The sequence below is a fragment of the Kitasatospora sp. NPDC057904 genome (assembly GCF_042887925.1).
Lineage (GTDB): Bacteria > Actinomycetota > Actinomycetes > Streptomycetales > Streptomycetaceae > Kitasatospora.
This window is the reverse complement of sequence record NZ_JBHVOL010000005.1, coordinates 491,856-537,566: the sequence shown is the minus strand read 5'-3', so window position 1 is coordinate 537,566 and position 45,711 is coordinate 491,856. Positions and strand designations below refer to the sequence as shown.

Annotated in this window: 41 protein-coding genes, 2 tRNA genes and 1 other RNA gene (1 of these 44 cut by a window edge); 18 read left to right on the top strand and 26 right to left on the bottom strand. The window is 73.9% G+C overall.

The genetic code is table 11. The annotated features are described in order from the left end of the window. Positions 1 to 306: 306 nt before the first annotated feature. On the bottom strand, positions 307 to 1,518 hold the full coding sequence (locus ACFVSN_RS16895) for a serine hydrolase domain-containing protein (protein WP_387955590.1): 1,212 nt from the start codon (positions 1,516 to 1,518) through the stop codon (positions 307 to 309). 383 nt (positions 1,519 to 1,901) lie between these two features. On the opposite strand from ACFVSN_RS16895, the gene nhaA reads away from it, so the two are divergent. The 4 genes from nhaA to ACFVSN_RS16875 all read left to right on the top strand — a co-directional run bounded on the left by nhaA (position 1,902) and on the right by ACFVSN_RS16875 (position 5,705). Beyond that, the gene (gene nhaA / locus ACFVSN_RS16890) at positions 1,902 to 3,386 is read left to right on the top strand and encodes a Na+/H+ antiporter NhaA (protein ID WP_387955589.1); all 1,485 of its coding nucleotides are present in this window, start codon (positions 1,902 to 1,904) and stop codon (positions 3,384 to 3,386) included. A gap of 344 nt (positions 3,387 to 3,730) precedes the next feature. Next, the gene (locus ACFVSN_RS16885) at positions 3,731 to 4,207 is read left to right on the top strand and encodes a phage holin family protein (RefSeq protein WP_380444223.1); all 477 of its coding nucleotides are present in this window, start codon (positions 3,731 to 3,733) and stop codon (positions 4,205 to 4,207) included. Positions 4,208 to 4,283: 76 nt separating this feature from the next. Beyond that, positions 4,284 to 5,363, top strand: coding sequence for an alpha/beta fold hydrolase (locus tag ACFVSN_RS16880; RefSeq protein WP_387955587.1), 1,080 nt, complete (start codon positions 4,284 to 4,286; stop codon positions 5,361 to 5,363). A gap of 132 nt (positions 5,364 to 5,495) precedes the next feature. Then, entirely contained in the window at positions 5,496 to 5,705 is a 210-nt protein-coding gene (locus ACFVSN_RS16875; RefSeq protein WP_329927312.1) for a hypothetical protein, read from the top strand. 124 nt (positions 5,706 to 5,829) lie between these two features. On the opposite strand, the gene ACFVSN_RS16870 is transcribed toward ACFVSN_RS16875, so the two are convergent. From ACFVSN_RS16870 to ACFVSN_RS16850, 5 genes are all read right to left on the bottom strand, one after another. Beyond that, positions 5,830 to 6,531 carry a metal-dependent hydrolase gene (locus tag ACFVSN_RS16870; protein ID WP_380444219.1) on the bottom strand — a complete coding sequence of 234 codons (702 nt, stop codon included), beginning with the start codon at positions 6,529 to 6,531 and terminating at the stop codon, positions 5,830 to 5,832. Positions 6,532 to 6,782: 251 nt separating this feature from the next. Further along, entirely contained in the window at positions 6,783 to 7,967 is a 1,185-nt protein-coding gene (locus ACFVSN_RS16865; protein WP_380444217.1) for a MarP family serine protease, read from the bottom strand. Between the two features lie 46 nt (positions 7,968 to 8,013). Continuing rightward, positions 8,014 to 8,763: an NUDIX hydrolase gene (locus ACFVSN_RS16860; RefSeq protein ID WP_380444215.1), complete on the bottom strand. Its 750-nt coding sequence runs from the start codon at positions 8,761 to 8,763 to the stop codon at positions 8,014 to 8,016. Then, entirely contained in the window at positions 8,760 to 9,629 is an 870-nt protein-coding gene (nth, locus tag ACFVSN_RS16855) for an endonuclease III (RefSeq protein ID WP_380444213.1), read from the bottom strand. The genes ACFVSN_RS16860 and nth overlap by 4 nt, the downstream gene beginning before the upstream one ends. An 89-nt stretch (positions 9,630 to 9,718) precedes the next feature. Then, on the bottom strand, positions 9,719 to 10,147 hold the full coding sequence (locus tag ACFVSN_RS16850) for a hypothetical protein (RefSeq protein ID WP_380444211.1): 429 nt from the start codon (positions 10,145 to 10,147) through the stop codon (positions 9,719 to 9,721). A 366-nt stretch (positions 10,148 to 10,513) separates the two neighbouring features. Between ACFVSN_RS16850 and ACFVSN_RS16845 the strand changes: the two genes are divergently transcribed. Then, the gene (locus tag ACFVSN_RS16845) at positions 10,514 to 11,329 is read left to right on the top strand and encodes an alpha/beta fold hydrolase (protein ID WP_387955586.1); all 816 of its coding nucleotides are present in this window, start codon (positions 10,514 to 10,516) and stop codon (positions 11,327 to 11,329) included. Positions 11,330 to 11,511: 182 nt separating this feature from the next. Continuing rightward, positions 11,512 to 12,126, top strand: coding sequence for an RraA family protein (locus ACFVSN_RS16840; protein WP_387955585.1), 615 nt, complete (start codon positions 11,512 to 11,514; stop codon positions 12,124 to 12,126). Between the two features lie 116 nt (positions 12,127 to 12,242). On the opposite strand, the gene ACFVSN_RS16835 is transcribed toward ACFVSN_RS16840, so the two are convergent. Next, a complete protein-coding gene (locus tag ACFVSN_RS16835; protein WP_387955583.1) occupies positions 12,243 to 12,824 on the bottom strand; it encodes a CGNR zinc finger domain-containing protein in 582 nt (193 codons plus the stop codon). A 106-nt stretch (positions 12,825 to 12,930) separates the two neighbouring features. Between ACFVSN_RS16835 and ACFVSN_RS16830 the strand changes: the two genes are divergently transcribed. Next, complete coding sequence (locus ACFVSN_RS16830) at positions 12,931 to 14,229, top strand: MFS transporter (protein WP_387955582.1); 1,299 nt, start codon at positions 12,931 to 12,933, stop codon at positions 14,227 to 14,229. A gap of 264 nt (positions 14,230 to 14,493) precedes the next feature. After that, positions 14,494 to 15,168, top strand: coding sequence for a Crp/Fnr family transcriptional regulator (locus ACFVSN_RS16825; protein WP_030240972.1), 675 nt, complete (start codon positions 14,494 to 14,496; stop codon positions 15,166 to 15,168). A gap of 84 nt (positions 15,169 to 15,252) precedes the next feature. On the opposite strand, the gene ACFVSN_RS16820 is transcribed toward ACFVSN_RS16825, so the two are convergent. The 5 genes from ACFVSN_RS16820 to ACFVSN_RS16800 form a co-directional block, all read right to left on the bottom strand. After that, entirely contained in the window at positions 15,253 to 16,086 is an 834-nt protein-coding gene (locus ACFVSN_RS16820) for an MBL fold metallo-hydrolase (protein WP_380444203.1), read from the bottom strand. Further along, positions 16,083 to 16,256 (bottom strand): hypothetical protein, encoded by a 174-nt coding sequence (locus ACFVSN_RS16815; protein WP_380444201.1) that lies wholly within the window; start codon positions 16,254 to 16,256, stop codon positions 16,083 to 16,085. Before ACFVSN_RS16815 ends, ACFVSN_RS16820 begins: the two co-directional genes overlap by 4 nt. A gap of 101 nt (positions 16,257 to 16,357) precedes the next feature. Beyond that, positions 16,358 to 17,221: an NUDIX hydrolase gene (locus tag ACFVSN_RS16810; RefSeq protein ID WP_380444199.1), complete on the bottom strand. Its 864-nt coding sequence runs from the start codon at positions 17,219 to 17,221 to the stop codon at positions 16,358 to 16,360. A gap of 72 nt (positions 17,222 to 17,293) precedes the next feature. Continuing rightward, on the bottom strand, positions 17,294 to 17,761 hold the full coding sequence (locus ACFVSN_RS16805) for a RidA family protein (protein WP_380444197.1): 468 nt from the start codon (positions 17,759 to 17,761) through the stop codon (positions 17,294 to 17,296). Beyond that, a complete protein-coding gene (locus tag ACFVSN_RS16800) occupies positions 17,758 to 17,916 on the bottom strand; it encodes a DUF4177 domain-containing protein (protein WP_380444195.1) in 159 nt (52 codons plus the stop codon). Before ACFVSN_RS16800 ends, ACFVSN_RS16805 begins: the two co-directional genes overlap by 4 nt. A 210-nt stretch (positions 17,917 to 18,126) precedes the next feature. Here ACFVSN_RS16800 and ACFVSN_RS16795 point away from each other — a divergent pair, with 210 nt between their 5' ends. Both ACFVSN_RS16795 and ACFVSN_RS16790 read left to right on the top strand, forming a co-directional pair. After that, on the top strand, positions 18,127 to 19,272 hold the full coding sequence (locus ACFVSN_RS16795; protein WP_380508588.1) for an ArsA-related P-loop ATPase: 1,146 nt from the start codon (positions 18,127 to 18,129) through the stop codon (positions 19,270 to 19,272). Beyond that, entirely contained in the window at positions 19,269 to 20,444 is a 1,176-nt protein-coding gene (locus tag ACFVSN_RS16790) for an ArsA family ATPase (RefSeq protein ID WP_387602603.1), read from the top strand. The genes ACFVSN_RS16795 and ACFVSN_RS16790 overlap by 4 nt, the downstream gene beginning before the upstream one ends. A 259-nt stretch (positions 20,445 to 20,703) precedes the next feature. Here the strand turns inward: ACFVSN_RS16790 and ACFVSN_RS16785 are convergent, their stop codons facing one another. Further along, the gene (locus ACFVSN_RS16785) at positions 20,704 to 21,027 is read right to left on the bottom strand and encodes a WhiB family transcriptional regulator (protein WP_030240986.1); all 324 of its coding nucleotides are present in this window, start codon (positions 21,025 to 21,027) and stop codon (positions 20,704 to 20,706) included. Between the two features lie 426 nt (positions 21,028 to 21,453). On the opposite strand from ACFVSN_RS16785, the gene ACFVSN_RS16780 reads away from it, so the two are divergent. Next, positions 21,454 to 23,814: a transglycosylase domain-containing protein gene (locus tag ACFVSN_RS16780; protein ID WP_380444189.1), complete on the top strand. Its 2,361-nt coding sequence runs from the start codon at positions 21,454 to 21,456 to the stop codon at positions 23,812 to 23,814. 110 nt (positions 23,815 to 23,924) lie between these two features. Here ACFVSN_RS16780 and ACFVSN_RS16775 read toward each other — a convergent pair whose 3' ends face one another. Beyond that, positions 23,925 to 24,380, bottom strand: coding sequence for a GatB/YqeY domain-containing protein (locus tag ACFVSN_RS16775; RefSeq protein ID WP_387602909.1), 456 nt, complete (start codon positions 24,378 to 24,380; stop codon positions 23,925 to 23,927). A gap of 103 nt (positions 24,381 to 24,483) precedes the next feature. Between ACFVSN_RS16775 and ACFVSN_RS16770 the strand changes: the two genes are divergently transcribed. The 3 genes from ACFVSN_RS16770 to ACFVSN_RS16760 all read left to right on the top strand — a co-directional run bounded on the left by ACFVSN_RS16770 (position 24,484) and on the right by ACFVSN_RS16760 (position 26,353). Next, positions 24,484 to 25,104, top strand: coding sequence for a CGNR zinc finger domain-containing protein (locus ACFVSN_RS16770; protein WP_387602912.1), 621 nt, complete (start codon positions 24,484 to 24,486; stop codon positions 25,102 to 25,104). 130 nt (positions 25,105 to 25,234) lie between these two features. After that, positions 25,235 to 26,179 carry a metallophosphoesterase gene (locus tag ACFVSN_RS16765; protein WP_380494455.1) on the top strand — a complete coding sequence of 315 codons (945 nt, stop codon included), beginning with the start codon at positions 25,235 to 25,237 and terminating at the stop codon, positions 26,177 to 26,179. A 100-nt stretch (positions 26,180 to 26,279) separates the two neighbouring features. Then, a tRNA-Pro gene (locus ACFVSN_RS16760) sits at positions 26,280 to 26,353 on the top strand. 149 nt (positions 26,354 to 26,502) lie between these two features. On the opposite strand, the gene ACFVSN_RS16755 is transcribed toward ACFVSN_RS16760, so the two are convergent. Both ACFVSN_RS16755 and ACFVSN_RS16750 read right to left on the bottom strand, forming a co-directional pair. Further along, positions 26,503 to 28,932, bottom strand: coding sequence for a right-handed parallel beta-helix repeat-containing protein (locus ACFVSN_RS16755; RefSeq protein ID WP_387955581.1), 2,430 nt, complete (start codon positions 28,930 to 28,932; stop codon positions 26,503 to 26,505). A 189-nt stretch (positions 28,933 to 29,121) separates the two neighbouring features. Beyond that, entirely contained in the window at positions 29,122 to 31,833 is a 2,712-nt protein-coding gene (locus ACFVSN_RS16750; protein WP_387955580.1) for an ATP-binding protein, read from the bottom strand. A 155-nt stretch (positions 31,834 to 31,988) separates the two neighbouring features. Between ACFVSN_RS16750 and ACFVSN_RS16745 the strand changes: the two genes are divergently transcribed. The 3 genes from ACFVSN_RS16745 (at position 31,989) to ACFVSN_RS16735 (ending at position 35,220) form a co-directional block, all read left to right on the top strand. Continuing rightward, on the top strand, positions 31,989 to 32,366 hold the full coding sequence (locus tag ACFVSN_RS16745) for a nuclear transport factor 2 family protein (protein WP_387602921.1): 378 nt from the start codon (positions 31,989 to 31,991) through the stop codon (positions 32,364 to 32,366). A 291-nt stretch (positions 32,367 to 32,657) separates the two neighbouring features. Beyond that, entirely contained in the window at positions 32,658 to 34,505 is a 1,848-nt protein-coding gene (locus ACFVSN_RS16740) for a S9 family peptidase (RefSeq protein WP_387602924.1), read from the top strand. Positions 34,506 to 35,010: 505 nt separating this feature from the next. Further along, the gene (locus tag ACFVSN_RS16735; protein WP_387602927.1) at positions 35,011 to 35,220 is read left to right on the top strand and encodes a hypothetical protein; all 210 of its coding nucleotides are present in this window, start codon (positions 35,011 to 35,013) and stop codon (positions 35,218 to 35,220) included. Between the two features lie 10 nt (positions 35,221 to 35,230). Here the strand turns inward: ACFVSN_RS16735 and ACFVSN_RS16730 are convergent, their stop codons facing one another. From ACFVSN_RS16730 to ffs, 10 genes are all read right to left on the bottom strand, one after another. Continuing rightward, positions 35,231 to 36,022 (bottom strand): SURF1 family protein, encoded by a 792-nt coding sequence (locus tag ACFVSN_RS16730; protein WP_380446052.1) that lies wholly within the window; start codon positions 36,020 to 36,022, stop codon positions 35,231 to 35,233. A gap of 107 nt (positions 36,023 to 36,129) precedes the next feature. Then, positions 36,130 to 37,476 (bottom strand): hypothetical protein, encoded by a 1,347-nt coding sequence (locus ACFVSN_RS16725; protein ID WP_387602929.1) that lies wholly within the window; start codon positions 37,474 to 37,476, stop codon positions 36,130 to 36,132. Further along, positions 37,469 to 38,014 (bottom strand): SigE family RNA polymerase sigma factor, encoded by a 546-nt coding sequence (locus ACFVSN_RS16720; RefSeq protein WP_380446054.1) that lies wholly within the window; start codon positions 38,012 to 38,014, stop codon positions 37,469 to 37,471. Before ACFVSN_RS16720 ends, ACFVSN_RS16725 begins: the two co-directional genes overlap by 8 nt. 380 nt (positions 38,015 to 38,394) lie before the next feature. Continuing rightward, a complete protein-coding gene (locus tag ACFVSN_RS16715) occupies positions 38,395 to 39,465 on the bottom strand; it encodes an aspartate-semialdehyde dehydrogenase (protein ID WP_387955578.1) in 1,071 nt (356 codons plus the stop codon). A gap of 28 nt (positions 39,466 to 39,493) precedes the next feature. Next, a complete protein-coding gene (locus ACFVSN_RS16710) occupies positions 39,494 to 40,774 on the bottom strand; it encodes an aspartate kinase (protein WP_363654588.1) in 1,281 nt (426 codons plus the stop codon). Positions 40,775 to 41,124: 350 nt separating this feature from the next. Next, positions 41,125 to 41,874, bottom strand: a complete 750-nt coding sequence (locus tag ACFVSN_RS16705) for a DUF5063 domain-containing protein (protein ID WP_380446056.1) — start codon at positions 41,872 to 41,874, stop codon at positions 41,125 to 41,127. Next, positions 41,867 to 42,466 carry a recombination mediator RecR gene (gene recR / locus ACFVSN_RS16700; RefSeq protein WP_380446057.1) on the bottom strand — a complete coding sequence of 200 codons (600 nt, stop codon included), beginning with the start codon at positions 42,464 to 42,466 and terminating at the stop codon, positions 41,867 to 41,869. Before recR ends, ACFVSN_RS16705 begins: the two co-directional genes overlap by 8 nt. Positions 42,467 to 42,722: 256 nt before the next feature. Further along, positions 42,723 to 43,061: a YbaB/EbfC family nucleoid-associated protein gene (locus tag ACFVSN_RS16695; RefSeq protein WP_359964018.1), complete on the bottom strand. Its 339-nt coding sequence runs from the start codon at positions 43,059 to 43,061 to the stop codon at positions 42,723 to 42,725. A 114-nt stretch (positions 43,062 to 43,175) separates the two neighbouring features. Next, positions 43,176 to 45,374, bottom strand: a complete 2,199-nt coding sequence (locus tag ACFVSN_RS16690) for a DNA polymerase III subunit gamma and tau (RefSeq protein ID WP_387955576.1) — start codon at positions 45,372 to 45,374, stop codon at positions 43,176 to 43,178. A gap of 83 nt (positions 45,375 to 45,457) precedes the next feature. Next, positions 45,458 to 45,548: signal recognition particle sRNA small type (ffs, locus tag ACFVSN_RS16685), an RNA gene on the bottom strand. Between the two features lie 110 nt (positions 45,549 to 45,658). On the opposite strand from ffs, the gene ACFVSN_RS16680 reads away from it, so the two are divergent. Further along, positions 45,659 to 45,711, top strand: a tRNA-Ser gene (locus tag ACFVSN_RS16680); it runs 132 nt beyond the window's last position.

Below are 45,711 nucleotides of genomic sequence, written 5' to 3'. Positions count from 1 at the left end.
GTCGGCGAACTCCCCAAAACCCGCTCCGGCAAGATCATGCGCCGCCTCCTGCGCGACATCGCCGAAGGCCGCGAAGTCGGCGACACCACCACCCTCGCCGACAGCACCGTCATGAGCCAGATCCAGGCCCAGCTCCCGCCCGCCGGCGGCAACGGCTGAGGACGCTGACAGCCGGGTACTGACACCCGGGTACTGACATCGGAGTGCTGATCTCGGAGTGCTGACACCCGAGTGAGGCAACGGGCGGGGCCCCGGGCGGTGATGACCGCCCGGGGCCCCGTCGTCGTACGGACGGTCCGTCACAGCTCACAGGACTCCCGCCACCGGGCCGCGCCGCTGCGCGGTCAGGGTCCGCAGGGTCTCGTACGCGCTCTGGACGAAGCCGCGGCTGCGCAGCGACCGTGCCCTGGCCATCACCGCCAGCCCCACCTGCGCACGCGGGCTGAAGCCTGCGAAGGCGGTGAAGCCCCGGGTGGAGCCGGCGTGGAACACGAGTTCCTCGCCGTCGTCCTCGTCCGGGTCCGCCCCCGCGGGCACCGAGCGCTGGTTCCAGCCCAGGCAGATCCGGGTGGTACCACCCCGGCGCCGGCCCGCCCGCGGCCGGCGGACCTCGCCGAGCGCCGTCCGCAGCACCGCCGCGTCGGCCCGTTCCGGGAGCGGAACGGCGTCCAGCGACAGGTGCGCCTGGAGGTAGCGGAGCATGTCGTCGCCGGTCGAGCGCAGTGCGGCCGCGCCCGGCAGGGCCGGCAGCCGGAAGGACGGCACCCGGCGCCCGCGCCGGTACCCGGCGACCTCCTCCCGGCCGGGGCCGCTGGAGGTGTCGACCAGGCCGAGCGGTCCGCAGACCCGGGCGGCCAGGAGGTCGTCGTAGCGCTGTCCGGCCGCGTTGGCCAGCAGCAGTCCGAGCAGTCCGCAGCCGAGGCTCGAGTAGCGCACGTGCGTGCCGGGGGTGCCCCGAACGGGGGTCCGCGGCAGGGCCCTGAGCAGGTGGGCCGGGCCGAACGTGTCGTACGGGCTGGTGAACCACCGGGGTGCCATCGCGGGCAGCAGGCCGACCGGCAGCCGGGGCAGGCCCGAGGTGTGGGTGGCCAGGTGGAGCAGGGTGATCGGCCGCTCGTGCGGATAGCCGGGGGCGGCGTCGGCGGGCAGGTAACGGTCGATCGGGTCGTCGTACCGGACCTCGCCCCGGGCGGCCATCTCGGCGAGCAGCAGTCCGGTGAACGTCTTCGTCACGGAACCGAGTTCGAACCGGGTGTCGGCCCGGACCGGGCGCCGGCCGGAACGGTCGGAGCGTCCCCGGCAGGCGACCGTCCGTTCGTCACCGCGGATCACCGCGACGGCGACTCCCCCGCCGGGACCGGCCGCGTGGAACAGCGGGCGGAGCAGGTGGTCGAGGTCGGTGGGGAGCTCGGGCTCGTCGGAGCCAGAGCGGCCCGAGGGGCCCGAGGTGCCACCAGGGCCGGAGGGGTCGGATGAGCCCGAGAGGCCGGCGGGGCCGGCGGGCAGAGCGGCGGACACGACGGTCTCACCGGGTAAGAGGGGCGGTCTGGGCATGGGGTGCCTCCGAAGCGGCGCAAGGGGTTTGACGGGGGATGACGCCTGGGCCCGGATCGGGCGGCGCCTGCATCCGACGATAGGAACGCGTTCACTCGTCTGCACGCGGCCGGGGCCATTCGGGTGCGGCGCCGGTGCTCCGCGAGGGTGCAGAACACAGCACCAGGGCTTAAGTCCTTAGGTAGGACAATCCGGATGTCACTCGGACGTTCCCGTTAGACTGCTAAGGACGCATCAAGGTCCTCGAACAGGAATCCGGGCGTCACAGGGCGCGCCGGGAAGTCTGGTCGGCACTTTGCACCACGTGTGCATCCGTTTGCCGTTCCCAGCCCGCAGGAGGTCCGAGCGTGACCCGACAGCCGCCCGTCCACGAGCCGACGACCCGCCGCCGGCAGTTCCCAGGCCGGCTGCCCCTGCCCGAGCGCGCCTACATCACCGAGGCACTGCGCACCGAGACGGTCGGCGGCATCCTGCTGCTGGTCGCCGCCGTGGTCGCGCTGGTCTGGGCCAACGTCTGGCCGGGCGCGTACGAGAGCGTCCTCGACCACACCGTCGGCCCGTCCGCCCCGCTGCACCTGGACCTGACGCTCGGCGACTGGGCCAAGGACGGCCTGCTGACGATCTTCTTCTTCGTCGCCGGGATCGAGCTCAAGCGCGAGTTCGTCGCGGGCGAGCTGCGCAGTCCGAGCGCCGCCGTACTGCCCGTCATAGCCGCGGTCTGCGGTGTCGCGCTGCCCGCGGCCCTGTTCGCCCTGATCAACTCGGGCAGCGGCGGGCACCCGGGCGGCTGGGCGATCCCGACCGCCACCGACATCGCCTTCGCCCTCGGCGTCCTGGCCGTGGTCGGCAGCCACCTGCCCTCGGCGCTGCGCGCCTTCCTGCTCACCCTGGCCGTCGTGGACGACCTGATCGCGATCCTGATCATCGCGGTCTTCTACAGCTCCGGCATCAAGTTCTGGGCGCTCGGTCTGGCCTTCGTCGGCCTGGCGCTGTTCTGGTTCCTGCACCGGCGCGGGGTGCACGGCTGGTACCTGTTCGTGCCGCTGGCCTTCGTCATCTGGGCGCTGATGCACGAGAGCGGCGTGCACGCCACGGTCGCGGGCGTCGCCATGGGCCTGATGCTGCGCTGCCACCGCGAGGGCGACGAGGAGCACTCCCCCGGCGAGCACATCGAGCACCTGGTCCGGCCGCTGTCGGCCGGGCTGGCCGTCCCGGTGTTCGCGCTGTTCGCCGCCGGGGTGACGATCTCCGGCCCGGCGCTGCGCGAGGTGTTCACCCAGGCCACGCCGCTCGGCATCGTCCTCGGGCTGCTGGTCGGCAAGACGGTGGGCATCTTCGGGGGCACCTGGCTCGTCGCCCGGTTCACCCGGGCGGAGCTGAACCCGCAGCTCAAGTGGGCCGACATGTTCGCGGTCGCGGTGCTCGCGGGGATCGGCTTCACCGTCTCGCTGCTGATCAGCGAGCTGGCCTTCCCCGGGGACCTGGCGCTCGCCGACCGTTCGAAGACGGCCGTCCTGGTGGGCTCGCTGCTGTGCGCGGTAGTCGCCACCGTGCTGCTCAAGCTCCGCAACCGGCACTACCGCGCGCTGTGCGAGGAGGAGGACCGGGACACGGACGGCGACGGCGTCCCGGACGTCTACCAGCCGGACGACCCGGCCTGGCAGGCCCGGGTGGCCGAGCTCGCGCCGCGCCCCGGCAGCGAGCAACCGCACCCCGGCAACGACCGGCCCCACCCCGGCGGCGACCGACCGGGCCCCGGCCACGACCGACCGCACCCCGGCAACGACCGGCCGAGCGCCGGTCCGGCCGCCGGTCCGGGCGCGGCCCGCTGAAGCCGGCCGCCGGTTCCACCCATCCCGACCACCGGCACCACCCCGGAGCGCCGGACGGCTGCTGAGGGTCGCTCAGGGCCCCGTGGCCCGCTCCGGCGCCCGTCCGGCGCCCCCCGACACCCACAGGGCCCCTGCGGCGCCACAGGGGCCCGCCACGGGCCCCCCGGGGCCTCGGGCGCCGGGACACGTCCCCCCGGCGGGGCCCCGGAGTGGTGTGCGACTGGCCGGTAGGGGCATGATTCTGAGCTGTCGACAGTCCACTGACGCCCCCCGGGCCCCCTCCGGCCCCCGGGACCGCACCGCGCGGCGGCGTCACGCCGCACAGCCGCAGAGGAGAACCGCTGATGCCCGCAGGAGCCGCAGACCCGTCCAGCAACGGCCGGGCGCCCTACGAGGGCGAGCGTTCGGTGGGGCAGCTGTTCGCGGCGGCCACCGCCGACCTGTCCGCGCTGGTCCACGACGAGATCGCGCTCGCCAAGGCCGAGCTGCGGGCGGACGTCAAGCGCGGCGTCTCCGGCGGCGTGTCGCTGACGGTCGCCGGCGTGGTGGCGCTGGCCGCCGTCCCGATGCTGAGCGCCGCGGCGGCCTTCGGCATCCACGCGCTGGGCCTGTCGCTCGGCTGGTCGTTCCTGATCGTGGCCGGCGCCTACCTGCTGCTCGCGGTGCTGCTCGGCATGCTGGCCTGGCGTTCCTTCAAGAAGATCGAGAAGCCGGTCCGCACCATCGAGGGTGCGCAGAAGACCGCCGACGTGCTGAAGAACGCCCGGCCGCGGCCGGCCACCAAGGAGGAGATCGACCGGGCGCTGGGCCGCATCCCGTAAGGACGGGGCCCCGCCGGGCGCACCGACTGCGAGTGCCGGGCGCGTGTCCGGCGCACGGATGTGACACGCTCTCGGTATGCCGCTTGACCAGAAGCCCGTGCCCGCGCAGCCGCCCGCCGACTCCGGCCCCGTCCGGGAGCCCGGCCGGGAGGCCGCCGCGAAGGCCGCCGCGAAGGCTGCGGACGGCGTCGGCGAGAGCGCCGGAAAGGCCCCGGGCGACGCCGGGGCCGAGGCGCCCGGCAGCTCCGCGGCCGAGGCCTGGAGCATCCGGCAGGACGGCCCGTGGACGCACCGCGACCTCGCCGCCAACGGCGCCCGGTTCCACATCGCCGAGCTGGGCGAGGGCCCGCTGGTGCTGCTGGTGCACGGCTGGCCGGAGTACTGGTGGGCCTGGCGCCACCAGCTGACCGCGCTCGCCGAGGCCGGCTACCGGGCGGTCGCGCTCGACCTGCGCGGCATCGGCGGCAGCGACCGCACCCCCCGCGGGTACGACCCGGGCAACCTCGCCCTGGACATCACCGGGGTGATCCGTTCGCTCGGCGAGCGCCGGGCCCACCTGGTCGGGCACGCCTCCGGCGGCACGCTGGCCTGGGTGGCGGCGGTGATGCGCCCGTCGGTGATCCAGAGCCTCACCGTGGTGTCCGCCGCGCACCCGCGGGACCTGCGCCGGGCACTGCTCACCGACCGCAAGCAGATCGCCGCCTTCGAGCACGTGCTGGGCTTCCAGCGGCCGTGGATACCGGAGCGCCGCCTGGTTGCGGACGACGCCGCGCTGGTCGCCCGCTACCTGGACGAGTGGACCGGGCCGGACAAGCTGGACGAGGGCGCGGTGCACGCGTACCGGCAGGCGATCCGGATCCCCAGCACCGCGCACTGCTCGATCGAGCCGTACCGCTGGCTGCTGCGGTCGATGGCCCGTCCGGACGGCATCCAGTTCGCCCGCCGGATGAAGAAGCCGATCGCCGCGCCCACGCTGCACGTCCAGGGGGCGGCGGACCCGGTGCTGCTGTCGCACACCGCGCTCGGCGGCGGCGAGTACGTGGCGGCGCCGTACCGGTGGCGGCTGATGCCGGGCGTCGGGCACTTCCCGCACGAGGAGGCGCCGGCGGAGTTCACGGCCGAGCTGCTGGACTGGGTCGGTCTGCACAAGGAGTGAGCACTCCGGGCAGGACCGTCACCCCCGCCCACCTCAACTCCCTTGATGTTGCGCTCATATGACAAACGCATAGGCCACTTTCGATGGCGTCCGGACGGTTACCCCGACCGGCCCAGGGGCATCCATTCCGGTATGACCTGGATGCCCGATCGCGGCGGCGCATCGCGCGGCCGACGCCAGAACAGCCCGCACCGGTCCGCCCCCCGCACCGACTGGGCGGACGACCTCGGCTACGACGGCACGGACCGCCGTCAGCGAGCGGCGCAGCGACAGCTCGGCATCCCGCACATTCTCGGCCGGCGCGCCCGCTGGGTGGGCGCACGGCTGCGGCGCGAGACCTGAGGTCCCGCGCCGCGGTCGTCAACGACGTGCCGCCCGGTTCACCCGGGCAGTACGAGCCTGCTCACGGTCGTCGCACCGGTCCCACGCGTCCGTTCAGGCGTCCGTTCACGCGTCAGTTCACGCGTCAGTTCACGATCGTCGGCGACAGCGCCGTGAACCAGAGCAGGACGAAGGTCGCACCCGCCATGATCGGCACCAGCACCTTGGTCTCGACGTTGTTGCCGCTGCGCTTGATCAGCACGATCTCGTAGCGCTCCTTGTGCGGCCAGAGCAGCGGCGCGCCCTTCTTCGTCAGGCAGTCGCCCAGCAGGTGCGCCAGCGTGCCCAGGCCGACCGCGTACGGCAGCCAGCCGGGGGCGTTCGGCATCCAGGTGTTCATCCCGAAGGTGCCGAGCGCGGCCAGGCCGACGACGGTGATCCACGCCTCCGGGCCGTCGCCGGGCGGGCAGAGCCGCAGCGCCCGGATCGCGAGCGCCAGCAGGAAGAACGTCACCGCGAGGGTGAAGTTGCGGCCCAGGAAGGTGACGCCCGCCCAGGTGCCGCCGCCCATCAGCGCGACGAACAGCAGCGAGTGGGTGGCGTGCCGGTGACCGCCGGAGGCCCAGGCCACGAAGCGGCAGAGCGCTTTGGAGAGCGGGCCGAGGAAGTTGGCGATCGAGCCGTCGTGGTGGTCGAGGTCGGGCAGCAGGGCCGCGCCCGCGCACAGCACCGTGCCCATCAGTATGTCCGCCGGCTGGAGCGTGGTGTGCAGCAGCAGCGGGGGCAGGAACGGCGCCGAGGCCGCGTACAGCATCGCCCCGCTGACCGCGTGCGAGTGACCCATCATCGGACTACCACGACCTCCCGTCGACCTCACTCCGGCACCGGCGCCGGATTGAGCCGAACGGGTGAGCGCGGCCGAGGCTACCAGGGCGGACTGACGGTCCGACGGATATCCGACCCCGCCGCACCGGCGCGCCGACCGGGGGCCAACGGGCCGACCGACCGCGGCGAGCCCACCCACGACGACGGGCCCACGACGACGGGCCCGCCGACGGCGACCGGGCGGCCCACGGCGGCGGGCCGGCCCGGGCCGGGTCAGAGCGCGCAGCCCTGGGTGTCCACCCGCCCCGAGGCGGAGCCGCCCTTCTCGGCGTCATCCTTCACCTCGGCCGCCGTGAGCACGTACCCGGTGTCCGCGCTGTCCAGCGACTTGGCGAACACCACGCCGTACACCTGCCCGTCCGGGGTGAGCAGCGGTCCACCGCTGTTGCCCTGGCGGACCAGCGAGCGGACGGAGTAGACGTCGCGCACGACCTGGCCGCGGTGGTAGATGTCCGGGCCGTTGGCCTGGATGCGGCCGCGGATGCGGGCGGGCTGGACGTTGAAGGCGCCGTTCTCGGGGAAGCCGGCCACGATCGCGCTGTCGTTGGTCCTGGCCTCCCCCGCGAAGGTCAGCGGGGGCGCGTTGAGCTTGGGCACGTCGAGGACCGCGATGTCGCGCTGCCAGTCGTAGCGGACCACCGTCGCGTCGTAGAGCTGTCCGACGCCGCCGATCTGCACGGTCGGCTCGTCGACGCCGCCGACCACGTGGGCGTTGGTCATCACCCGGTGCGGCGCGAAGACGAAGCCGCTGCCCTCCAGGGTCTTGCCGCAGGAGGTGGCGGTGCCGACCACCTTGACCAGGCTCTGCCTGGCCTTCGCGACCGCCGGGCTGGCGGCCAGCGCGGGGTCGGGTGTGTCGACCTGGGTGATCGGCTCGTGCTCGAAGGGGTTGAAGACCTGGGGGAAGCCGTTGCGGGCGAGCACCTTGGAGAAGTCAGAGAACCAGTTCGGCGCGTCACCGGGCAGCGCGTCCTGGACGCCGCCGAGGATCGCCGAGGAGCGGACCTGCTTGGAGACCGTCGGCAGGGACGTTCCGGCGAGCGCGGAACCGATCAGCCAGGCCACCAGCAGCATCGAGATCACGTTGACGACGGCCCCGCCGGCCGCGTCCAGCACCCGCGCCGGACGCCGGTCGATGTGGCCGCGCAGCTTCCAGCCGAAGTGCGTGGTGACCGCCTGGCCTATCGCGGCGAACACGATCACGACGACGACGGCCACCACCGAGGCCGTCGTGCCGGGGCTCAGGTGGTCGAGCAGCAGCGGCAGCAGCTGCACCGCGACCAGGCCGCCGCCGAGGAAGCCGACGACGGACAGCACGCCCACCACGAAGCCCTGCCGGTAGCCCGACACGGCGAAACCGACGGCGGCGAGGATCAGCAGCACATCCAGGACGTTCACCCGGACACCCTCCCACGGCCGGCGGCACGGCCGTGCGGACGGCCCCTCACGAGGTCCCGGCCTCGCGGCCCAGCAGCGCGCGCGAGCTTTCGGTGTCGCCCTGGACCAGGGCCAGCGCGTCGTCCGAGAGGTCGACGATCCGGGACGGGTCCCAGGGCCGCTCCAGGCCGCTGTGGTGCAGCACCCGGTCGATCACCCCGGCCGTGAAGCCCCAGACCAGCCGGCCGGCCACCGCGAACGCCGGGCCCAGGTGCCCGGACGGGTGCCGCAGCCGGACCCGGTTCGCCGGGTCCGCGAGCTCGGCGATCGTCACCCGGAACACGGCGCCGGTCTCCCCCGCGTCCACCGGGCGCACCGGCGACTCCTCGCGCCACCAGCCGAGGACCGGGGTCACCACGAAGCGGCTCACCGGGATGTAGAGGGCGGGCAGCGCGGCGAACACCTGCACGCCGGCCGGGTCCAGGCCGGTCTCCTCCCAGGCCTCCCGCAGCGCCGCCGCGATCGGTCCGGGACCGTCCGGATCGCCGTCCTCCGGGTCGAGCGCGCCGCCCGGGAAGGACGGCTGCCCGGCGTGCGAGCGCAGCGAGCGGGCCCGCTCGATCAGCAGCAGGTCGGGGCCCTGCCCGCCGTCCCCGAAGAGCATCAGCACCGCGGCCGTGCGGGCGTCCTCCACCGGCGGCAGGAAGCGGCTCAGCTGCTCGGGCAGCACGCGCTCGGCCGCGTCCCGGACGGGCTCCAGCCACCGCGGCAGGCCGTCCCGCTCGATCTCCCGCACCGCGGGCCCGGGCGCGCTCACTCGCCCACCGCCAGGTCCGCGACGTGCCCCTGGTGGGAGGCGGCGTCGGCGCGCGCGGCGGCCTCGCCGGGGAAGTCCCCCGGGGGCTTCAGCCGCTGGCCGGGTCGGCCGCCCATCTCGTACTTGAGGAGCTTCGCGGCCTTCTCCGGGTCCGTCTCGCCCTCGCCGTACGACGGGCAGAGCGGCGCGATCGGGCAGGCCCCGCAGGCGGGCTTCTGGGAGTGGCAGATCCGGCGGCCGTGGAAGACCACGCGGTGCGAGAGCATCGTCCACTCGGACTTGGGGAAGATCTCGCCGACGGCCAGCTCGACCTTCACCGGGTCATCCTCGGTGGTCCAGCCGAACCGCCTCGCCAGGCGGCCGAAGTGGGTGTCGACGGTGATCCCCGGGACGCCGAAGGCGTTGCCGAGGACGACGTTGGCGGTCTTGCGGCCGACGCCGGGCAGGGTCACCAGGTCCTCCAGGCGGCCCGGGACCTCGCCGCCGAAGTCGTCGCGCAGCGCGACCGACAGGCCGATCAGCGACTTCGCCTTGTTCCGGAAGAACCCGGTCGGGCGGATGATCTCCTCCAGCTCCTCCGGGTTCGCCGCCGCCATGTCCTCCGGGGCGGGGTAGCGGGCGAACAGCGCGGGCGTCGTCTGGTTCACCCGCAGGTCCGTCGTCTGCGCCGACAGCACGGTGGCCACCAGCAGCTGGAACGGGTTCTCGAAGTCCAGCTCCGGGTGCGCGTACGGGTACAGCTCCGCGAGCTCCCGGTTGATCCTGCGCGCCCGCCGCACCATCGCCAGCCGGGACTCGGGCTTCCTCGGCCTCACCGCGGGCTTCGCCTTCGGTGCCGCCGCCTTCCGGACCTTGCTCTCTGCCATGGACGAAGGCTACGCCGGACGGCCGAACCCGTGCGCCGCATTGGCCGTCACCGGCCGCACCGGGCCGGGCGGGGCGAGCGGGGCGGGGGTCAGCTGCCCTGGCGAACCTTGACGCCGCCGACCAGCGAGTAGGAGCGCACCTTGACGACCGCGCCGCCGGGCTCGCCCACCACGCCCTGGCTGCGGCCGCCGAGCAGCGAGAACCCGCGGACCTCGACCGTGGTGCCCACCGGGACGGTCAGGTCGACGCCGCCGAGGACCGAGAAGGCGTCCACCTCGGCCGAGGCGCCCTCGGGGTAGGCCAGCTCCGCGCCGCCGACCACGGCCGCCTTGACCAGGTGGGTCGGGCCGGCCGGGAGTTCGGCGTCGGTGTGGTCGAGCTTGGCCCCGCCGACCGCGGCGACGTGCACGGTGCGCTCGCGGGCCGTGAACTCGCCGCCGTGCTTGAGGCCGCCCAGCAGGGCGAGGCTCCACTCGGTGCGGCGGGCGGCGGTCGGGGCGTTCTTCGTGATCTCCATGGCCTGAACACTACGGAGGGACGCTGAGGGCCCGTCAGTGTCGAGCGGCACTGGTCCGGAATGACATCTGTCATGGTCAGAAGCATGATCGGCACGGTGAAGGGCCGGGCGGCGGCGAGCTGTCGATCGCTGTCACCAAGGGGACGGCCGACCCTCCTGGTGCACACGGACCAACCGGTCCGAGCTCCGTCCACAGGCTGTGGACAGAGCTCGGGCGCGTCCGGCCGCGGCACCGTCGGCATCCGGTGGAACCGTCGAAAAAAGACCCGAAGGAATATCCGCCGGAGAGCGATGAGTTCCGCGCCCGCGCCCGGTCTACCCCTACGAAAGCGACTCACCCCGAGCGACGCCCCGAAGGGACCCACCGTGAACGCCACCGCCTCCCGCACCGTTGCCTCCACCGACGGCACCGAGATCGCCTACACCGTCACCGGCTCCGGCCCGGCCGTCGTCTTCGTCGACGGCGCCCTCTGCCACCGGGCGTTCGGGCCCGGTGCCGCGGTCGCCGAGCAACTGGCCGCGCACCACACCGTCTACACCTATGACCGGCGCGGGCGCGGCGGCAGCGCGGACACCGCGCCGTTCGCCGTCGAGCGCGAGATCGAGGACCTCGCGGCCGTCATCGCGGCCACCGGCGGCACGGCCCACGTGATCGGCGTCTCCTCCGGCGGGGCGCTCGCGCTGCGGGCCGCCGCGCGCGGGGTCGCGATCAGCCGGATCGCCGTCTACGAGCCGCCGTTCAGCACCGGGGACGGGCAGCGCGAGCGGTTCGACGCGTACGTGACCGACCTGACCGAGGCGCTCGCGGACGGGCGCCGCGGCGACGCCGCCGCCCGGTTCATGGCCTTCGTCGGCATGCCGGCCGAGATGGTGGACCAGATGCGCGGCGCGCCGATGTGGCCGGCCTTCGAGGCGGTCGCACCGACGCTGGCGTACGACGCCGCCGCGGTGGGCACGGCGGCGGGCGGGTCGGTTCCGGCCGAGGTCCTCGCCGGGGTGGCCGTCCCGGCGCTCGTGCTGGACGGCGGGGCCAGCCCGGAACTGCTGCGCGCGCCGGCCCGCGAGGTCGCGGCCGCCGTGCCGGGCGCCGAGTACCGGACGCTGGCGGACCAGACGCACGAGGTGGCCGCCGACGTCCTGGCGCCGGTGCTGGCCGAGTTCTTCGCCCGCCCGACCGACTGACGAGCCGACCGACTGACGAGCCGACCGTCTGACGAGGCGACCGTCTGACGGGCCGACCACCCGCACACCTGCCGCCCCGACACCTGCCGCCCGGATACCCCGCCACCCGGAGCCACCGCCACGGCCTGTCCGATAATGCGCCGAGAGCACCGACCGAACAGTCGAGAACGACGGGGGCACAGATGGACCAGTTCGCGGACATTCCCACCACCACCCTGGCCGACCTGCTCGGCCGCGCCCAGGTGATGGACATCGGCGTCCGCCCGCTGTGGGCCGGCATGCCCCGGGTGGCCGGACCGGCGTTCACCGTGCAGTGCCCGCCCGGCGACAACCTGATGCTGCACGCGGCGATCTACCGGGCCGCGCCCGGCGACGTCATCGTCGTCGAGTCGGGCGACCTCGACCACGCCCTCGCCGGCGGCAACGTCTGCGCGGTCGCGCAGCGCCGGGGCGTGGCCGCGTTCGTGGCCGACGGCCTGATCCGCGACCTCGGCGAGGTGCGCGAGGCGGGCTTCCCGGTGTTCGCCCGCGGGGTGATCCCGATCCCGGGGGCGAAGCGGGCACTCGGCTCGCACGGCGGCGAGGTCTGGTGCGGCGGCGTGCTGGTGGCGGCCGGCGACGTCGTCGTGGCGGACGAGGAGGGCGTCGTGGTGGTGCCGGCCGCCCGGCGCGAGGAGACGCTGGCGGCGGCCCGGGCGAAGCTGGCCAAGGAGGCCGCCGAGACGCTGGACGAGTGGGAGGCGGCCCACCGCGCCAAGATCGAGAAGGCCCTGGGCGAGGTCGGCTTCACCGCCTGACACTCCCCCGGCACCCCGTGCGCCCCGAGGAACCGTCCTCCGGGGCGTACTGCTTTTCCCCGGGGCCGGGTTCCCCGAAGGCCTGGTTTCCTTGGGGCGTCGGGTTTCCCCGGAGGTCAGACCGGCTGCTCGCGCTGCCGGTGGTAGTGGCGGGCGGCACGGGCGCGGTTGCCGCAGGCGGGCCCGCACCACTCGCGGCGCGGGTGGTCCTTGACGAAGAACTGGACGCAGCCCGGCCCGTGACAGGCCCGCAGCTCGGCGGCGAGCGGACCGCCCAGCAGGTCGGCGGTGCCGTGGGCGAGCGCCGCGAGGGCGGCGGGGAACCCGTCGCGGCCGGTCCGCTGGACGACGGCGATCCCGGTTCCGGCGGCCGTCAGGACGGGCCAGCGCGGGGCGGCGGCGGACGCCTCGTTGATCCGCCCGACCTCGGCGGCGGGCACCGGCTCCCCCTCGGCGTGCGCGTGCAGGACGGCGCGGACCGCGTCGCGCAGCGCCCGGAACGCGGCCAGGTCCGCCTCGTCGACGGACAGCCCGGGGGCGTCGGCCTCGGACCCGAGCCAGCCGGCGAGTTCCTCCGGCGTCCCGACGGTGTCCCGGACCTTCCCGCGGACGGCGACCAGCGTGTTCGCGAACGCGACGGCGAGCGGCAGGCCCCGGGAGGACGGGGCCGGGTGTTCCTGAGCGGTGTCGGAAGCCATGGACCTAATGGTATCCACCCCTTGCAACCATCAAGTCCGACTGCCATGATTCTCACGGTTGATCAGCCATCAACCATAAGAATCGACTCGGGGGGAGTACCACCGGATGACCGCCACCGCGATCGGACCCGGCCCGCAGACCCGTCCGGCCGAACGGCCGCCGACCGCCCGGCTGCGGCACAACCGGGACTTCCTCAAGTTCTGGTCCGGCGAGACCCTCTCGCTCCTCGGCAGCCAGGTCACCACGCTCGCCCTGCCGCTCACCGCCGTCATCGCCTTCGACGCCACGCCCGAGCAGGTCGGCCTGCTGCGCTTCCTGCAACTGGTGCCCTACCTCGGCCTCGCGCTGGTCTTCGGCGTCCTGGTCGACCGGATGCCGCGCAGGCGCGCCATGCTGCTGGCCAACGGCGCCCGGATGGTGCTCGTCGGACTGGTCCCGCTGCTGGCCGCGACCCACCGCCTGACGCTGCCGGTGCTGCTGGCGCTCGCCTGCGCGATCGGCGTCTTCTCCGTCCTGTTCGACGTCGGCTGGATGTCCTTCGTCCCGACCCTGGTGAAGGACCCGGAGCACTACGTCGAGGCCAACCAGAAGCTCGGCGTCACCGCCTCCACCGCGGACGTGGCCGGGCCCGGCCTGGCCGGACTGCTGATCGGCGCCCTGACCGCGCCGGTCGCACTGGTCGCGGACGCCTTCTCCTACCTGGTCTCGCTGCTCACGCTGCTGTGGATCCGCACGCCCGAACCGCGCCCCGAGCCGCCCGCGGCGGGCCGCCACCTCGGGCGGGAGCTGGCCGAGGGCCTGCGCTGGGTGTTCGGCGACCGCGTCCTGCGACCGCTGGCGCTGCTCGGTCCGTTCTGCAACTTCTCGATGGTCTCGGTATGGACGGTGTTCGTCCTGTACGCGGTGCGCGACCAGGGACTGACGCCCACCTGGATCGGCGTCGTGTTCTCCGCCTCCTCGGTCGGCGGACTGGTCGGCGCGGCCGTCTCCGGGCGGGTCGTCAGGCGGTTCCGGCTCGGACCCGTCTACGCGGTGTCGATGGCGGCGATCTTCGCGAGCCCGCTGCTGGTCGCGTTCGCGGACGGCCCGAAGCCGGTGCGCACGGCCCTGTTCGTCGGCTCGTTCTTCATCGGCTACCTGGGCCTCGCCGTGGCTGGCGTGGTGATGGTCAGCCTGCGCCAGACCCTGACCCCGCAGCCGCTGATGGGCCGGATGAACGCGGCCTTCCGCACCCTGCTGTTCGGCGGCGGCTCGCTGGGCGGACTGCTCGGCGGCGTCATCGGCGGGGCCCTCGGGCTGCGCCGGGGCCTCGTCGCGATCGCCGTCGGCTCGGCGCTGATGCTCGTCCCGCTGGCCCTGTCGCCGGTCAGCCGGCTGCGCGCCCTGCCGCCGCCGGCCGCCTGACCGGCGCCCACCCGGACCACCGGGGTCGTCGGGCCCGCTCGGGGGAGGGGCTGGGCGACCCCGGTTCGGCGCGTCGCCGCGCCGACCGGCGCCCACCGCACGGACACGGGGACCGAACCGTACGAATGGCCCCGCGAAGGACACCTCGGTGCACCCCCTCCTCATATGATCGGAGCGACATGCGCCATGCTTGGTGATGCAGAGCACAGAACGGAACTTGCGCCGGACGGCCCACCCGCCGACCGGCCGAGAAGGAGGAAGCACGTGGACGACGTTCTGCGGCGCGCCGCACTCTTCGCGGCACTCGACGACGAACAGGCCGGCGAGCTGCGCGCTTCCATGACCGAGGTCACCCTCGCCCGTGGTGAGTCGCTGTTCCACGAGGGCGACCCGGGCGACCGGCTGTACGTCGTCGCCGAGGGCAAGGTCAAGCTCCACCGCGCCTCGCCGGACGGACGCGAGAACATGCTCGCCGTCCTCGGCCCCAGCGAGATGATCGGCGAGCTGTCGCTGTTCGACCCGGGACCGCGCACCGCCACCGCCAGCGCACTGACCGAGGTCAAGCTGCTCGGCCTCGGCCACGGCGACCTCCAGCCCTGGCTGCACGCCCGCCCCGAGGTGTCCATCGCGCTGCTGCGGGCCATCGCCCGCCGCCTGCGCCGGACCAACGACGTGATGTCCGACCTGGTCTTCTCCGACGTGCCCGGTCGCGTCGCGAAGGCCCTGCTCGACCTCTCCCGCCGCTTCGGCGTGCAGTCCGAGGAGGGCATCCACGTCGCCCACGACCTCACCCAGGAGGAGCTCGCCCAGCTGGTCGGCGCCTCCCGCGAGACGGTCAACAAGGCGCTCGCCGACTTCGCCGGCCGCGGCTGGCTGAAGCTGGAGGCCCGTGCCGTCGTCCTGATGGACGTCGAGCGGCTGTCGCGCCGCTCGCGCTGACCCGCCCGGCTTCCCGGGGCGCCCCGGCGTGCCGAAGGGCCCGCCCTCCGTCGAGGAGGCCGGGCCCTTCGGCGTTCCCGCCGGTCAGTCGAGGTACGGGATCAGCCCGTGCTCCTCCAGGTACTCCATCTGCGCCCGCACCGACAGCTCGGCGGCGGGCCACAGCGCGCGGTCCACGTCCGCGTACACCCGGGCCACCACCTCGGCCGCGGTCCGGCAGCCCGCCTCGACCGCCGTCTCCACCTGGGCGAGCCGGGTGGCCCGGTGGGCGAGGTAGTAGTCGACGGCGCCCAGGGCGTCCGCGAGCACCGGCCCGTGACCGGGCAGGACGGTCCGCACACCGTGCTCGGAGGCCATCGTGTGCAGGCGGCGCAGCGAGTCCAGGTAGTCGCCCAGGCGGCCGTCCGGGTGGGCGACCATCGTGGTACCGCGGCCGAGGACGGTGTCGCCGGTGAGGATCGCGCCGTCGGCGGGCAGGTGGAAGGTCAGCGAGTCCGAGGTGTGCCCGGGGGTGCCGACCACCCGCAGGTCCAGGCCGCCCACGTCCAGGCGCTGCCCGCCGACCAGGCCCTCGGAGCCGAGCCGGTGCGCCGGGTCCAGCGCCAGGACCTTGCTGCCGGTGAGCTCGGCGAAGCGGGCCGCGCCCTCGGAGTGGTCGGCGTGGCCGTGGGTGAGCAGGGTGAGCGCCACGCGCTTGCCCTGCTGTTCCGCGAGGTCGATCACCCGGCGCAGGTGGCCCTCGTGCAGCGGGCCCGGGTCGATCACCGCCGCGAGGTCCGAGCCGGGCTCGGAGAGCAGCCAGGTGTTGGTGCCGTCCAGCGTCATCGGCGACGGGTTCGGCGCCAGCACGCAGAGCGCCCGCGGGGTGGCCTCGCCGCCGACCTCGGCGGCGGGGTCACCCGGGAGGAGTCCGCTCACCGGCCGCCCTCGCCGTCGCGGTGCAGGGCGCGCAGCGGCAGCGCCCGGACGAGGGCCCGCTGGGCCACCTCGATGAACGGGACCGGCTGGTCGCAGGCGGCGGTGCGCGGGGTCAGGCGGCGGGCGGGCATCTCGGGTGCCGTCCGGCGAGCCACGTCGTTGTGGGTCATCGGGCGTCGGTCCTCTCTCTGCGGTGGTGGAGTCCCTGCGGTGGTGCTCGGGTCTGCGGAGGGGGCCTGCGAAGGGTCCGCGAAGGGCTCGCGGGCCGGGCTCAGGCTTCGGGGAAGTCGCCGTCGATGGTCAGCTCGTCATACCCAGGCCATCGAACGGTCATGCGGTCGCCGCGGACCTCGGCCCGGCCCAGCACCGGGTCAAGTGCGCGCTGCCCGGCCGCGGCCAGCGCCTCGGCGGCGCTCCGCACCGACGACAGCTCGCGCAGCACCGTGACGGTCGGCGGCAGCATGCCGAACCGGCCCTCGTCGTAGCCGCGGACCGCCTCGGCGGGCGCCATCCAGGCCACCCGGTCCGCCTCGCCGACCTCCAGCGCGGCCCGCTGGCCGGACGGCAGGGCGGCGACGAAGAACCAGGTGTCGTACCGGCGCTCCTCGAACTCCGGGGTGATCCAGCGGGCCCAGCCGCCCAGCAGGTCGCTGCGCAGCACCAGGCCGTGCGCGCGGAGGAAGTCGGCGAAGGACAGCTCGTGGGCCTCCAGCGCGGCCCGCTCGGCGCTCCAGTCGCGCGGCTCGGCGATGCTCCGCGCGTCCGGGCCGGCCAGCAGCACGCCGGCCTCCTCGAAGGTCTCGCGGACGGCCGCGCAGACCACCGCCTGCGCCGTCCGGGCGTCCACGCCGAGGCGCCGCGCCCACTCCTCGGGGCCGGGCCCGGCCCAGGCGAGCTCGGCCTCGGCGTCCCGCGGGTCCACCCCGCCACCCGGGTAGGCGTACATGCCGGCAGCGAAGGCCATCGAGGTGCGGCGGCGCAGCAGGTAGGCCTCGGGCCCGGTGGCAGCGTCGCGCAGCAGCACCACCGTCGCGGCGGGCTTCGCCGCCGGCGGGGTCGCCGCGCCGGAGTCGACCGCCCGGATCCGGGCAGGCCAGCCGGGCGGCATCGGGAGCGTCGTGGCTCGATGGTCCATGCCCGGATGCTAAGCGCACGAAGGCGGGGTTGGACAGGCCCGACCCCGCCTTCGTGATCACGACCGGAGCGGTCAGGCGCTCTTGACCCGCACCTGGAGCTCGACCTCGACCGGGGCGTCCAGCGGCAGCACCGCGACGCCGACCGCGCTGCGGGCGTGCACGCCGGCCTCGCCGAGCACCTTGCCGAGCAGCTCGCTGGCGCCGTTGATCACGGCAGGCTGGCCGGTGAAGTCGGGGGCGGAGGCGACGAAGCCGACGACCTTGACGACGCGCTCGATCAGGTCGAGGTCACCGATCACCGACTTGATGGCGGCCAGGGCGTTCAGCGCGCAGGTCTGCGCGAGCTCCTTGGCCTCCTCCGGGGACACCTCGGCGCCGACCTTGCCGGTGGTCGGCAGCTTGCCGTCGACGACCGGCAGCTGGCCGGAGGTGAACACGAACTCGCCCGCGCGCAGGGCCGGGACGTACGCGGCGACCGGGGCGGCCACCGGCGGCAGGCTCAGACCCAGCTCGGCGAGCTTCGACTCGACCTTGCTCATGCGTTCTTCTCCCGCTTGAAGTAGGCCACCAGGGTCTCCGGGTTGGGACCCTGCACGACCTGGACCAGCTCCCAGCCGTCCGAGCCGAAGTTGTCCAGGATCTGCTTGGTGGCGTGCACCAGCAGCGGCGCCGTCATGTATTCCCACTTGGTCATGGCCAGACTCTAGACGAGCGGCCGCGGCGATCGGCCCCGCTGACGGACCGGCGTGTGAGGTGGCCCACAAACCGGGCATGATTCAGGCCCGGTCCCCCCGGTGCTCCGGGCATCCGGCCCGCTCCCTGGTTACTCTCGCGAGAGGGCAACCGGAGAGCGGGCCGGCCGACGGAGCGGCCCACGGCCCTCGGAGACGGACGGAGACGGAGCGTGGCACGCACCCCCGGCCAGGCGGCCCGGCGCGACCCCGACTGGGAGGGCGTCCGGCTGCACGTGGTCAGCGGCAAGGGCGGCACCGGGAAGACCACCCTGGCCGCCGCGCTGGCGCTGGCCCTGGCCGCCGAGGGCGGCCGGGTGCTGCTGGTCGAGGTGGAGGGCCGGCAGGGCATCGCCGAACTGTTCGGGATCGCCGCGCTGCCGTACGAGGAGCGCCGGATCGCCTCGGTCTCCCGGCGGCAGCTCGGCCTGCCGGCCGTCGCGGACGACACGGACCCGCCGGGCGGGTCCGGTGGCCCGGGCGGATCCGGCGGCCGGGGCGGCAGCGGTGCCCCGGGCGGCAGCGGCGAGGTCTTCGCGCTGGCCATCGACACCGAGCAGGCCCTGCTCGAGTACCTGGAGATGTTCTACAAGCTCGGCCGGGCCGGCAAGGCCCTGCAGAAGGTCGGCTTCGTCGACTTCGCGACCACCATCGCACCCGGCGTCCGGGACGTCCTGCTCACCGGCAAGGCCTGCGAGGCCTCCCGCCGCAAGGGCCCGGACGGCCGCCGCAGCTACGACGCGATCGTGATGGACGCCCCGCCGACCGGCCGCATCACCCGCTTCCTGAACGTCAACTCCGAGGTGGCCGGCCTGGCCAGGATCGGGCCGATACACACCCAGGCGCAGGCCGTGATGCGGGTGCTGAAGTCGCCGGAGACCGCGGTGCACCTGGTCACCCTGCTGGAGGAGATGCCGGTGCAGGAAACGGTCGACGGCTTCGCCGAGCTGCGCGAGTCGGGGCTCCCGATCGGCGGCGTGATGATCAACATGGTCCGGCCTCCGCTGCTGGACGCGGCCGCGGTCGCCGCGGCGGACGGGGACCACCGGGAGGAGGTCGCCCTGGCCCTCGGCGAGGCCGGGCTCGGCGGGCGCTCGCGCAAGCCGGAGACCGTCCGGGCCGCCGTCGACCCGCTGCTCGACCCGCTCCTGGAGCAGGCCCGCGAGCACGCCGAACGGGTCGAGCTGGAGCGCGCGCAGCGCGCCGACCTCCAGCACCTGAAGCTCCCCACCTACGAACTCCCGCTGCTCGGCGAGGGCGTGGACCTCGGCGGGCTGTACCGGCTGGCGGGCGAACTCAAGCGGCAGGGGGCGGCGTGAGCACGACGACGAACGGTGTGCGCGGCACGGGCAGCCTGCTCGCGGTGGACGGGCTGATCGACGACCCGAAGACGAGGATCATCGTCTGCTGCGGCTCCGGCGGGGTCGGCAAGACCACCACCGCCGCGGCGATCGGGCTGCGCGCCGCCGAACGCGGGCGCAAGGTCGTCGTCCTGACGATCGATCCGGCCCGCCGCCTCGCCCAGTCCATGGGCCTGACCGAGCTCGACAACACCCCTCGCGTGGTCAAGGGGGTGGGCGGCGAGGGGGAGCTCCAGGCCATGATGCTCGACATGAAGCGGACCTTCGACGAGGTCGTGCTCGCCCACGCCGAACCCGAACGGGCCAAGGCGATCATGGAGAACCCGTTCTACCAGTCCCTGTCGGCCGGCTTCGCGGGCACGCAGGAGTACATGGCCATGGAGAAGCTCGGCCAGCTGCGCGCGGCCGAGGAGTGGGACCTGATCGTCGTCGACACCCCGCCCTCCCGCTCGGCGCTGGACTTCCTGGACGCGCCCAACCGGCTCGGGTCCTTCCTCGACGGCAGGGTGATCCGGATCCTGACCGCCCCGGCCAAGGTCGGCGGCCGCAGCGCGATGAAGTTCCTCAACGTCGGCATGGGCCTGCTCACCGGCACCCTGGGCAAGATCTTCGGCGCCCAGCTCCTCACCGACGTGCAGACCTTCGTCAGCGCGATGGACTCGATGTTCGGCGGCTTCCGCGAGCGGGCCGACCGCACGTACCAGCTGCTCAAGGCGCCGGGCACGGCCTTCCTGGTGGTCGCCGCGCCGGAGCGGGACGCGCTGCGCGAGGCCGCCTACTTCGTCGACCGGCTGGCCGCGGACCGGATGCCGCTGGCCGGACTGGTGCTCAACCGGGTGCACGGTTCCGGGGCCCCGCAGCTCACGGCGGAACGGGCGCTCGCGGCCGCCGAGGCGCTGGAGGAGAACGGTTCGGAGCACGCGTCGCCCGAGGCGGAACTGCTCGCGGCCGGACTGCTGCGGCTGCACGCCGAACGGATGCAGATCATGGCGAGGGAGCGCCGGACCAGGGACCGCTTCGTGTCGGTGTACCCGGACGTGCCGATCGTGGAGGTCCCCGCGCTGCCGGGCGACGTGCACGACCTGGACGGGCTGCGGGCCATCGGGGACAGGCTGAGCGGCGGGGCGTAGGGAGCGCGGCGGGGCCGGCGGTCCTGAGCGGCGCGGCGTCGAGCGGGGCGTCAGCGTCGAGCGGGCGCGCGTTGCCTTGCGTGGCGTTGTCCGGTGTTGCCTCGCGCTGTGTGGCGTTGCCTTGTCCGGCGTTGCCTTGCGTTGTGTCGCGTTGCTCCGCGAACGGTGCGGAGCCGTGGGGCGTCGCACGGGTGCGGCGTGTCGCACCTGGTGTCGGCCCGGGCCGGTGGGGCGGCCCGGCGAGTGATCGCGTGCCGGGTCAGCCCGCCTGGGCGTAGTCCGTCAGTATCACCCCGGTGGCCAGGGACTCCTCGTACTCCGTCCGGGCCGTCTCCAGCAGCCTGCGCCAGGAGATCACCGTCGGACGGCGGCGCAGCAGCGCCCGGCGCTCGCGCTCCGTCATCCCGCCCCAGACCCCGAACTCCACGCGGTTGTCCAGCGCGTCCGCGAGGCACTCCGTACGGACGGGGCACCCGCTGCACACCGCCTTCGCGCGGTTCTGCGCCGCCCCCTGGACGAACAGTTCGTCCGGATCACTCGTGCGGCAGGCGGCCTGCGCACTCCAGTCGTCAACCCAGCCCATGCCGGCGCCGTCCTCTCCCGATGTTTCGAGGCTCCCCCACGGCGGCAACGGCATATTCACCGTTGCCAGTTGAGGACGTTACGGAAGAACGACAGCTTGCAACAGCCCCTTCGGGCTCAATCTCGAATGACCCGATTGGACTATGGGTATCGGTCAGCTCACTCGTTGGAGTGATCGCAGGTCGCAAGCCTTGCCAAGCGCGACACGGCAACTCTGGCCGCGCGCGTCATCACGGAGCGCTACCGTTCACCCGGGTGCAGCAGCCCGCAGCGGCCTCGAAATCCGCCAGGAAAGCGGCAATTCGGGCAAGTCTTCCCACTCACACGAGTGAGTCATGCTGACGCACCGAAGCTGTCGCAAGCTTGTGACAAGCCTAGGCGAACACCTGCCCCTATGGAGGGGATTCGGCGACGTAGGGTTCTCCCCATGGCACCGAAGCGCCCCCAGGCCCCCCAGCCCCCAGGCAACACCGGAGCTCCGCGCGGCGAGCGCCGCGGGTCACCGCTGGACTTCGCGGGACACGGAGTGAAGTTCCTGGGCGTCAGCGTGCTCTCCGGAGTCCTGCTGGCGGGCCTCGCGCTGCCCGCCGTCGGCGCGCTCGGCCTCACCGCCAAGGACACGGCGGAGAGCTTCGAGAACATCCCCGACGATTTCAAGACGCCGCCGCTCACCCAGGCGACGCAGATCTTCGATGCCAAGGGCGGCCTGATCGCCAAGGTCTACGAGCGCGACCGCACCGTCCTCACCGCCGACCAGATGTCGCCCTTCATGCGGCACGCACAGGTCGACATCGAGGACGCCCGCTTCTACGAGCACGGCGCCGTCGACCTCAAGGGCATCCTCCGGGCCGTCAGCAAGAACGCCGAGAGCGGCACGGCCTCGCAGGGCGCCTCGACGCTCACCCAGCAGTACGTGAAGAACGTCAACGTCGAGAAGGCCGGCGACGACCAGGCCGCCGTCCTGGAGGCGCAGCGCAAGACCCTGGGCCGCAAGATCCAGGAGCTCAAGTACGCGATCAAGCTGGAAGAGGACCTGACGAAGGACCAGATCCTCACCAACTACCTCAACATCACCTTCTACGGCCACCAGGCCTACGGGGTCGAGGCGGCGTCGCAGCGCTACTTCAGCAAGAGCAACAAGGACCTCACCATCGCCGAGGCGGCCACCCTCGCCGGCATGGTGCAGAACCCGTCGTCGTACGACCCGGTGCGCTACCCGGACAACACGGTCAAGCGCCGCAACGTCGTCATCGACAAGATGCTCGAGAACAAGCACATCACCCCGGACCAGGCCAAGGAGGCGAAGGCCTCCCCGCTGGGTCTGAAGTACAAGGACCCGCAGAACGGCTGCATCACCGCCCAGGCCGGCATGGGCTTCTTCTGCGACTACGTGCGCCACGTGATCAAGCAGGACCCGACCTTCGGCAAGTCCACGGCGGACCGCAAGAAGCTGTGGGACACCGGCGGCCTGAACATCTACACGACGCTCGACCCGGACAAGCAGGCCGCCGCGCAGAACGCCGTCACCAAGAAGGTCAACGTGACCGACTCGGTGTCGGCCGCCGCGACCATGATGGAGCCGGGCAGCGGCAAGATCCTCGCCATGGCCCAGACCCGCCCGTACGGCCTGGACCCGAACAAGAACCAGACCGTGGTGAACCTGAACGTCGACGCGGCGATGGGCGGCGGCAACGGCTTCCAGACCGGTTCGACCTTCAAGCCGATCCTCGCCGCGGCGGCCCTGGAGTCGGGCATGTCGCCCACCCAGGCGTTCCCGTCCGAGAACAAGATCGAGTACCCGAGCATGTCGACCTGCTCGGGCACCTGGAAGAACGTCCCCCAGCCCGGGCAGGGCAAGGCCACGGTGAAGAACGAGTCGACGGGCGAGGTCGGCCCGTACGAGCTCAAGCAGGCCATGGCCCTCTCGGTGAACACCTACTTCGTCGAGATGGAGCAGCAGACCGGCCTCTGCGCGATCAAGCAGATGGCCAACAAGCTGGGCATCTCCCAGTCGGCCCAGGGCGGCGAGTTCAAGGAGGTCCCCTCGATGGTCCTCGGCTCGCTCGAACTCAGCCCGCTGACCATGGCGAACGTGTACGCCACCTTCGCCGCCCGCGGCAAGTACTGCACCCCGATCGCGATCAACAAGATCAGCACGGTCGACGGCAAGGACATCAAGGTCCCGCAGTCCCAGTGCAGCCAGGCCTTCTCCGAGAACACCGCGGACGCGCTCAACACCATCCTGCTCAACGTGACCGAGAAGGGCACGGCCGCCGCCCTCGGCCTCGACGACGGTCGCAAGATCGCCGGCAAGACCGGTACCACCGACGAGAAGAAGGCCGCCTGGTTCAGCGGCTACACCCCGTCGCTCGCCACCTCGGTCTGGCTCGGCGGCCCGGCCGGCGGCGTGAAGATGAAGGACATCACCATCGGCGGCAAGCACTTCACCGAGGTGTTCGGCGCCGACGGCCCCGGCCCGATCTGGCAGATGGCGATGAACCAGGCACTCAAGGGCACGCCCCTGGAGCCCATCCAGACGATCAACATCCCGGACCCGCAGCCCAAGCCGGACCCGAACGCGACCGCGCCCGCCAGCCCGCCGGCCGGCGACCCGAACACCCAGCCCGGTGCCAACCCGCCGCCCCCGGCCAACCCCGGCGGCAACCCCGGCGGCGGCACCAACGCCGGCGGGATGATCGGCGGCGGCTTCACCTTCCCGCCGGGCTTCATCGGCGGGAACGGAAACGGCGGCAAGCACGGCGGCGGCGGTAACGGCGGCACCGGCTGAGCCGGCCGCCCGGCCGACAACGAACGCGGAGGGCGCCCCCCGAGTGATCTCGGGGGGCGCCCTCCGCGTTCGTTGCTGCGCGGCTTCTGCCGCGGTGCCCGGACCGGGACTCAGCCGGCCAGCGCGGCCTTCACCGCGGCGGCGACGCGGCCACCCTCGGCCAGACCGTCCACCTTCGGGCGCACCAGCTTCATCACGGCGCCCATGCCCTGCGGACCGGTGGCCCCGCTCTCCGCGACCGCGGCGGCCACGATGGCGGTGAGCTCGTCGTCCGAGAGCTGCTTGGGCAGGTAGGAGGCGAGCAGTTCGCCCTCCTGCCGCTCCCGGGCGGCCTGGTCGGTCCGGCCCGCGGCGTCGAACGCCTCGGCGGCCTCGCGGCGCTTCTTCGCCTCGCGGGTGACCACCTTGAGCACCTCGGCGTCGGACAGCTCGCGCTTCGTCTTGCCCGCCACCTCCTCCGCGGTGAGCGCGGAGAGCGTGAGCCGGATGGTGGACGAGCGCAGCTCGTCCCGGTCCTTGATGGCAGCCGTGAGGTCCTCCTGCAGCTGCGCCTTGAGCGTCGTCATGGCCCCGAGTCTCCCACCTGCGGCGTTCGGGTGCCCGGCATTAACGGTCACGGGCCACGGACAGGCCCTGCGGACCGGTCCGGTAACCCATTAGAGTGGTTACATGACCGAAGGTGCCGAGGCCCGGCCGACCGTCGTCCCCGGGCTGCTGCTGACCGCACCGAGCGGCACCGGCTTCCACTTCGACCCCGGCGCGCTCTGCCTCGAACTGCTCACCACCGGTGGCCCCGGCAGCCACGCCCGCTGGGAGGTCCTGCACCGACCCGACGACCTCACCGCCTGGCTGCCCGCCTCGCGGCTGCGCCTGCCCGCGGACGCCGTCCGGATCACCGACGCCCAGCTCACCGCCGCCCGCACCCTGCGCGACGCCCTCTGGCGGCTCACCGCGGCCAGGGCCCGCGGCGAACGCGGCGCCGCCGCCGACTACGCCGTCCTCAACCGAGCCGCCGAACACCCCCCGCTCGTCCCCAGGATCGCCCCCGACGGCACCGCGGCGCCCCCCCTGCCCGCCGACGGCGACCAGTTGGCCTCCACCGTCGCCCGGGACGCGATAGCCCTGCTCACGGGCCCGCACGCGGACCGCATCCGCGAGTGCGGCGCGCACAACTGCTACCTGATCTTCGTCGACACCTCCCGGCCGGGGCGGCGGCGCTGGTGCTCCATGGAACGCTGCGGCAACCGCAACAAGGTCCGGGCGCTGCGGGCCCGGCGGGAACCGGAGTAGCCGGGGTGCCCGCGCCCCGGCCCGCTTCCCCGTCCGCCTCCCACCCCCTTCCCCATCCGCCCCCCTACCCGCATCCCATCCGGGCGGACGGACGTTCACCAGCTGATCCGCCGTCTGAGAGCATGGAACGATGCGACCGCTGTACTCCGTCCCCCTCGGAATCGCCGCCACCGGCGCCGCCTGCCTCGCCTACTCCGCCGGGTACGAGGTCCGTTCCTTCCGGCTGCGCCGGGTCGAGGTCCCCGTCCTGCCCCGGGGCGCCCGCCCCCTCCGGGTACTGCAGGTCTCCGACATCCACATGGTGAGCGGCCAGGGCAAGAAGCAGCGGTGGCTGAAGAGCCTCGCGGGCCTGCGCCCCGACCTCGTCGTGAACACCGGCGACAACCTCTCCGACCCGCTCGGCGTCCCCGCCACCCTCGACGCGCTCGGGCCGCTGATGGAGTTCCCCGGCGTGTACGTCTTCGGCTCCAACGACTACTACGGCCCGGCCCGCAAGAACCCGGCCCGCTACCTCCAGGCGCTGCGCAGCGGCATCCACGGCATGAACAACCCCGACGGCACCGGCAACCGCGGCATCGTCGGCGCCGTCCACAACCCCTGGGAGAAGCTCCGCGACGGCTTCGACGCGGCCGGCTGGCTCGACCTGACCAACACCCGCGGCCGCCTCACCCTCGGCGGCCTCGACCTCGAGTTCACCGGCCTCGACGACCCGCACATCCGCCGCGACCGCTACAGCGAGGTCACGGGCGGCCCGTCCGCCGACGCCGACCTCTCCCTCGCCGTCGTCCACGCGCCCTACCTGCGCGTCCTGGACGCCTTCACGGCCGACCGCTACCCGCTGATCCTCGCCGGCCACACCCACGGCGGCCAGCTCTGCATCCCCTTCTACGGCGCCCTGGTCACCAACTGCGACCTCGACGCCAAGCGGGTCAAGGGCCTCTCCACCCACACCGCCGGCGGCCGCCGCTCCTACCTCCACGTCTCCGCCGGCTGCGGCACCAACCGCTACACCCCCGTCCGCTTCGCCTGCCCCCCCGAGGCCACCCTCCTCACCCTCACCCCGGCCGCCCGCTGACCCGCCCCGGACGCCCGCCGGGAATCGGATTTCGTGTCTCGGCGAGCGTCCGGTAGAGTTCTACTCGTCGCGAAGGAGACGGAGCGACAAACAGAAAGACCGGGGTGTGGCGCAGCTTGGTAGCGCGCTTCGTTCGGGACGAAGAGGCCGTGGGTTCAAATCCCGCCACCCCGACCCAGTCCAGAGGGCCTATCGGAGAAATCCGGTAGGCCCTCTGGCGTTTCCGCGTGACGGCGGCTCAGGTCCGCCCGGGTGGAATGGCGCAGGCCCGGTGTCCCTGAGGGGAGACCGGGCCTGCGTGTGTACTCGGGGGGTGTCGCGGGTCAGAACGTGGTGATGATGGCGAACACCGAGTCGGAGACACCCGCGTAGGCGTTGCTCAGGCTGAAGGTCGCCGCCTGCGGGCGGTAGATGCCGAAGGTGGTGCGGCCGCGGCCCTGCCAGTCGCCGGTCACCGGGAAGTCGCCCACCGCGCCGTAGGTGGCGGTGGTGATGGTGCCGTCGTCGTGGCGCAGGGCGAAGGTGTTGGTGCCGCCCCACTGCCGGTCGGGGCGGGCGATGCCGAGCTGGGCGTGGCCGACGCCGTCCCAGTCGCCGACGATCGGGAGGTCGCCCTGCTGGCCGAGGGTCGCCGTGCTGACGCTGCCGTCGTCGTGGCGGACCGCGAAGGTGTTGGTGCTGGGCCGGTAGACGGCCAGCTGGGCGTGGCCGTTGCCGTCCCAGAGCGCGGGGACCGGAACGTCACCCGGCGCGCCGAAGGACACCGTGGTGACGCTGGTGTCGTCGTGGCGCAGCGCGAAGACGCCGTCGCGGTAGATGCCGAGCTGGTCGTGCCCACCGTCCCAGGAGCCGGTCACCGGGACGTCGCCGGACTGGCCGAAGTACACGGTGTTGACCCGGCCGCTGTTGTCGTTGGTGGTGGCCAGCGACCACATGCCGCTGTAGAAGACGCCAACGTGGGTGCTCGCGCGGCCGTCCCAACGGCCCGTCACCGGGGTGCCCGAGCGGGTCCAACCGTCGACCCGGACCTGCTGCGAGTAGGTCAGCGAGCGTCCGTGGTCGTCGACGAAGGTGGCGGTGGCGGTGTAGGTCCCGACGTGGGGGTACTCGTGCGGAATACCGTTGGCGCTCCCGTTGCGCACGACCGTGCCGCTGCCGTCCCCGAAGTCGACGGTGGTGCTGACCAGTGGCCAGGGGCTCGTGACGGTGGCGTAGAGCTCGACGTGCGTCGGGCCGTAGTTGCTGTTCTGGACCGCCGAGATCGTCGGCGCGGACAGCGGGCCGACCGGGTCGACGGTGATGTTGGTGGTGGAGGTCTTGGTGTTGCCGAGGCCGTCGGTCGCGCTGAGCACGGCGCGGTAGGTGCCGGGGCCGGGGTAGGTGTGGACCACCTGCGAGGGGGTGAAGGGCTGGGGGCCGGTCCCGTCGCCGAAGTCGATCGTCGCGGTGGCCTTGGACCACGGCGAGTAGACGATGCCGAGGAACGCCTTGTCCAGCGGGTGCCCGGCCGGGATCCGGTTGTTCCAGTCCCAGCTGAGGCCGACCGCGAACGGGTTCTGGCGCTCGATGGCGCCGCGGTCGTAGTACGTCGCCGTGCCGGTGCCGGTGTTGTCGACCAGCGGGTCGTCGACGCGCTGGTTGCCCAGCAGGTCGGTGGTCAGCTCGCCGGGTGCGCCGGCGTCGGCGGAGTCCAGCGCGTTGGTGTCGCGCTGCGGGGTGACGTCGTCGTTGGAGTTGCCGCCGAGGTTGAAGCCCGGGTCGGTGTCGACGTCGTGCGCGCCCTGGCCGGTGGCCGCGGTGAAGGCGGCGGGCGAGGTGTAGACGGTGCCGGCCCAGGAGTAGGCCTGGCTGCCCGCGTTGACACCGGTGCCGGGGTGGACGACGTTGTAGTCGGCCTTGGTGCCGGTGACCGAGCCGGCCGAGACGACGAACTCGACCGGGCCGGCCTGGGGGCAGCGGATGGTCGTCGGGCCGGTGGCGGTGATGATGTTGTTCTCGATCACCGCGCCGCTCGACGCGCCGGTCAGCGAGACGCCGGTGCCGCAGTTCTCCGCGACGGTGTTGCTCGTCACGACGGTGCCGGGGGCGTCGGTGACGACGATGCCGCCGCCGATGTTGCTGGTCAGGGCGTTGGTGGTGACGACCGTGCCGGTGACGCCCGGGTCGACGGCGATGCCCGCGCCGCCGCTGGCGCCGATGCGGTTGCGGCTGACGGTGCTCGCCGTGGTGGCGCCGGTGAGGCGGATGCCGGCAGCCTTGGCCGAGCCGGCTCCGAGCAGCGTGTTCCCGTCGACGACGATCCGGTCCGAGTCGGCGACGAGCACGGCCTCCTGGGCGGTGTTGAACGCCAGGCCCTGGATGGTGACGTCGTGGACCTTGGAGAGCGAGAAGCCGTGCCCCCCGACGACGCCGACCTGGGCGGTGGGGAGCTTGTCGGTGTCCGGCAGGCCCTGGAAGGTGATCGGGTGGCCGGGGGTGCCCGAGTGGGTGACGGTGACCTGCTCGGCGTAGGTGCCGGCGCCCTCGGCGATCTGGACGGTCTGGCCGGGCTGGGCGGCGTCGGCGGCGGCCTGCACGGTGCAGTACGGCTGGGCCTGGGCGCCCGTGCCGGCGTCCGAGCAGTGCGCGGTCGGGCTGTTGTTCACGTAGAGCGTGGTCGCGTCGGCGTGTGCGGCGCCCACCGACAGCGTGGTTCCGGCGATCGCGGAGCTCACCAGAGCCGCGGCGATGCCGATGTGACGTCTTATGGACATGTCCATCCCCCAGGGCGTTCCAGGACTTTCGGGTAACGCGAAACAGCGCCGGCGGGGTCCCGGTCCGGGACCGCGCGGAAGTGATCACAGACCGGCGCGCAGAGCAGTATCCACCCTGCTCGGCCGCGCGTTCCATCGGGATTCCCCCCTGAGCGCGGCGGGGCGGTCCGAGCCGTGTCGGGCGGGGCGTCAGAGCAGGTCGGCGAGGGCGGTTCGGGAGGTGATGCCCAGTTTGGGGTAGGCCTTGTAGAGGTGGTGGCCGACCGTGCGGGGGCTCAGGAAGAGTTGGGCGGCGATGTCGCGGTTGGTGAGGCCGCGAGCTGCCAGGCGGGCTATCTGGAGTTCCTGCGGGGTGAGGGCCGCCAGGGGGGAGTCGGGGGCCGTCGGGGTGGGGGCGGTGGTGCCGGTGGCGGTGAGTTCGGTGCGGGCGCGGGTGGCCCAGGGGTGGGCGGCGAGGCGTTCGAAGGTTTCGAGGGCGGCGCGCAGGTGGGGGCGGGCGTCGGTGCGGCGGCGGGCGCGGCGCAGCCACTCGCCGTAGAGGAGGGCGGTGCGGGCCTGTTCGAAGGGGCGGTGGGTGCCCTCGTGCAGGTCGAGGGCGGCGCGGTAGGCCGATTCGGCGAGTTCGTCGGGGCCGAGGAGGGCCTGGCAGCGCAGGCGCAGGGCCTCGGTCCAGGGACGGCCGGCGGCGGCGCTCCAGCGGGCGAAGCGTTCGTACGGCTCGGCGGCGCGGTCGGGGGTGCCGAGGCGGACGGCGGCCTCGACGAGGTCGGGGACGGCGCGGGTGGCGCTGACGTGGTGCCGGTAGCGGCCGGTGGTGAGGGTGTGCAGGCGGTCGGCGGCGTCGCCGGCCCGGCCGTGGCCGAGGTCGTCGAGGGCGAGCGCCCAGTGGGCCCAGGGTTCGCCGGAGGCGGGGGCGGCGGTCTGCGGTCCGGTGGTGGCGAGGGCTTCGGCGGCGAGGCGGGTGCAGGTGTCGGTGGTGCCGGCGAGGGCGGCCAGGTAGGCGAGCAGGGCGGCGAGTTGGCTGACCCACTGGTGCTGGCCGGTGTCGCGGGCGAGGTCGAGGGCCTCGGTCGCGGTGACCTCGGCGTCGCGGTGGCGGCCGTGGAAGAGTTCGGCCTCGGCGAGGAAGAACCCCAGTGTGGGCAGCACGCCGACGGCGCCCTTGGCGCGGGCTTCGGCGACGAGTTCGGCGGCGAGTTCGGCGGTCTCGTCGTCCCGGCCGAGGACGAGGGTGGCGCCGCACAGCTGGACGAGGTCGGCCGGGGTGTCGGCGCCGGCCGCGCGGGCGGCGTCGGCGGTGGCGCGGGCGGTGGGCAGCGGCCCGGCGGGCCGGCCGAGGGCCGGGAGGACGGCGGCCGTCAGGTGGCGGGCGAGCGGGGTGAGCGGGTCGTCGTCGGCGAGCGGGAGGGCGGCGAGGCGGTCGAGGACGGCGGCCACCGGCTCCTCGCCCGCGTACCAGGCGGCGTGGAAGGCCTGGAGCAGCATCCGGGCGGCGTGCGGCGGTTCGACGGCGGTGCCGGCGGCGTCGAGCAGCAGGCGGTGGGCGGTCGGGTAGGAGCCGCGCCAGAAGTGCGCGGTGGCCCGGACGTGGTCGAGCAGCGCGTGCGCGAGGACGCTGTCGGTGCGGGCGGCCGCCTGGTCGGCGAGCGCCTCCGCGTGCTCCAGCCGGCCTTCCTCGGTGGCGGCTTCGGCGGCGAGGACGAGGCGGCGGGTGGCGGCGTCGCGGTCGGGGGTGAGCCGGGCGGCGCGTTCGTAGGCCGCGGCGGCGCCGCCGTGGGCGCCGCGGGTCCCGGCGCGGACGGCGGTGCGTTCGAGCGCGTCGGCGAGGTCGGCGTCGGGGGCGGTGGCGGCGAGGGCGAGGTGCCAGGTGCGGCGGTCGCCGTCGGGCAGGGCCGCGCCGACGGCCCGGTGTGCGGCCAGGCGCTGGAGGTGCGGCGCGCGTTGGAGGACGGCGGCGCGCAGGAGCGGGTGGCGGAACGCGAGCCGGCGATCGGGGGCGACCGTCACCAGGCCCGACTCCTCGGCGGGGGCGAGGTGTTCGGCGCAGGCGCCGAGGGTCTCGGCGGCGGGCAGGACGACGTCGAGTTCGCCGTTCTCCTCGATGGCCGCGACGAGGAGCAGCGTCTGGGTGGCGGCGGGCAGGCCGGTGACCTGGCCGTGGAAGGCGATGAGCAGCCGGCTGGTGAGCGGAAGGCTGCCCGGTGCGGCCGTCTCCGGTCCGGTGACGGGGAGTTCGGTGAGGGCGAGGGGGTTTCCGGCGGCCTCGGCGAGCAGCCGGCGGCGGACGGGGGCGGGCAGGTCGGGGCCGGCGCGGTGGGTGAGCAGCCGGGTGGCGTCGTCCTCGGGGAGTGGCGCCAGCGTCAGTTCGGGCAGGCCGAGTCGGGCCTCCGCGGTGCTGCCGTCCGACCGGGCGGCGAGCAGGAGCGCGACGCCTTCGGCCTGGAGGCGGCGGGCGGCGAGCAGCAGGGCGTCCCAGGAGGCGCGGTCCAGCCACTGGACGTCGTCGACGACGCACAGCAGCGGCCGGTCGGCGGCGAGTTCGGCGAGCAGCCCGAGCGTGGCGAGCCCGGTGAGCAGGCGGCCGGTGGAGCCCGGAGCGGCGGTGAGGCCGAACACCGTCTCCAGCGCGAGGCGTTGCGGTCCGGGCAGGGCGGACAGCCGGTCGAGGCCGGGCGCGAGCAGCAGGCTCAGCCCGGCGTAGGGCAGTTCGGCCTCGTGCTCGACACCGGCCGCCCGGATCACCCGGAAGCCGTCCCCGGCCGCCGCGACCGCGTGGTCCAGCAGGGCGGTCTTGCCGATCCCGGCCTCCCCGGCCAGCAGCAGCACGCCGCTGCGGCCCTCCCGCGCCCCGTCCAACAGCCCGTCCACGACGGCCTGCTCGCGTTCCCTCCCGTACAGCATGGCTCCGACCCTACCCACCCCCGCCGGACGGTGACCGGCGAACGTACGCACCCCCTTACCCATACGTGACGGATTCGCCCGCGCCCGCCCGTCCCTACCTTTGTGAGCAGCGGGAACGACCCGCCCAACACCCCACCGGGACACGGGAGAAGACGATGACCGAGATCACCACCGCCGCCCTGCAGCAGCTCGCCGAGCGCTACCTCGCGGTCTGGAACGAGACCGACCCGGCCGCCCGCCGCAAGCTGATCGACGAGGTGTGGGCCGAGGACGGCCGCTACACCGACCCGCTGGCCGCGGTGGCCGGCCGGGACTCGATCGACGCGCTGATCGGCGCCGCCCAGGCCCAGTTCCCGGGGCTGGAGTTCACCCTCGGGCCGGTGGACGCGCACCACGACATCGCCCGGTTCACCTGGAACCTCGGCCCGGCCGGCGCCGAGCCGATCGTGATCGGCTTCGACGTGCTGACGGCCGGTCCGGACGGGCGGATCGCCTCGGTGGCCGGCTTCCTGGACCGCGTCCCGGGCGCCTGAGCCGCCGTGGCGGCTGCCGGTTCCGTGTCCCCCGCGCGACGTGGGGGCACGGAACCGGGCGTCAGCGCCACAGCCGGAGCGCACGGAACCGGGCGTCGCCACCGAAGGCGTGAGCACGGAACCGGGCGTCGGCACCGAAGGCGTGAGCACGCGAGCCGGAGCGCACGGAATCGGTCGTCGGCACGAGGACCGGCCCCGCGCACGCCCCCGGCGGGGGCGCGCCACCCCCCGGAGGGTCCGAAACCCACCCGCCCGTTCCGCTTCGTCCCCCCCATCGGGTTGGATGGTCGGATGAGCGAGGATAAGAGCGCCGTCCCGGCGTGGGAGCAGCGGTTCCGCGCGGCCCGGGTGTCCCTGCCGGACTGGGCCGAGGACGCCCCCGACCGGGCGCTGTACGTGTCCAACGCGACCGGCACCTACGAGGTCTACGCCTGGGACCGCGCCACCGGCACCCACCGTCGGGTCACCGACCGCCCGAACGGCACCACCGACGCCGAGCTGTCCCCCGACGGCGGTTCGGTGTGGTGGTTCGACGACCACGACGGCGACGAGTTCGGCGTCTGGCGCCGCCAGCCGTTCGCCGGCGGCCCCGACGAGGCGGCCGTGCCCGGCCTGGAGCCCTCCTACTCGGCCGGCCTGGCCCTCGGCCGCGACGGCACCGTGGTCGTCGGCCGCTCGACCGACGAGCACGGCACCACCCTGCACCTGCGCCGCCCCGGCGCCGCCGAGGCCGTCGAGATCTACCGGCACGAGGAGTACGGCGGCGTCGGCGACCTCAGCCACGACGGCACCCTGCTCGCGATCGACCACACCGAGCACGGCGACGCGATGCACTCGGCGATCCGGGTCGTGCGCCTGCTCCCCGGCGGCACCGGGGGCGCGGACGTCGAGACCGTCGCCGAGCTCGACGAGGTGACCGGCCGGGACGAGCCGCGCGGCGTCGCCTGCCTCGGCTTCGCCCCGGTCGAGGGCGACACCCGGCTGCTCGTCGCCCACCAGCGCACCGGCCGCTGGGAGCCGATGATCTGGGACGTCGCCACCGGCGCCGAGACCGCCCTCCCGCTGCGCGACGAGCAGGGCCGCGAACTGCCCGGCGACGTCTCCGCGCAGTGGCGGCCCGGCGCCGAGGCGCTGCTCGTCGAGCACGAGTACGAGGCCCGCAGCGAGCTGTTCTCGTACGCGCTCGCCGACGGCCGGCTGACCCGCCTCGACACGCCGCGCGGCACCGTCGGCGGCGCCACCGCCCGCCCGGACGGCACCGTCGAGTACCTCTGGTCCTCCGCCGCCGAGCCGTCCGCCGTCCGCTCCACCGCGGGGACGGTCGTCCTGCGGGCGCCTGGCCCGGTGCCGCCCGGCTCGATCCCGGTCGAGGACGTGTGGGTGGACGGCCCCGGCGGGCGCGTCCACGCGCTCGTGCAGCGGCCCGTGGGGGCCGGCGAGGGCCCGTTCCCGACCGTGTTCGAGATCCACGGCGGCCCGACGCACCACGACAGCGACTCCTTCGCCGCCGGCCCGGCGGCCTGGCTCGACCACGGCTTCGCGGTGGTCCGGGTCAACTACCGCGGCTCCACCGGCTACGGCCAGGCCTGGACGGACGCCCTGCGCGAGCGCGTCGGCCTGATCGAGCTGGAGGACATCGCGGCCGTCCGGGAGTGGGCGGTCACCAGCGGTCTCGCCGACCCGGGGCGGCTGGTGCTCACCGGCGGCAGCTGGGGCGGGTACCTGACCCTGCTCGGCATCGGCGTGCAGCCGGAACTCTGGGCGCTGGGCGTCGCCGCCGTGCCGGTCGCGGACTACCACACCGCGTACGCCGACGAGATGGAGGCGCTCAAGTCGCTCGACCGCACGCTCTTCGGCGGCACGCCGGAGGAGGTCCCGGAGCGCTTCACCGCGTCCTCGCCGCTCACGTACGTCGAGCGGGTGCGGGTGCCGGTCTACATCAGCGCCGGGGTCAACGACCCGCGCTGCCCGATCCGGCAGATCGAGAACTACGTCGAGCGACTGGCGGAGCTCGGCAAGCCGCACGAGGTCTACCGGTACGACGCCGGGCACGGGTCGCTCGTGGTGGAGGAGCGGATCAGGCAGCTGCGGCTGGAGATCGACTTCGTCCGGCGCCACCTGGGCGGGGGGTCGGTGTGAGGCGTCGGCTGACGCTGGCGGGGGTGGGGGTGGCCGGTGCGCTCGTGCTCACCGGCTGCTCCGGCGGGCACCGCGACCACGCGGGCTGCCCGCCCCCCGCAGGGCCGACCGGGCCCTCGGTCACCGCGACGGCCACGCCGATCGCGACGACCACACCGGTCGCCACGGCCACTCCGGTCGTTACGGGAACACCTGCCGTTACGGGCGCACCTGCCGTTACGGGCACAAAGGTCGTTACGGGAACACCCAAGGCCTCGGCCACCGCCGGGGCCACCCCGGCGAGCGCGCCGGTCGGGGCCGCGGTGGTGCAGGCGGCCTACCCGACGACGTCGGGCAACGGGTCGAAGGGCTCCGCCGGGAGCGGGTCCAAGGGGTCCGGCGGCGGATCCGGCGGTGCGAGCGGGTCGAGCGGCTCGAAGGGGCCCAAGGCCCCCAAGGGCGGTCGGTCGGTGCACCACCACATCGACCACCACGAGTCGGAGGCCGTGTACGGCACTCACAGCCGGTGCCACAACGGCCCGACGCCGGCCCCGGCACCGTCCGGCACGTCGACCTTCACCCCGCGTGCGACCCCGTGGGCTACCCCGTCCGAGGCGCCCTCCCCGCTGCCTCCCGCGTCCCCGGCGGCGCCGTCGCGACCGGTCGCGCCGCCCACAACGCCGCCCACCGCGACGCCCACCGCGGCGGGCAAGCCGTCGCGCTGACGGCCGCCTGAGGCGGAACCGTCAGTCGAGGACCGGGTCCAGTCCGAGGGCCCGGTCCTGCTCGGCCTCCGCCTCACGGCGCAGCAGGCGGTACCACATGAAGACCACGAAGCCCGCGAAGACGAACCACTCCAGGGTGTAGCCCAGGTTCTGGAACGCGCGGAGCGTCAGCCCGTCGCCGCCCTGCGGCTGGACCGTCGGCACCTCGGTCAGCCCGGCCGGAGCGGTGTCGGCGGCGACCCAGCCGTCGTACCAGCCGTCGTACGACAGCACGTTGAGCAGCGCCGCCCGGTTGATCGTGCCGAGCTGGCCGGCCGGCAGACCGCCCGCGACGGCGCCGTTGCTGCCGATCGCCTCGCCGGCCTGGAGCCGGCCGGTGACGGTCACCTCCCCGCCGGGCGGCGGTGCCGCCGCGGACGACGCGTCGGAGGGCGTCCCGGGGGCCCAGCCGCGCACGACGGCGACGGCGTGGCCGTCGGCGGTGCGGAGCGGGGTGAGCACGTAGTAGCCCTGCTTGCCGTCCACCGTGCGGTTGGGCACGAGGAGTTGGTGCGCGCTGTCGTAACTGCCGCTCACCGTGACGGGCTTGCCGACGGTGTCCGTGGTGACCTGCGGGCTGGCCGGGGTCAGCAGGGCGTCGATCGGCCTGGTCTCACTCGTGGCGGCGAGCGCCTGGCCGGCCGCCTTGTGCGAGGAGAACCGGTCCTCGAACCGGCCGAGCTGCCAGGAGCCCAGCCAGAGGCACACCGCGATGGCCACCAGGGCCAGCACGGTGCCGCCGAGCCAGCGCGGAGTGAGGAGGAACCGGTACACACCCCCCACGGTAACCACTCTTCACACGCCGTCCGACCACAGGGGGCCCGACACCGCTGCGGGACACCGGGCGCCGGACCGCTCCCGGCCCCGCTCCCGGTCTTCGGCTACCCGGCCGACGGCGTCCCCGACGGCTGCGACGCCGGCCCGCCCACCGCCTGCAGGCCGCCGCGGTACACCGTCCCCGCGCACGCCCCCGGCAGGAGGACGGCGGCGGCCGACGGGCTGCCCGGCGCCGGGGTGTGCGCGATGGTGGCGGACGGCGGGTTGGAGACGGTCGGGTTCGGGGTCGGGCTGCCCGTGGGGGTGGGCGCGGTGGTCGGGCCCGTGCTGGGCGACGGGCTCGCCTGCGGGTTCGACGAGGGCGCGGCCGACGCGCCGGACGCGGGGGCGCCGGAGGCCGCGGGCGCCTGGGTGGTGAGCGAGATCGGGCCGGGACCGGTCGCGCCGGTCGGCGCCGCCGTGGCACCGCCCTGGCCGGTCGTCGGGCAGACCGGGTCGGGGATCCAGGCGAACGGCACCCGGTAGCCGGCCTGCGGGGCGAGCAGCGGCGGGTCCGTGTCGGCGGGCGGCAGGCCGGTGGCCGGGTCGCCCGCGGTGTGGTCGGTCACCCGGATCCGGCTGCGGTCCGTCCCGGTGACCCCCGTCACGGAGACCGCGCCCGGCCCGCCGAGCCGGCAGGCGTGCCCGGAGACGTTGGTCACGGCGAACCACCCGTAGATCCGCCCGGCGGCGTCGGCGGGCCCGGCCTGGCCCGAGCCCTGGCCGAGGTCGCCGCGGGTGCAGAGCGGGACGATCGGGCCGTCCCCGCTGCTGGTGGCCGCGGCGGGGGCGGTCGTCCCGGCGTCGGCGCGGGCGCTGCTCGCGCCGGGGCTGGGCGAACTGCTCGCGGTGCCGGACGGCTGTCCGACGGTGCCGGGGGCCGGGCCGGGGTGCGGGGACGCGCCGAACGGGCCGGAGCCGTCGGCCGTCGTCCCGGCGGGGACGCCGGTGGCGGGGCCGTCGGCGTGCGGCGAGCCGGGGCCGCCGGAGAGGCCGAGGTGGTCGGCGGTGTGCAGGGCGGGCAGGGCGATCGCGACGGCGGCGGCCAGCGCGAGGGCCCCGGTCAGGGCGCCGCGGCGGGCGGCCCGGCGGCGGGGCACGGCGGTGCGGATGCGGGGCAGGCCGCCGGGGCCGGGCTGGATGCCGGCGACCGCCCGGTGCATCAGGTCACGGACGGCCAGTTCGTCGGTCGTGAGGTCCGCGGTCGGGTCCGTCGAGAGATCGGTCGTGAGGTCCGCGGTCAGGTCCGCCGCGGGATCGGCGGTGAGGTCCGCGGTCGGGTCCGCCGCGGGACCGGCGGTGAGGTCCGCGGTCGGGTCCGTCGGGAGACCGGGGGTGGGGTCCGACGCGACGTCCGCCGCGGGATCCGGAGTGAGCCCCCCGCCGTGGGCCTTTCCCGCGCCGTCACCCATGGCCGGCCTCCATCTGCGTGCGCAGGGCGGCGAGTCCGCGCGAGCCGTACGCCTTCACCGATCCGAGCGAGATGCCCAGGGTCTCGGCGACCTGCGCCTCCGTCATGTCCACGAAGTAACGCAGCACCAGAACCTCCCGCTGACGGCGTTGCAGGCCTCGGAGCGCGGCTTTCAACTGGTCACGCTCCAGCGCATCGTAGGCGCCTTCTTCTGCACTGGCCATGTCAGGCATCGGTTTCGGCAGCAGCCGCAGGCCGAGGATCCGGCGGCGCAGCGTGGAGCGGGACAGGTTGACGACCGTCTGCCGCAGGTAGGCCAGGGTCTTCTCGGGCTCGCGCACCCGGCGCCGGGCGGCGTGCACCCGGATGAACGCCTCCTGGACGACGTCCTCACAGGTCGAGAGGTCGTCCAGGAGCAGCGCGGCGAGCCGCAGCAGGGAGCGGTAGTGGGCCTGGTAGGTCTCGGTGAGCAGGTCCTCGCTGGTACCGGCGTCGGCACCGGCGCCGGAGTCCGCCGTACCGGGTGCGACCGCGGTCATCTGGCTTTCTTCCGGCCTACTCGCAGGCCAATGGGCGCGCGGCGGGAAGGTCACCGCGGCACTCGCCGAGATGCCCGCCCCTGCCCCCACCATCACGTTCGCCACGCCCGTTGGACACTCGATCCCCTGTCATGGTTGCCCAGCCCGGGGGACATTCTTCCGCATCCGCGGAAGTGGCCTCCAGGGAATTCGAGAGGGTTTCCGGACAGATTGTGGGGAGGACGATCCCATATCGGACGGTCCCGCCTCACATCGGACACACGGATCGGGCACACTGATCGGGCCGGACCGGCCGTCAGGACGCCCGCTCCTGGGGCCGCAACCGCCCCCGGAGGGTCGTACCGGCCGGGTCGACCGGGCAGGTCGGCCACGCAGGTCGGCTACGCGGGCCGGAGCTCGCCCGCCACGAGCTCGGCGATCTGGAGCAGGTTGAGCGCCGCCCCCTTGCGCAGGTTGTCGCCGCACAGGAAGAGGTCCAGCGCGGCCGGCTGGTCGAGCGCGCGGCGCACCCGTCCGACCCACACCGGGTCCGTCCCGACCACGTCGTTCGGCGTCGGGAACTCCCCCGCCGCCGGGTCGTCGTAGAGGACGACGCCGGGCGCCCCGCGGAGGATCTCCTGCGCGTGCTCCTGCGTCACCTCCCGCTCGAACAGCGCGTGGACGGCGAGCGCGTGGGTCCGGACGACGGGGATGCGCACGCAGGTCGCGGAGACCCGCAGGGCGGGCAGGTTGAGGATCTTGCGCGACTCGTCGCGGATCCCGACCTCCTCGGAGGACCAGCCGCCGTCCCGCAGACTGCCCGTCCAGGGCACCGCGTTGAACGCGAGCGGAGCGGCGAACGGCCCGTGGTCGGCGATCACCGCGCGCAGGTCGCCGGTCTGCCGGCCGATCTCCTGGCGGCCGGCGTCGAGACCGCCGACGAGCGCGGTCTGCTCGCGCAGGGCGGCCTCGCCGTCGCGGCCCTCGCCGGAGGCGGCCTGGTAGGAGGCGACGACGAGTTCGACGAGCCCGTACTCGGCGTGCAGCGCCCCGATGGCCGCGATCATCGCGAGGGTGGTGCTGGCGGGGCTGGCGACGATGCCGCGCGGGCGGATCCGCAGCGCGGCGGCGTTCACCTCGGGGACGACCAGCGGGACCTCGTCGGCGGTGCGGAACGCGGCGGAGTCGTCGACCACGACGACGCCCTTGGCGGCGGCGATCGGCGCCCAGCGGGCGGAGACCTCGTCGGGCACGGCGAACACCGCCACGTCGATCCCGTCGAAGGCCTCCTCCGTCAGCGCGACGACCTCGACGGACTCCCCGCGCACGACCGGCTTGCGGCCGGCCGAGCGCGGGGAGGCGACGAGTCGTACCTCGCCCCAGACGTCCTGACGGAGCGAGAGCAGGCCGAGCAGCACCTCGCCGACCGCGCCGGTGGCGCCGACGACGGCGAGGTTCGGCCGCCGGGTCATCGCCCGGTGCTCCCGCTCGGCTCCCGGCTCATCGCCCGGTGCCTCCGTAGACGACGGCCTCGTCCGTGTCGCTGTCCAGCCCGAAGGCGCTGTGCACGGCGCGGACGGCCTCCGGCACGTCGTCGGCGCGGGTCACGACCGAGATGCGGATCTCCGAGGTGGAGATCAGCTCGATGTTGACGCCGGCGGCGGACAGCGCCTCGAAGAACGTCGCGGTGACGCCCGGGTTGGAGCGCATGCCCGCGCCGACCAGGGAGATCTTGCCGATCGCGTCGTCGTAGCGCAGCGACTCGAAGCCGATGCCCTCCTTGACCCGGCCGAGCGCGTCGATGGCCTTCTGGCCCTCGGTCTTGGGCAGGGTGAAGGAGATGTCGGTCAGCCCGGTCGACGCGGCGGAGACGTTCTGCACCACCATGTCGATGTTGACCTCGGCGTCCGCGATGGCGCGGAAGATGCGCGCGGCCTCGCCCGGCTTGTCGGGCACGCCGACGACCGTGACCTTGGCCTCGGAAGTGTCGTGGGCGACTCCGGAGATGATGGCCTGCTCCATCTCGCCCCCTTCGGGCTTGTTCGGGTTGTCGTTGCTGACGATCGTCCCGGGGAGACCCGAGAAGGACGAGCGTACGTGAATCGGGATGTTGTAGCGCCGGGCGTACTCCACGCAGCGGTCGAGCAGCACCTTGGAACCGGACGAGGCCAGCTCCAGCATGTCCTCGTACGCGATCCAGTCGATCTTGCGGGCCTTCTTCACGACGCGCGGGTCGGCGGTGAACACGCCGTCCACGTCGGTGTAGATCTCGCAGACCTCGGCCTTGAGCGCGGCGGCGAGCGCGACCGCGGTGGTGTCCGAACCGCCCCGGCCCAGCGTCGTGATGTCCTTGCTGGACTGCGAAACGCCCTGGAAGCCGGCCACGATCGCGATGTTGCCCTCGTCGAGGGCGGTGCGGATGCGACCCGGCGTCACGTCGATGATGCGCGCCTTGTTGTGGACGGAGTCCGTGATGACACCGGCCTGGCTGCCCGTGAAGGACTGGGCCTCGTGCCCCAGGGATTTGATCGCCATGGCCAGCAGGGCCATGGAGATGCGCTCTCCAGCGGTCAGCAGCATGTCGAACTCGCGGCCGGCGGGGAGAGGTGACACCTGCTCCGCGAGTTCGATGAGCTCGTCCGTCGTGTCGCCCATCGCGGACACCACGACGACGACCTCATGGCCGGCCTTCTTGGCGTCAACGATTCGACGGGCCACGCGCTTGATGCCCTCGGCATCCGCAACGGATGAGCCGCCGTACTTCTGCACGACAAGGCCCACGTGCGCTCCTCGACTTGTGTCGTTTCCGGGGGCGGGTGGGCCCCCGCACCCCCGGGGAAGGGGGATCTGCGGTCCGCGTCAGTCTACCGAGCAGGGGTGCCGCGACCGGTGCCATCCATATGATGAGACGCACGTTTCAGCACGTGGGCAGCGGTGCGGGGCGGGCACCGGCAGGTCTGCGGGCCATCCGGCGCGGCCCCGAAGATTCGCCGGACGAACGGACGGCGGCACGGCCGGATTTCTTTCCGGGGCCGGGCGGTGAGGCCTTCGTCACACTCGCGGGGCCGATGCCGACCCCGGCCCCACCTGCCGCCCCGGAGCCGCTCCTGGCGCCGCTGCCAGCGCTGCTCCTAGCGCCCGAGGCCGAGCTCGGCCGCCATGAGGTCGCCGGCCTGCTGCTCCAGCTGCTCGTCGGTGAGCCCGTCGTCGTCCGTGTCGGCGCCGTCCGGCACCGCACCGATCGGGCTGTCCAGCCGGACGTGGGCGATCAGCGACTGCAGCGCCCGCAGCACCGCCGAGCAGGTCGTGCCCCAGTTGGAGAGGTACGAGAACTGCCACCACCACAGCGCCTCGCTGACCCGGCCCTCGCGGTAGTGCGTCAGCCCGTGCTGGAGCTCGCCGACCACGCCGGCCAGGTCGTCCGAGATCCGGAACGCGTTCGGCTTCTCCGGCGGACCGTACGGGTCGAAGACCTCGTGGTAGACGTCGATCGGCGCGAGCAGCGCCGCCAGCCGCTCGCGCAGCAGCTCGCCGTCCGGCTCCGGCCCCGCGTCCGGCTCGAAGCGGTCGTCCGGGACGACGTCCTCGATCGCGCCCAGCCGGCCGCCGGCCAGCAGCAGCTGCGAGACCTCCAGGAGGAGCAGGGAGACGGCACTGCCCGGCTCGTCGCCCTTGGCGACCTCGGTGACGGCGAGCACGAAGCTCTCCACCGAATCCGCGATCTGCACCGCGAAGTCGTCCGGCTCCGAACCGTGTCCGTGGGTGTGCGGGGCGTGGTTCCGCCGGTCCCCGTGCGGGTCGCCGTGCGGCTGCCCGTGCGCCTCGCCGTGGGACGGCTGGTGGGGGGCGTGGGGCTGCTGGTTGATCGTCCGGTCAGACATCGAGCAGTCGTCTCCCTTCGAAGGCGCGGCCGAGGGTGACCTCGTCCGCGTACTCCAGATCCCCGCCGACGGGCAGACCGCTCGCCAGACGGGTCACCTTCAGGCCCATCGGCTTGCACAGCCGGGCCAGGTAGGTGGCGGTCGCCTCCCCCTCCAGGTTGGGGTCGGTGGCCAGGATCAGCTCGGTGACCGTGCCGTCCGCGAGGCGCGACAGCAGCTCGCGGATCCGCAGGTCGTCCGGGCCGACGCCCTCGATGGGGCTGATCGCGCCGCCCAGCACGTGGTAGCGGCCGCGGAACTCGCGGGTGCGCTCGATGGCGACGACGTCCTTGGGCTCCTCCACCACGCAGATGACGGCCAGGTCGCGGCGCGGGTCCAGGCAGACCCGGCACTGCTCGGCCTCCGCGACGTTCCCGCAGACCGCGCAGAAGCGGACCTTGTCCTTGACCTCCAGCAGCGCGTGCGCGAGGCGGCGGACGTCCACCGGGTCGGCCTGCAGGACGTGGAAGGCGATCCGCTGCGCGCTCTTGGGCCCGACGCCGGGCAGCCTGCCCAGTTCGTCGATCAGGTCCTGAACCACGCCCTCGTACAACGTCGCGCCTTCCCTCGGGTGGTCGGTGGTGCTCCGGCCGGTGCTCGGTCGATGCTCCGGCCGGTGGTCGGTCGATGCTCCGGCCGGTGGTCGGTCGGTGGTCCGGCCGGTGCTCGGTCGGTGGTGCTCCGGTGCCATCATCCAACGAATCGGGCGCCGGACACACCGCCCGACGCCCGACTCCCACATAAATCACACGGACCTACCGGCCGGACTCCCACAGTGACCGGCCGGTCCGGAGCCCGCCCGGTACCGCCTAGAACGGCAGACCGGGCATGCCGCCACCCAGGCCCTGGGTCAGCGGGCCCATGCGCTCGGCCTGCATCTTCTGCGCGGCCTGGTTCGCGTCCCGGACCGCCGCCAGGACCAGGTCGGCCAGGGTCTCGGTGTCCTCCGGGTCGACGGCCGCCGGGGCGATGGTCAGCGCCACCAGCTCACCGGCACCCGTCACCGTGGCCTCGACCAGACCGCCGCCGGCCGAACCGTTCACCTTCGCCTCGGCCAGCTCCTGCTGCGCCTTGGCGAGGTCCTGCTGCATCTTCTGCGCCTGCTTCAGCAGTTGCTGCATGTTGGGCTGGCCTCCACCGGGGAACACGGCTCACTCCTTGCTGTCGCACCTGTGCACGGGCTCGCGCGGCTCGTCCGCCGTCGTCCACGGCGTGGTCCTCGCTCGTCACCCGTCGTCGTCTCCGCCGAGCCTACGTGCTGCTCAGTTGCCGCGGTGGTGGATCTCCTCCAGGACCGTGGCACCCAGTTCGCGGATGATCAGGTCCTGGCCGGAGAAGGCCTCCTCGTTGAGGTCCGGGTCGTCCTCCTCCGGGATGTCGTCCTCCGGGGCCACGTGCGGCGCCGGGGGCCCGGCGGCGGGCGGCGGGCTCTGGACGGGCGCCGCCTGGACCGGCGCCGGGGCCGGAACCTGGGCCTGCGCCTGGGGCTGCGGCCGGACGGGCGGCGCCGGGGCGGCGGGCTGCACCGGGGGCGCGGCCGCGGCCGGACGCGCCGGGGCGCCCCAGCCGCTGGTGGTGGCGCCCGGGGCGGGGGCCCCGCCGCCGAAGCCGCCACCGGTGCCGCCACCGGCTCCCCCGCCCGCTCCGCCGGACGGGTCGACGATGCACTCGATCCGCCAGTCCACGCCCAGCGCGTCGCCGAGCGCCTGGCGCAGGACGTCGTCGCTGTTGCTGCCGACGAAGCTGTCGCGGGCGCCCGCGTTGACGAACGACACCTGGAGCACGCTGCCGTCGAAACCGGCCACCTGGCCGTTCTGGCTGAGCAGGATCCAGGTGAAGCGGCGGCGGTTCTTCACCGCCTCCAGGATCTGCGGCCACAGCTGCCGGACCTGCGCGGCGCCCTGCTGGGCGGCGCCGGACGGCTGCGCGGCGGCCGGCGGCTGCGCGACGGGTGCGGGCGCGGGCACGGGGGCGGGCGGGGCCGCCTGGGGCTCGGGCTGCGCCGCCACGGGCGCGGCCGGGGCCGGCCCGGGGGCCGGGGCTGCGGGGGCGCCGCCGGCGGGCGGGAAGCTGCGCGGGATCGGCCACGCGCCCGGCGCGGGGGCGGCGGGCGCCGGAGGGGCTGCGGGGGCGGGGGCCGGGGCTGCGACCGGGGCCGCCTGGACAGGTGCAGGAGCCGGAGCCGGGACGTCCGCTGCGGGCGGCGCCACCACCGGTGCTGCCACCGATGCTGCCACCGCGGGGGCGGCCATCACGGGCGCGGCCGTGCCCGGCACCGCCATCGGCCCGGCGAAACCGCCCGCCGCCGCCCGCCGCTCCAGCTTGTCGAGCCGTGCCTGGAGCGACAGCTCGTCGCTGTAGGCGCCGGGCAGCATCACGCGGGCGCAGATCAGCTCCAGCTGGAGCCGGGGGGCCGCGTTGCCGCGCATCTCGGTCAGCCCGGTGTTGACGATGTCGGCGGCCCGGCTGAGCTCGGCCGCCCCGAAGGCGTCCGCCTGGGCCTGCATCACGGCGACGCGGTCGGCGGGGGCGTCGATCAGCCCCTTCTCACCCGCCTCCGGCACGGTGGCGAGGATCACGAGGTCACGCAGTCGCTCCAGCAGGTCCGTGACGAACCGGCGCGGGTCGTGCCCGCCCTCGACCACCCGGTCGATCACCTGGAACACCGTCGCGCCGTCCTGCGCGGCGAAGGCGTCCACCACCTCGTCCAGCAGCGCCGAGTCCGTGTACCCGAGCAGCGCCGTCGCCATCTGGTACGTCACGCCGCCCTCGGTGGCGCCGGCCAGCAGCTGGTCCATGACCGACATCGAGTCGCGCACGGACCCGGCGCCGGCCCGGACGACGAGCGGGAACACCGCGTCCTCGACCTGGATGCCCTCCCGGCCGCAGACCTCGGCCAGGTAGTCGCGCAGCGTGCCGGGCGGGACCAGCCGGAACGGGTAGTGGTGCGTCCGGGACCGGATCGTCCCGATGACCTTCTCCGGCTCGGTGGTCGCGAAGATGAACTTGAGGTGCTCCGGCGGCTCCTCCACCACCTTGAGCAGCGCGTTGAACCCGGCCGAGGTCACCATGTGAGCCTCGTCCAGGATGAAGATCTTGTACCGGCTGTGCACCGGCGCGAAGAACGCCCGCTCGCGCAGCTCGCGCGCGTCGTCCACACCACCGTGCGACGCGGCGTCGATCTCGATCACGTCGATCGACCCGGGCCCGCCCGTGGCGAGGTCCCGGCAGGACTGGCACTCGCCGCAGGGCGTCGGCGTGGGCCCCTGCTCACAGTTCAGACAGCGGGCCAGGATGCGTGCGCTCGTCGTCTTCCCACAGCCGCGCGGCCCGCTGAACAGGTACGCGTGGTTGACCCTGTTGTTGCGCAGGGCCTGCTGGAGCGGAGCGGTCACGTGCTCCTGCCCGATGACCTCCGCGAAGGTCTCGGGGCGGTAGCGGCGGTACAGGGCTAGGGACACACCCCCGACGATATCGGGACGGACCGACAAACGCGGCACCCCTCGTCCCACCCGCAGCCCCTTGGAAGGCCCTCCGGGAACGCAAAGACCCCCCGTGCACCCGCCAGAGCCCTCCTACCCTTGCTGCCTTCCGGCCCTGGGGGGGTTCAGAGAGATAACGCCACACGAGGGGCTGCCCCCAACACTACCGGATCCCAGCCCCGACGATCCACAGGCCACCCCCACCTCCCCACCTCGGGATAGCTGGTCGCGAGCACCCCAAAACATGTACTAAGCTCTCCCACGGAGGATTCGCCTAGAGGCCTAGGGCGCACGCTTGGAAAGCGTGTTGGGGGCA

What these genes read in the sequence shown, in the direction of transcription:
- ACFVSN_RS16720 (WP_380446054.1), bottom strand. Translation starts at nt 38,014, where the DNA reads ATGACCGCGGTCGCACCCGGTACGGCGGACTCCGGCGCCGGTGCCGAC.
- ACFVSN_RS16815 (WP_380444201.1), bottom strand. Translation starts at nt 16,256, where the DNA reads ATGACCCACAACGACGTGGCTCGCCGGACGGCACCCGAGATGCCCGCC.
- ACFVSN_RS16840 (WP_387955585.1), top strand. Translation starts at nt 11,512, where the DNA reads ATGGACCAGTTCGCGGACATTCCCACCACCACCCTGGCCGACCTGCTC.
- ACFVSN_RS16745 (WP_387602921.1), top strand. Translation starts at nt 31,989, where the DNA reads ATGACCGAGATCACCACCGCCGCCCTGCAGCAGCTCGCCGAGCGCTAC.
- ACFVSN_RS16880 (WP_387955587.1), top strand. Translation starts at nt 4,284, where the DNA reads ATGCCGCTTGACCAGAAGCCCGTGCCCGCGCAGCCGCCCGCCGACTCC.
- ACFVSN_RS16725 (WP_387602929.1), bottom strand. Translation starts at nt 37,476, where the DNA reads ATGGGTGACGGCGCGGGAAAGGCCCACGGCGGGGGGCTCACTCCGGAT.
- nth (WP_380444213.1), bottom strand. Translation starts at nt 9,629, where the DNA reads ATGGCAGAGAGCAAGGTCCGGAAGGCGGCGGCACCGAAGGCGAAGCCC.
- ACFVSN_RS16885 (WP_380444223.1), top strand. Translation starts at nt 3,731, where the DNA reads ATGCCCGCAGGAGCCGCAGACCCGTCCAGCAACGGCCGGGCGCCCTAC.
- ACFVSN_RS16785 (WP_030240986.1), bottom strand. Translation starts at nt 21,027, where the DNA reads ATGGGCTGGGTTGACGACTGGAGTGCGCAGGCCGCCTGCCGCACGAGT.
- ACFVSN_RS16810 (WP_380444199.1), bottom strand. Translation starts at nt 17,221, where the DNA reads ATGGACCATCGAGCCACGACGCTCCCGATGCCGCCCGGCTGGCCTGCC.
- ACFVSN_RS16835 (WP_387955583.1), bottom strand. Translation starts at nt 12,824, where the DNA reads ATGGCTTCCGACACCGCTCAGGAACACCCGGCCCCGTCCTCCCGGGGC.
- ACFVSN_RS16780 (WP_380444189.1), top strand. Translation starts at nt 21,454, where the DNA reads ATGGCACCGAAGCGCCCCCAGGCCCCCCAGCCCCCAGGCAACACCGGA.
- ACFVSN_RS16765 (WP_380494455.1), top strand. Translation starts at nt 25,235, where the DNA reads ATGCGACCGCTGTACTCCGTCCCCCTCGGAATCGCCGCCACCGGCGCC.
- ACFVSN_RS16870 (WP_380444219.1), bottom strand. Translation starts at nt 6,531, where the DNA reads ATGATGGGTCACTCGCACGCGGTCAGCGGGGCGATGCTGTACGCGGCC.
- ACFVSN_RS16775 (WP_387602909.1), bottom strand. Translation starts at nt 24,380, where the DNA reads ATGACGACGCTCAAGGCGCAGCTGCAGGAGGACCTCACGGCTGCCATC.
- ACFVSN_RS16830 (WP_387955582.1), top strand. Translation starts at nt 12,931, where the DNA reads ATGACCGCCACCGCGATCGGACCCGGCCCGCAGACCCGTCCGGCCGAA.
- ACFVSN_RS16715 (WP_387955578.1), bottom strand. Translation starts at nt 39,465, where the DNA reads ATGACCCGGCGGCCGAACCTCGCCGTCGTCGGCGCCACCGGCGCGGTC.
- ACFVSN_RS16755 (WP_387955581.1), bottom strand. Translation starts at nt 28,932, where the DNA reads ATGTCCATAAGACGTCACATCGGCATCGCCGCGGCTCTGGTGAGCTCC.
- ACFVSN_RS16875 (WP_329927312.1), top strand. Translation starts at nt 5,496, where the DNA reads ATGACCTGGATGCCCGATCGCGGCGGCGCATCGCGCGGCCGACGCCAG.
- ACFVSN_RS16850 (WP_380444211.1), bottom strand. Translation starts at nt 10,147, where the DNA reads ATGGAGATCACGAAGAACGCCCCGACCGCCGCCCGCCGCACCGAGTGG.
- ACFVSN_RS16740 (WP_387602924.1), top strand. Translation starts at nt 32,658, where the DNA reads ATGAGCGAGGATAAGAGCGCCGTCCCGGCGTGGGAGCAGCGGTTCCGC.
- ACFVSN_RS16750 (WP_387955580.1), bottom strand. Translation starts at nt 31,833, where the DNA reads ATGCTGTACGGGAGGGAACGCGAGCAGGCCGTCGTGGACGGGCTGTTG.
- ACFVSN_RS16800 (WP_380444195.1), bottom strand. Translation starts at nt 17,916, where the DNA reads ATGACCAAGTGGGAATACATGACGGCGCCGCTGCTGGTGCACGCCACC.
- ACFVSN_RS16705 (WP_380446056.1), bottom strand. Translation starts at nt 41,874, where the DNA reads ATGTCTGACCGGACGATCAACCAGCAGCCCCACGCCCCCCACCAGCCG.
- ACFVSN_RS16770 (WP_387602912.1), top strand. Translation starts at nt 24,484, where the DNA reads ATGACCGAAGGTGCCGAGGCCCGGCCGACCGTCGTCCCCGGGCTGCTG.
- ACFVSN_RS16805 (WP_380444197.1), bottom strand. Translation starts at nt 17,761, where the DNA reads ATGAGCAAGGTCGAGTCGAAGCTCGCCGAGCTGGGTCTGAGCCTGCCG.